The organism is Roseomonas sp. WA12 (assembly GCF_054165765.1).
The window spans coordinates 446,028-499,892 of the sequence record NZ_CM135108.1 but is presented as its reverse complement, the minus strand read 5'-3'; the positions used below and the strand labels follow the sequence as shown (position 1 = coordinate 499,892).

General features: G+C 71.0%; 59 protein-coding genes, 1 tRNA gene and 1 riboswitch (2 of these 61 running past the window's edge). Of the genes, 27 read left to right on the top strand and 33 right to left on the bottom strand.

Annotated elements, in window-relative coordinates:
- The 6 genes in view from cheB to ACVBD7_RS02355 are tightly spaced (at most 45 nt apart) and all read left to right on the top strand, a layout consistent with a single transcriptional unit that may run on beyond the window.
- A protein-coding gene (cheB, locus tag ACVBD7_RS02380; RefSeq protein ID WP_458095926.1) for a chemotaxis-specific protein-glutamate methyltransferase CheB crosses the window boundary here: on the top strand, window positions 1–936 show its 3' portion. It extends 195 nt beyond the left edge of the window; the window shows 936 of its 1,131 coding nt (coding positions 196–1,131); the start codon falls outside the window, past its left edge; it ends in the stop codon at window positions 934–936.
- The gene (locus ACVBD7_RS02375; RefSeq protein WP_458095925.1) at window positions 933–1,778 is read left to right on the top strand and encodes a CheR family methyltransferase; all 846 of its coding nucleotides are present in this window, start codon (window positions 933–935) and stop codon (window positions 1,776–1,778) included. Before cheB ends, ACVBD7_RS02375 begins: the two co-directional genes overlap by 4 nt.
- Window positions 1,775–3,736, top strand: coding sequence for a chemotaxis protein CheA (locus ACVBD7_RS02370; RefSeq protein WP_458095924.1), 1,962 nt, complete (start codon window positions 1,775–1,777; stop codon window positions 3,734–3,736). Before ACVBD7_RS02375 ends, ACVBD7_RS02370 begins: the two co-directional genes overlap by 4 nt.
- Window positions 3,733–3,981: a hypothetical protein gene (locus ACVBD7_RS02365; protein WP_458095923.1), complete on the top strand. Its 249-nt coding sequence runs from the start codon at window positions 3,733–3,735 to the stop codon at window positions 3,979–3,981. The genes ACVBD7_RS02370 and ACVBD7_RS02365 overlap by 4 nt, the downstream gene beginning before the upstream one ends.
- Before the next feature lie 45 nt (window positions 3,982–4,026).
- Window positions 4,027–4,407, top strand: a complete 381-nt coding sequence (locus ACVBD7_RS02360; protein ID WP_458095922.1) for a response regulator transcription factor — start codon at window positions 4,027–4,029, stop codon at window positions 4,405–4,407.
- Entirely contained in the window at window positions 4,404–5,099 is a 696-nt protein-coding gene (locus ACVBD7_RS02355; protein ID WP_458095921.1) for a chemotaxis protein CheX, read from the top strand. The genes ACVBD7_RS02360 and ACVBD7_RS02355 overlap by 4 nt, the downstream gene beginning before the upstream one ends.
- A 483-nt stretch (window positions 5,100–5,582) precedes the next feature.
- Here ACVBD7_RS02355 and ACVBD7_RS02350 read toward each other — a convergent pair whose 3' ends face one another.
- The 3 genes from ACVBD7_RS02350 to radC all read right to left on the bottom strand — a co-directional run bounded on the left by ACVBD7_RS02350 (window position 5,583) and on the right by radC (window position 7,016).
- Window positions 5,583–5,771 (bottom strand): hypothetical protein, encoded by a 189-nt coding sequence (locus tag ACVBD7_RS02350; protein ID WP_458095920.1) that lies wholly within the window; start codon window positions 5,769–5,771, stop codon window positions 5,583–5,585.
- 259 nt (window positions 5,772–6,030) lie between these two features.
- A tRNA-Gly gene (locus ACVBD7_RS02345) sits at window positions 6,031–6,105 on the bottom strand.
- Between the two features lie 74 nt (window positions 6,106–6,179).
- Window positions 6,180–7,016: a RadC family protein gene (radC, locus tag ACVBD7_RS02340; protein WP_458095919.1), complete on the bottom strand. Its 837-nt coding sequence runs from the start codon at window positions 7,014–7,016 to the stop codon at window positions 6,180–6,182.
- Window positions 7,017–7,270: 254 nt separating this feature from the next.
- Window positions 7,271–7,348, top strand: a riboswitch (SAM riboswitch).
- Window positions 7,349–7,437: 89 nt separating this feature from the next.
- Here radC and metZ point away from each other — a divergent pair.
- From metZ to folE, 3 genes are all read left to right on the top strand, one after another.
- Window positions 7,438–8,688 carry an O-succinylhomoserine sulfhydrylase gene (metZ, locus tag ACVBD7_RS02335; RefSeq protein ID WP_458095918.1) on the top strand — a complete coding sequence of 417 codons (1,251 nt, stop codon included), beginning with the start codon at window positions 7,438–7,440 and terminating at the stop codon, window positions 8,686–8,688.
- A 141-nt stretch (window positions 8,689–8,829) separates the two neighbouring features.
- Window positions 8,830–9,240: a Co2+/Mg2+ efflux protein ApaG gene (gene apaG, locus ACVBD7_RS02330; RefSeq protein ID WP_458095917.1), complete on the top strand. Its 411-nt coding sequence runs from the start codon at window positions 8,830–8,832 to the stop codon at window positions 9,238–9,240.
- Window positions 9,241–9,424: 184 nt separating this feature from the next.
- The gene (gene folE, locus ACVBD7_RS02325) at window positions 9,425–10,042 is read left to right on the top strand and encodes a GTP cyclohydrolase I FolE (protein WP_458097619.1); all 618 of its coding nucleotides are present in this window, start codon (window positions 9,425–9,427) and stop codon (window positions 10,040–10,042) included.
- Window positions 10,043–10,118: 76 nt separating this feature from the next.
- Here folE and ACVBD7_RS02320 read toward each other — a convergent pair whose 3' ends face one another.
- The 10 genes from ACVBD7_RS02320 to ACVBD7_RS02275 all read right to left on the bottom strand — a co-directional run bounded on the left by ACVBD7_RS02320 (window position 10,119) and on the right by ACVBD7_RS02275 (window position 18,363).
- Complete coding sequence (locus ACVBD7_RS02320) at window positions 10,119–10,388, bottom strand: hypothetical protein (RefSeq protein ID WP_458095916.1); 270 nt, start codon at window positions 10,386–10,388, stop codon at window positions 10,119–10,121.
- A gap of 3 nt (window positions 10,389–10,391) precedes the next feature.
- Window positions 10,392–11,333, bottom strand: a complete 942-nt coding sequence (gene dapA / locus ACVBD7_RS02315; RefSeq protein ID WP_458095915.1) for a 4-hydroxy-tetrahydrodipicolinate synthase — start codon at window positions 11,331–11,333, stop codon at window positions 10,392–10,394.
- A complete protein-coding gene (locus ACVBD7_RS02310) occupies window positions 11,333–11,872 on the bottom strand; it encodes a hypothetical protein (RefSeq protein ID WP_458095914.1) in 540 nt (179 codons plus the stop codon). The genes dapA and ACVBD7_RS02310 overlap by 1 nt, the downstream gene beginning before the upstream one ends.
- Before the next feature lie 130 nt (window positions 11,873–12,002).
- On the bottom strand, window positions 12,003–12,260 hold the full coding sequence (locus tag ACVBD7_RS02305) for a hypothetical protein (RefSeq protein ID WP_458095913.1): 258 nt from the start codon (window positions 12,258–12,260) through the stop codon (window positions 12,003–12,005).
- A 66-nt stretch (window positions 12,261–12,326) separates the two neighbouring features.
- Window positions 12,327–12,932: a hypothetical protein gene (locus ACVBD7_RS02300; RefSeq protein WP_458095912.1), complete on the bottom strand. Its 606-nt coding sequence runs from the start codon at window positions 12,930–12,932 to the stop codon at window positions 12,327–12,329.
- 43 nt (window positions 12,933–12,975) lie between these two features.
- Window positions 12,976–13,923, bottom strand: coding sequence for an Hsp33 family molecular chaperone HslO (gene hslO / locus ACVBD7_RS02295; RefSeq protein WP_458095911.1), 948 nt, complete (start codon window positions 13,921–13,923; stop codon window positions 12,976–12,978).
- A gap of 56 nt (window positions 13,924–13,979) precedes the next feature.
- Window positions 13,980–14,927 carry an ornithine carbamoyltransferase gene (gene argF / locus ACVBD7_RS02290; protein WP_458095910.1) on the bottom strand — a complete coding sequence of 316 codons (948 nt, stop codon included), beginning with the start codon at window positions 14,925–14,927 and terminating at the stop codon, window positions 13,980–13,982.
- The gene (locus ACVBD7_RS02285; RefSeq protein ID WP_458095909.1) at window positions 14,924–16,129 is read right to left on the bottom strand and encodes an acetylornithine transaminase; all 1,206 of its coding nucleotides are present in this window, start codon (window positions 16,127–16,129) and stop codon (window positions 14,924–14,926) included. Before ACVBD7_RS02285 ends, argF begins: the two co-directional genes overlap by 4 nt.
- A 187-nt stretch (window positions 16,130–16,316) precedes the next feature.
- Window positions 16,317–16,853 (bottom strand): hypothetical protein, encoded by a 537-nt coding sequence (locus tag ACVBD7_RS02280; protein ID WP_458095908.1) that lies wholly within the window; start codon window positions 16,851–16,853, stop codon window positions 16,317–16,319.
- A gap of 172 nt (window positions 16,854–17,025) precedes the next feature.
- Complete coding sequence (locus ACVBD7_RS02275) at window positions 17,026–18,363, bottom strand: PRC-barrel domain-containing protein (protein ID WP_458095907.1); 1,338 nt, start codon at window positions 18,361–18,363, stop codon at window positions 17,026–17,028.
- Window positions 18,364–18,505: 142 nt separating this feature from the next.
- On the opposite strand from ACVBD7_RS02275, the gene ACVBD7_RS02270 reads away from it, so the two are divergent.
- A complete protein-coding gene (locus ACVBD7_RS02270; protein ID WP_458095906.1) occupies window positions 18,506–19,174 on the top strand; it encodes a RecX family transcriptional regulator in 669 nt (222 codons plus the stop codon).
- A 465-nt stretch (window positions 19,175–19,639) separates the two neighbouring features.
- On the top strand, window positions 19,640–20,065 hold the full coding sequence (locus ACVBD7_RS02265; protein WP_458095905.1) for a hypothetical protein: 426 nt from the start codon (window positions 19,640–19,642) through the stop codon (window positions 20,063–20,065).
- Window positions 20,066–20,153: 88 nt separating this feature from the next.
- Here the strand turns inward: ACVBD7_RS02265 and ACVBD7_RS02260 are convergent, their stop codons facing one another.
- Window positions 20,154–20,747: a hypothetical protein gene (locus ACVBD7_RS02260; protein WP_458095904.1), complete on the bottom strand. Its 594-nt coding sequence runs from the start codon at window positions 20,745–20,747 to the stop codon at window positions 20,154–20,156.
- Window positions 20,748–20,841: 94 nt separating this feature from the next.
- Window positions 20,842–21,750, bottom strand: a complete 909-nt coding sequence (locus tag ACVBD7_RS02255; RefSeq protein WP_458095903.1) for a DUF6492 family protein — start codon at window positions 21,748–21,750, stop codon at window positions 20,842–20,844.
- 67 nt (window positions 21,751–21,817) lie between these two features.
- On the opposite strand from ACVBD7_RS02255, the gene ACVBD7_RS02250 reads away from it, so the two are divergent.
- Both ACVBD7_RS02250 and ACVBD7_RS02245 read left to right on the top strand, forming a co-directional pair.
- Window positions 21,818–22,564: an AzlC family ABC transporter permease gene (locus tag ACVBD7_RS02250; RefSeq protein ID WP_458095902.1), complete on the top strand. Its 747-nt coding sequence runs from the start codon at window positions 21,818–21,820 to the stop codon at window positions 22,562–22,564.
- Window positions 22,561–22,866, top strand: coding sequence for an AzlD family protein (locus ACVBD7_RS02245; RefSeq protein ID WP_458095901.1), 306 nt, complete (start codon window positions 22,561–22,563; stop codon window positions 22,864–22,866). The genes ACVBD7_RS02250 and ACVBD7_RS02245 overlap by 4 nt, the downstream gene beginning before the upstream one ends.
- Window positions 22,867–22,945: 79 nt before the next feature.
- On the opposite strand, the gene ACVBD7_RS02240 is transcribed toward ACVBD7_RS02245, so the two are convergent.
- A complete protein-coding gene (locus ACVBD7_RS02240; RefSeq protein ID WP_458095900.1) occupies window positions 22,946–23,707 on the bottom strand; it encodes an SDR family NAD(P)-dependent oxidoreductase in 762 nt (253 codons plus the stop codon).
- A gap of 161 nt (window positions 23,708–23,868) precedes the next feature.
- Here ACVBD7_RS02240 and ACVBD7_RS02235 point away from each other — a divergent pair, with 161 nt between their 5' ends.
- Window positions 23,869–24,477 (top strand): TetR/AcrR family transcriptional regulator, encoded by a 609-nt coding sequence (locus ACVBD7_RS02235; protein WP_458095899.1) that lies wholly within the window; start codon window positions 23,869–23,871, stop codon window positions 24,475–24,477.
- A gap of 225 nt (window positions 24,478–24,702) precedes the next feature.
- Complete coding sequence (locus ACVBD7_RS02230) at window positions 24,703–25,704, top strand: ATP-grasp domain-containing protein (RefSeq protein ID WP_458095898.1); 1,002 nt, start codon at window positions 24,703–24,705, stop codon at window positions 25,702–25,704.
- 274 nt (window positions 25,705–25,978) lie between these two features.
- Here the strand turns inward: ACVBD7_RS02230 and ACVBD7_RS02225 are convergent, their stop codons facing one another.
- On the bottom strand, window positions 25,979–26,881 hold the full coding sequence (locus tag ACVBD7_RS02225; RefSeq protein ID WP_458095897.1) for an alpha/beta hydrolase: 903 nt from the start codon (window positions 26,879–26,881) through the stop codon (window positions 25,979–25,981).
- A gap of 23 nt (window positions 26,882–26,904) precedes the next feature.
- Complete coding sequence (gene cysK / locus ACVBD7_RS02220; protein ID WP_458095896.1) at window positions 26,905–27,894, bottom strand: cysteine synthase A; 990 nt, start codon at window positions 27,892–27,894, stop codon at window positions 26,905–26,907.
- Between the two features lie 381 nt (window positions 27,895–28,275).
- Here cysK and ACVBD7_RS02215 point away from each other — a divergent pair, with 381 nt between their 5' ends.
- Complete coding sequence (locus tag ACVBD7_RS02215; RefSeq protein ID WP_458095895.1) at window positions 28,276–28,485, top strand: hypothetical protein; 210 nt, start codon at window positions 28,276–28,278, stop codon at window positions 28,483–28,485.
- A gap of 33 nt (window positions 28,486–28,518) precedes the next feature.
- On the opposite strand, the gene ACVBD7_RS02210 is transcribed toward ACVBD7_RS02215, so the two are convergent.
- Window positions 28,519–29,136: a pyridoxamine 5'-phosphate oxidase family protein gene (locus tag ACVBD7_RS02210; RefSeq protein ID WP_458095894.1), complete on the bottom strand. Its 618-nt coding sequence runs from the start codon at window positions 29,134–29,136 to the stop codon at window positions 28,519–28,521.
- Window positions 29,137–29,291: 155 nt separating this feature from the next.
- Between ACVBD7_RS02210 and ACVBD7_RS02205 the strand changes: the two genes are divergently transcribed.
- Window positions 29,292–29,762 carry an RrF2 family transcriptional regulator gene (locus ACVBD7_RS02205; RefSeq protein WP_458095893.1) on the top strand — a complete coding sequence of 157 codons (471 nt, stop codon included), beginning with the start codon at window positions 29,292–29,294 and terminating at the stop codon, window positions 29,760–29,762.
- A gap of 90 nt (window positions 29,763–29,852) precedes the next feature.
- On the top strand, window positions 29,853–30,740 hold the full coding sequence (locus ACVBD7_RS02200) for a dienelactone hydrolase family protein (protein WP_458095892.1): 888 nt from the start codon (window positions 29,853–29,855) through the stop codon (window positions 30,738–30,740).
- Here ACVBD7_RS02200 and ACVBD7_RS02195 read toward each other — a convergent pair.
- The 8 genes from ACVBD7_RS02195 to ACVBD7_RS02160 all read right to left on the bottom strand — a co-directional run bounded on the left by ACVBD7_RS02195 (window position 30,737) and on the right by ACVBD7_RS02160 (window position 39,594).
- Window positions 30,737–31,918, bottom strand: a complete 1,182-nt coding sequence (locus tag ACVBD7_RS02195) for a TIGR03862 family flavoprotein (protein WP_458095891.1) — start codon at window positions 31,916–31,918, stop codon at window positions 30,737–30,739. The two genes, ACVBD7_RS02200 and ACVBD7_RS02195, sit on opposite strands and share 4 nt — an antisense overlap.
- Window positions 31,919–32,137: 219 nt before the next feature.
- Complete coding sequence (locus ACVBD7_RS02190; protein WP_458095890.1) at window positions 32,138–32,920, bottom strand: succinate dehydrogenase iron-sulfur subunit; 783 nt, start codon at window positions 32,918–32,920, stop codon at window positions 32,138–32,140.
- 83 nt (window positions 32,921–33,003) lie between these two features.
- A complete protein-coding gene (gene sdhA / locus ACVBD7_RS02185) occupies window positions 33,004–34,830 on the bottom strand; it encodes a succinate dehydrogenase flavoprotein subunit (protein ID WP_458095889.1) in 1,827 nt (608 codons plus the stop codon).
- Window positions 34,827–35,072 carry a hypothetical protein gene (locus tag ACVBD7_RS02180; RefSeq protein ID WP_458095888.1) on the bottom strand — a complete coding sequence of 82 codons (246 nt, stop codon included), beginning with the start codon at window positions 35,070–35,072 and terminating at the stop codon, window positions 34,827–34,829. Before ACVBD7_RS02180 ends, sdhA begins: the two co-directional genes overlap by 4 nt.
- 47 nt (window positions 35,073–35,119) lie before the next feature.
- Complete coding sequence (gene sdhD / locus ACVBD7_RS02175; RefSeq protein WP_458095887.1) at window positions 35,120–35,509, bottom strand: succinate dehydrogenase, hydrophobic membrane anchor protein; 390 nt, start codon at window positions 35,507–35,509, stop codon at window positions 35,120–35,122.
- Window positions 35,510–35,523: 14 nt separating this feature from the next.
- Window positions 35,524–35,973: a succinate dehydrogenase, cytochrome b556 subunit gene (gene sdhC, locus ACVBD7_RS02170; protein WP_458095886.1), complete on the bottom strand. Its 450-nt coding sequence runs from the start codon at window positions 35,971–35,973 to the stop codon at window positions 35,524–35,526.
- A 185-nt stretch (window positions 35,974–36,158) separates the two neighbouring features.
- Window positions 36,159–37,166, bottom strand: a complete 1,008-nt coding sequence (locus tag ACVBD7_RS02165; RefSeq protein WP_458095885.1) for an aspartate-semialdehyde dehydrogenase — start codon at window positions 37,164–37,166, stop codon at window positions 36,159–36,161.
- Between the two features lie 112 nt (window positions 37,167–37,278).
- Window positions 37,279–39,594, bottom strand: a complete 2,316-nt coding sequence (locus ACVBD7_RS02160; RefSeq protein ID WP_458095884.1) for a methyl-accepting chemotaxis protein — start codon at window positions 39,592–39,594, stop codon at window positions 37,279–37,281.
- A gap of 137 nt (window positions 39,595–39,731) precedes the next feature.
- On the opposite strand from ACVBD7_RS02160, the gene ACVBD7_RS02155 reads away from it, so the two are divergent.
- Window positions 39,732–40,178: a DUF1489 family protein gene (locus tag ACVBD7_RS02155; RefSeq protein ID WP_458095883.1), complete on the top strand. Its 447-nt coding sequence runs from the start codon at window positions 39,732–39,734 to the stop codon at window positions 40,176–40,178.
- 11 nt (window positions 40,179–40,189) lie between these two features.
- Here the strand turns inward: ACVBD7_RS02155 and ACVBD7_RS02150 are convergent, their stop codons facing one another.
- Window positions 40,190–41,692, bottom strand: a complete 1,503-nt coding sequence (locus ACVBD7_RS02150) for an MDR family MFS transporter (protein ID WP_458095882.1) — start codon at window positions 41,690–41,692, stop codon at window positions 40,190–40,192.
- 92 nt (window positions 41,693–41,784) lie between these two features.
- Window positions 41,785–42,741 (bottom strand): phosphate/phosphite/phosphonate ABC transporter substrate-binding protein, encoded by a 957-nt coding sequence (gene phnD / locus ACVBD7_RS02145; protein WP_458095881.1) that lies wholly within the window; start codon window positions 42,739–42,741, stop codon window positions 41,785–41,787.
- A gap of 104 nt (window positions 42,742–42,845) precedes the next feature.
- Between phnD (ACVBD7_RS02145) and ACVBD7_RS02140 the strand changes: the two genes are divergently transcribed.
- From ACVBD7_RS02140 to ACVBD7_RS02105, 8 genes are read left to right on the top strand one after another with little or no spacing between them, the layout of a single operon-like run.
- Complete coding sequence (locus ACVBD7_RS02140) at window positions 42,846–43,637, top strand: DeoR/GlpR family DNA-binding transcription regulator (RefSeq protein WP_458095880.1); 792 nt, start codon at window positions 42,846–42,848, stop codon at window positions 43,635–43,637.
- Between the two features lie 48 nt (window positions 43,638–43,685).
- Complete coding sequence (locus ACVBD7_RS02135; RefSeq protein ID WP_458095879.1) at window positions 43,686–44,522, top strand: HAD-IIB family hydrolase; 837 nt, start codon at window positions 43,686–43,688, stop codon at window positions 44,520–44,522.
- Complete coding sequence (gene phnD / locus ACVBD7_RS02130) at window positions 44,519–45,661, top strand: phosphate/phosphite/phosphonate ABC transporter substrate-binding protein (RefSeq protein WP_458095878.1); 1,143 nt, start codon at window positions 44,519–44,521, stop codon at window positions 45,659–45,661. Before ACVBD7_RS02135 ends, phnD (ACVBD7_RS02130) begins: the two co-directional genes overlap by 4 nt.
- Window positions 45,658–46,425: a phosphonate ABC transporter ATP-binding protein gene (gene phnC / locus ACVBD7_RS02125; RefSeq protein WP_458095877.1), complete on the top strand. Its 768-nt coding sequence runs from the start codon at window positions 45,658–45,660 to the stop codon at window positions 46,423–46,425. Before phnD (ACVBD7_RS02130) ends, phnC begins: the two co-directional genes overlap by 4 nt.
- Window positions 46,422–47,222, top strand: coding sequence for a phosphonate ABC transporter, permease protein PhnE (gene phnE / locus ACVBD7_RS02120; RefSeq protein ID WP_458095876.1), 801 nt, complete (start codon window positions 46,422–46,424; stop codon window positions 47,220–47,222). Before phnC ends, phnE (ACVBD7_RS02120) begins: the two co-directional genes overlap by 4 nt.
- A complete protein-coding gene (gene phnE, locus ACVBD7_RS02115) occupies window positions 47,219–48,040 on the top strand; it encodes a phosphonate ABC transporter, permease protein PhnE (protein ID WP_458095875.1) in 822 nt (273 codons plus the stop codon). Before phnE (ACVBD7_RS02120) ends, phnE (ACVBD7_RS02115) begins: the two co-directional genes overlap by 4 nt.
- Window positions 48,040–49,551, top strand: coding sequence for a glycerol-3-phosphate dehydrogenase (glpD, locus tag ACVBD7_RS02110; protein WP_458095874.1), 1,512 nt, complete (start codon window positions 48,040–48,042; stop codon window positions 49,549–49,551). Before phnE (ACVBD7_RS02115) ends, glpD begins: the two co-directional genes overlap by 1 nt.
- Before the next feature lie 54 nt (window positions 49,552–49,605).
- Entirely contained in the window at window positions 49,606–50,067 is a 462-nt protein-coding gene (locus ACVBD7_RS02105; protein ID WP_458095873.1) for a hypothetical protein, read from the top strand.
- 148 nt (window positions 50,068–50,215) lie between these two features.
- Here ACVBD7_RS02105 and ACVBD7_RS02100 read toward each other — a convergent pair whose 3' ends face one another.
- The 4 genes from ACVBD7_RS02100 to ACVBD7_RS02085 form a co-directional block, all read right to left on the bottom strand.
- Entirely contained in the window at window positions 50,216–50,740 is a 525-nt protein-coding gene (locus ACVBD7_RS02100) for a DUF4269 domain-containing protein (protein ID WP_458095872.1), read from the bottom strand.
- 93 nt (window positions 50,741–50,833) lie between these two features.
- Window positions 50,834–51,661 carry a 16S rRNA (adenine(1518)-N(6)/adenine(1519)-N(6))-dimethyltransferase RsmA gene (gene rsmA / locus ACVBD7_RS02095; protein ID WP_458095871.1) on the bottom strand — a complete coding sequence of 276 codons (828 nt, stop codon included), beginning with the start codon at window positions 51,659–51,661 and terminating at the stop codon, window positions 50,834–50,836.
- Window positions 51,654–53,051 (bottom strand): peptidylprolyl isomerase, encoded by a 1,398-nt coding sequence (locus tag ACVBD7_RS02090; RefSeq protein ID WP_458095870.1) that lies wholly within the window; start codon window positions 53,049–53,051, stop codon window positions 51,654–51,656. The genes rsmA and ACVBD7_RS02090 overlap by 8 nt, the downstream gene beginning before the upstream one ends.
- A 126-nt stretch (window positions 53,052–53,177) precedes the next feature.
- A protein-coding gene (locus tag ACVBD7_RS02085; RefSeq protein ID WP_458095869.1) for an LPS-assembly protein LptD crosses the window boundary here: on the bottom strand, window positions 53,178–53,865 show its final stretch. 1,673 nt of this gene lie beyond the right edge of the window; only the last 688 of its 2,361 coding nucleotides appear in the window; the start codon falls outside the window, past its right edge — the gene reads right to left on this strand; its stop codon occupies window positions 53,178–53,180.

Sequence of the window (53,865 nt, the reverse complement as noted above, 5' to 3'; positions counted from 1 at the left end):
GACCGCATCATGCTCGAACACCCCGTGCCGGTGGTCATGCTCTCCTCCCTCACCGGTGCTGGGACGGAAGAGACGCTGGAGGCGCTTCGCCTCGGCGCGGTGGACTTCCTGGCCAAGCCCGCCGGCGCCGCCTCCCTCTCGATCGAGGATCTGGCGCCCATCCTTGTGGAGAAGGTGCGCGCCGCGGCCGGCGCACGGCTGCGCCACAGCCACCGCCTCGCCGAGCGCGTGCGCCTGCGGGCAGGGCTCCCTGCACCGCTCCCCGTTCGCAGTCGCCCGCATGCGGCAGGCACCGCCACACCTACCGGCACGCCGGCCGCCCCGGCCCAAGTCCCGATGCCGGACGCGCCCTTTCCTGCTGCGCTGCGCGGCATCGTCCTCCTCGGCTGCTCCACAGGGGGCCCGCCGGCGCTGGATGCCGTGCTGGCGCCGCTGCCCGCCGACTTTCCCTGGCCCATCGTCATCGCCCAGCACATGCCCGCCAGCTTCACCGGCGCCCTGGCCCGACGCCTGGACCGGCTCTGCGCCCTGACGGTGCAGGAGGTGGTCCGCCCCGTGCCGCTGCGGCCCGGCCATGTCTATGTCGGGCGCGGCGACGCCGATCTCCTCCTGGCCCGCCGCACCGCCGGGATCGTCGCCCTCGCCGCGCCCTCGAGCCCTTCCCATCGATGGCATCCGAGCGTGGACCGGCTGGTGGACAGCGCAATGGAATTGCTGCCCGCGGCCCAACTCCTCGGCGTGCTGATGACCGGCATGGGCAATGATGGCGCCGCCGCCATGGCACGGCTGCACGCCGCGGGCGGGCGCACCATCGCGGAGGCGGAGGAAACCGCCGTGATCTGGGGCATGCCGGGCGAGCTCGTGCGGGCCGGCGGGGCGGGACTCGTGTCACCTCTCGAAGCCATCGCGCCGACGCTCAAGACGTGGCTCGCATGAGCGACGCCCCGCTCGGCGCCGAGGACCTGCGCCGCCTCTGCGAGTTCCTCTATCGCCGCACGGGCATGCTCTACGGCGAGAGCAAGCGCTACTACATCGAGCGCCGCGTGGCGCAACGCATCGCGCGCTCCGGCGCGGCCGGTTTCGCCGACTACATGGCGCTGCTGCGCACAAGCCCGGCCGAGGCGGAGCGCCTGGTCAACAGCTTCACCGTCAACGAGACCTACTTCCTGCGCGAGGAGCATCAGCTCCGCGCACTCAGCCGCGACATCCTGCCCGAGATCGTCCTCCGCCGCGGACCCGGCGACCGCGTGCGCATCTGGTCCGTCCCCTGCTCCACCGGCGAGGAGCCCTACTCCATCGCCATCTGGCTGTTGGAGAACTGGGCGATGGTCGATGCCTACAACATCGAGATCGTCGGCTCCGACATCGACACCGACGTACTGGCCGCCGCGATCGACGGAACCTATGGCGAGCGCGCGACCGCCCGCCTCCCGCCCGAGTTGCTAGCCCGCTATTTCGGCCCCGCGCAGGACGGGCAGCGGCGCATCATCCAGGATCTGCGTGAATCCGTGCGCTACACCACGGCCAACCTGGTGGACGCGGCCAGCATGGCGGCGCAGGGTCGGTTCGACGTGATCCTGTGCCGCAACGTGCTCATCTATTTCGACGAGGCCTCCCGCGTCGATGCCGCGCGCAACCTCTACGCCGCCCTCGCGCCGGGCGGCTTCCTGCTGCTCGGCCACACGGAATCCATGACTCGCATCTCCTCCCGCTTCGTCCAGCGCCGGTTCGAGGACGCCGTCGTCCACCAGCGCCCGCTGCAGGAGACGCCGGCATGAACGAGCTGCTGGAGGTCTTTCTCGCCGAGGCGCGCGAGCTGCTGCAGGCCTCCTCCGACTCCCTGCTCGCGCTGGAGCGCGATCCGTCCTCCGCCGCGCATCTCGACGCCGCCTTCCGCGCCGTGCACACCCTGAAGGGCTCCGTCGCCCTTTTCGACCTCGCGCCGCTCGGCGCTGCGCTGCATGCGGGCGAGGACCTGCTGGACGCGATGCGCACCGGCCTCCTCGCGCCCGGCCGCGCATCGCTGGACGCCCTGCTGGGCCTTGTCAGCGCCGCCGAGTCCTGGATCGAGATCTTCGCCACCGCCGGCGCCCTGCCCGCCGGGGCCGCGGTGCAAGGAGATGCGCTGGAAGCCGCCCTGCGTGCTCCGCTCCTGACCGGTACTGCAGCACCCGCGCCGCCCCCCGAACCCGCAGCCGCGGACTGGCTCCCCGCCCTGCTCACGCGCGAGGCCACGTCCATCGCCGCTGCCCATGCGGCAGGCCAATCGCTCACAGCTCTTCGCTACGTCCCGGCGCCCGACTGCTTCTTCCTGGGCGACGATCCGATGGCGCTGATCCGCGCCCTTCCCGGCCTCTCCGCCCTGCACATCGCGGCACGCGAGCCCTGGCCGGCCGAGGGCCCCGATCCCTTCACCTGCAACCTCCTCATCGAGGCCGCGAGCACCGCGGCCGAGGCCGATCTGCGCCGCGCTCTGCGCTTCGTGGCCGACCAAGTCGCCTTCGCCGCCGTGCGGCCACCCGCCGTGCCCTCGCCCGCCGCCTCCCCCGCCCGCAGCCTGCGCGTGGATGCCGCCCGCGTGGACGCGCTGGCGGACATGGCCGGGGAGTTGATCGTCGCCCGCAACGCCCTCGCCCATCTCGTCGCCCGGATCACCGACGGAGGGGAGGCCGCCGACCCCGCCCTCGCTCGCGCCCTGGCCGACAGTGCCGCCGGGATCGGCCGCCTCGCCGCCACCATCCACCGCGGCGCGCTCGGGCTGCGCCTCGTCCCGCTCGGCCGCGCCTTCTCCCGCCTCCCTCGCCTGGCGCGGGAGACTGCGGCGCGGCTGGGCAAGGAAATCACCTTCACCATGCAGGGCGAGACGGTGGAGGCCGACCGCGCCGTGGTGGATGGCCTGTCGGAACCGCTGCTCCACCTGCTTCGCAACGCCATCGACCACGGCATCGAGGATCCCGCCGCACGCGAGGCCGCGGGCAAGCCCCGCGCCGGCCGCGTCACCCTTCTCGCCCGGCGCGAGGGCGAGGGCATTCTGGTGGAGCTGCGCGACGACGGCCGCGGGCTGGACCCCGCGCGCCTCCGCGAGGCCGCCCGCGCCCGCCTGATGATGGAACCCGCCGCGATCGACGCGCTGGACGATGCGGCGGCGCTGGACCTCGTCTTCCGAGCCGGCCTCTCCACCGCCGAAAGCGTCACCGACATTTCCGGCCGCGGCGTCGGCATGGATGCCGTGCGCGCCGCGGTGGAGGCGCTGGGCGGCCGCGCCTCCGCCACCGGCGCGCCCGGCGCGGGCACCGCCATCCGCCTTCTCCTCCCCGCCGGCGCTGCCGTTACCACGGTGCTCGCGGTGCGCGCGGGCGGGGAGTCCTTCGGCATCCCCGCTGAGCTGGTCGCCGAGACCGCCCGCATCCCCGCGGACAACGTCCTGCCGCTCGGCCTGGGCGAGGCCTTCGTCCTGCGCGGCCGCACCCTGCCACTGCTGCGTCTCTCCGCCCTGCTCGACCTGCCTGAGGCCCCCCGCGGCACCGCTCTGCGCGCCGTGGTGACGGAGGGGGCGGCCGGCCGCGCGGCGCTGGAGGTGGACGGCTTCGAGGGCAGGCTCGACCTGCTGCTGCGTCCGCCGGAGGGCCTGCTGCGCGGCCTGCCCGGCCTGCTGGGCACGGCACTCAGAGGCGATGGCCGCGTGATGATGGTGCTGGACCTCCCGGGCCTACTGGCGCGGAGCGCCGCCAGATGAGCGTGAAAGCCGAGGGCGCGGTCATCCGCATCGAGGGCGAGGCACGGGTGGAGGACGCCGAGACGCTACTCGTCCTCCTGCAGGCAGCGCCCGGGCGCGCGGTGGACCTGGCCGCCGCCGGCCCCCTGCACGCGGCCGTCGTGCAGGTGCTGCTGGCCCTGCGCCCGCCCCTCTCCGCGCCCGCATCCGATCCCTTCACTGCCCGCTGGCTGGCCCCGCTTCTGGCGCCGGCTGCAACGGGCTAGTATGGCGGGCGGCGAAACGGCATCCGTCGCGCCCTGGAGCACCCGATGGCAACCACCGTCCTGATCGTCGACGACAGCAAGCTGGCCCGGATCGTGGCCGGCAAGGCGATCGCGGCCCTGCAGCCCGACTGGGCGCGCGCCGAAGCCGCCAATGCCGACGACGCCCTGGCGCGCCTGGCTGAGGGCGGGATCGACCTCGCGCTGCTCGATTACAACATGCCCGGCAGGGACGGCCTGGCCCTGGCCGCCGAGATGCGCAGCCTGCATCCGGAAATGCCGATTGCCGTCATCACCGCCAACGTCCAGGACGAAGTGATTGCCCGTGCGCGGGCCGTAAATGCCAGCTTCGTGCCCAAGCCGGTCACGGAGGAGGCGCTGCGCGGCTTCGTCTCCGGCGCCGCGCTGCGCCTGCGCGCCCGCGGGTGACCCCCGCCGACCCAACCGGCAGCGCGCCCGCGGCAAGGCCGGCCGTCATCCTGGACGAGCTGGAACGCGACGCCCTCACCGAGCTGGTGAATATCGGTGTCAGCCGCGCCGCCTCCTCCCTTCGCAAGATGGTGGGCGGCGAGGTGCTGCTCTCCGTCCCCTCCATCGAGGTAATCCCGCACGCCACCGCCGCCACCCTCATCGAGGAGCGCGAGGGCGGTGACCTGATTGCGGTGCGCCAGAGCTTCGCCGGCGCCTTCCGCGGCCGCGCGCTGCTGATCTTCCCCCAGGCCAACGGGCTGGAGCTAATGCGCGCCGTGGCCGGCGAGGATATCCCGCCCGAGGACGCCGCCGAGATGGAGCGCGAAGCGCTCGCCGAGACGGGCAACATCATCCTCAACGGCTGCCTCGCCACCATGGCGAACATGCTGCGCCGCTCACTCACCATGTCCCTGCCCGAGGTTCTGCGCGGTGACGGCCGCACCCTTCTGGCCGGCCCGGACACGACGCAGCCCCAGGGGCTGGTGCTGTTCCTCTACATCAACTTCGCCGTTCGTGACCGCAGCCTGCGCGGCTACATCGCCATGGTGATGGACCTGCCCTCCCTCGGCGCGCTGAAGCAGCTGGTGGGCGACTTCATCGAACGGGTGATGGATGACGACATGGACGTCGCCCCGCCCACCCCGGCCTGAACACCCCTAGGCAGCCCACGGGGAAAGCGAGGACATAACTCTCCGACCCGCCGGTAGACATCGCTGCGCCGGATGAAGCCGTCCCCAGGGATCTCGGGCCGGTCGAGGGTCACGCGGTACAGCTCGGCCACCTGCCCCGGCATCTGCCGCGCGAGGGCGAACCAGTGATCCAGCCGCTCGAAGGTGTAGGACGCGCTGCGAAGAAGGGAGCCGGCGCGCCGGCAGTGCCACTCGCAGCTCGGCAACTGCCGATGCCGCTGAACGGGGATTCGGATACACGCTCCGCCGTGACCCGCGAGAGACATTTGAGCGTCCTTGTCTCGCTTACGACGTGCAGCAGCGCGCGTGCGGCTAGCGCCGCAGGGAAAGGGGCCTCCCTACCCGCCGAAGGTGTCGTTCGTGTCATCCGGGGCCTTCTGAACGGAAGGCAGGCCCCAGGCACGGCCTCCGGCCGCATGCACGGGCTTGCGGCCCGCGAGGCGTTCAATTTCCGCCGAAACGTGGGCTCTGGCCCTTGGACAGGGCATCGCGCAGCGCTTCCAGAAATCCGCCGGCCACGTCAAGGCCGCTGCTGCGCGCCGTCTGGGCCAGCCGCAGGATCACCTGATCCAGCTCCGCCTGCTCATCAGGAAGATCGATTCCAATCATGGAAACCTCCTTCATCGCAGTCATCTTCCGGTCCTCGTCTCCCGGCCGACGCTGCCCGACCGCAGCGCAGCGCAGCGCCTCAGCACCAGCCGTAACGTGTCACCACTTGGCCGAACCGGCTGATGAGGGAGGAAAGCACGCAGCCCGCAATGTCGCGTGAACCTGGCGTTAAATCAGCGTCAAAAGGGACGCTGGACAAAGTCTTCAGGAACAGCAGAACGCGCGATGGACAACCAGCCCGGAGGCGCGATCCTCGTCGCGAGCAGGCTTGCTCGGAGAAGTGTGGAGCGGGCGATGGGAATCGAACCCACGACATTCAGCTTGGGAAGCTGACGTTCTACCTCTGAACTACGCCCGCGCTCTGGTCGTTACCTAGCGCAGTGCCCCCTTCCGCGCAATCGCCGAGAGCTCCGGGGCGCGGTCCGCCGGTGCCTAGAGCAGCCCTTCGCGCCGGAAGGAGAGATGCCGCCCGTTGCCGATGATCAGGTGGTCATGCACCACCACCGAGAAGATCTCCCCGGCCGTCCGGATCTCCTTCGTCATCTCGATATCTGCCCGGCTCGGCGTGGGGTCGCCGCTGGGATGGTTGTGGACCAGGATCAGTGCCGTCGCATGCAGGTCCAGGGCGCGGCGGATCACCTCCCGCGGGTAGACGGGCGTGTGGTTCACCGTGCCGCGCGCCTGCGCCTCATCGGCGATCAGGCGGTTCTTGCTGTCCAGGAACAGGATGCGGAACTGCTCGACCTTCTCACGTGAGATGGCGGCATTCAGATACGCCAGCAGCCGGTCCCAGTTGTTCAGCACCGGCAGCTCCATCGCCTCGGCCTTGGCCAGGCGCAGCGCCGAGGCCTGCACGAGCTTGAGCGCGGCCACGCTGTGCTCCCCCAGGCCTCGTGTCGCCATCAGCTCCGCCTGGGGCGCGGCCAGCACCGCGGCGAAGCTGCCGTAGCGGTTGATCAGCGACTTCGCGAGCGGCTTGGTGTCGCCCTTCTTGAAGGCGAAAAACAGCAGCATCTCCAGCAGCTCGTAATCGGCCAGTGCATCCGGCCCGCGCTCCAGCAGCTTCTCGCGCAGGCGGCCACGATGGCCGTGCGGGCCGGTGCTGGCAAAAGGCGCTTCACCGGCCGTCCGGCCCGCCCGCGTCGCACCACCGCTCCACCCCGCGCCCTCCCCTGAACGCATCAGGCGCGGGATGCCGCGAAGCTTCGCTCCTCCAAGATCCTCGGCGAAGCCGCGACGCGCGGGTTGCGCCGCCTCGGCAAATGACACTCCCGGCACACCCGCCCGACCAGCAGCACCGCGTCCGAAAATCCTGCCCAGCCACATGGCCCAACCCCGTCCTGGCGGTTCCGCCACCCTTCTGGTAGCCCGCGATCATCATTTCGGAGAGAGGTCTGCAACTCAAGGTGGCGTCACGAAGCCGAGAGCATCTCAGGACGGGTGTGACGCGTTTTCCTCGCAGGCCCGCCCAGCCCGCTTGCCGAAACGGGGGGTGCGGCACTAGCTTGGGTCCGTGCCCGTCCCTGGGCGCAGCTCGCGATTTGTCGGCCAGCTTGCGGCGAGCATAAAGAAACGCGCTAAACGGCCGTGGCCGGGGCACCCTTCATCGGGAATGCCCTTGCCCGACCGGGCCATCCGTGACCTGCCCGGCCCCTATCCGGGCCGGCCGTGACTTGATGGAACGCCCGCAATGCCCAGGACCCTGCCGAACATCCCGCTCCGCCCCGCCACGCTTCTCGTGCGCGGCGGCCAGAACCGCTCCTCCTTTGACGAAATGTCCGAGGCGCTGCACCTCACCTCGGGCTTCATGTACGAGAGCGCGGGCCAGGCGGAGGACACCTTCCTCGGCAACATCCAGCACTTCCAGTATTCCCGCTTCGGCAACCCGACGATCGAGGCACTGCAGAACAAGCTCGCCGCCCTCGAAGGCGCCGAGGCTTGCCGTGTCACCGCCTCCGGCATGGCCGCCGTCCACGCCGCGATGCTCGCTCACCTGAAGGCGGGTGACCGCGTCGTCGCCTCCCGCGCGCTGTTCGGCTCCTGCCACTGGATCGTCTCCACCCTGCTGCCGCGCTACGGCATCGAGACGGTGTTCGTGGACGGCACCGACCTCGACCAGTGGCGCGACGCCTTCAAGACGCCTACCGCCCTCGTGCTGCTGGAAACCCCGTCCAACCCGATGCTCGAGCTGGTGGACCTGCCCGCCGTTGCCGAGATGGCCCATGCCGCCGGTGCGGTCGTGGTGGTGGACAACGTTTTCGCCACACCGCTCCTGCAGAAGCCGCTGACCATGGGCGCCGACGTCGTCGTCTATTCCGCCACCAAGCATTTCGACGGCCAGGGCCGCGTCCTCGGCGGCGCCGTGCTCGGTTCGGCGAAGTGGGTGAACGACGTGCTGCAGCCCTTCATCCGCAACACCGGCCCCAGCATCTCGCCTTTCAACGCCTGGGTCATCCTCAAGGGTCTTGAGACTCTACATCTGCGCCTCCCCGCCATGTGCGCGGGCGCCGCGAAGCTGGCCGACTTCCTCGCCACCCGCCCCGAGGTCTCCCGCACCCTCTACCCCTTCCTCGACAGCCACCCGCAGCAGGCGCTCGCGCGCCGCCAGATGTCGGCCGGCGGCAGCCTCGTCACCTTCGATGTCGCGGGAGGAAAGGAGGCCGCCTTCCGCGTGCTGGACGCGCTGCGGCTGATCGATATCTCGAACAATCTCGGTGACTCCCGCAGCATGGTCACCCACCCCGCCACCACCACCCACATGAAGGTGGGACCGGAGGAGCGCGCGCGGCTCGGCATCACCGACGGCACGGTCCGCTTCTCCATCGGCCTTGAGGACCCGCAGGACCTGATCGACGACCTCGCCCAGGCGCTGGACAGCCTGCGCAGCCAGGGCGGCGGACGGTCGTCGGATGTTTCGCGCGCGGCCGGTCCCGCGCGCTGACCGGCGCACGGCAATGGACGCGGCGGCGCGGCGGGTGGCACGCTGTGCTGCCAGCTCATCTAGAGATGGGTCAGAGGAGGAATGCGCGATGACCATCGGCACTTGGCGCGCCGCCCTGGCCGCCGCGCATCAGTGGCTCCCATGAGTGATCCTGGTGCTTTCACCGCCGTGACGCGCGGCCTGCGCGTCACGGTCCGCACCTTCTACCTGGCCGACCAATCGGACCCGGATGAGGGCCGCCATGTCTGGGCCTATCGCGTCCGTATCCAGAACGAGGGGCGCGCGACCGTGCAACTCCTCAAGCGCAGCTGGCACATCACAGACGGCCTCGGCCGCAGCCAGCACGTGCATGGAGACGGCGTGGTGGGCGAGCAGCCTGTGCTCGAGCCCGGAGAGGCCTTCGAATACACCTCCGGCACCCCGCTCGCGACGCCCTCCGGCTTCATGCGCGGCGCCTACCACATGGTGGTGACCGAGACTGGCGAGATGTTCGACGCCGAGATCCCCGCCTTTAGCCTCGACAGCCCGCACGGCCAGGTGACGGTCAACTAGCACCCCCGGTGCAGGCCGTTCCACACCATGGGGCGGATGATGCGGCGCCGGCGCGGCAGCCCCGCTGCCCGCCCGCTTCCCCCTCCCGTCCCCCATCCCCATTCTCTCCCCGTGCGCCCACGCGCGCAGCCGAGGACCCGCCGTGACCGAACCCCATCCCGACGCCGAAGCCACCCCGGCCACGATGCGCCTCCCCGCCGAACTGGCCGGTCATGCCCGCCCGACCCAGGCCGAGGCCGAAGCGGCCGTCCGCACCCTCATCCTCTGGGCCGGCGACGACCCCGACCGCGAGGGCCTGCTCGACACCCCCAAGCGCGTCGCCAAGTCCTACCGCGAACTCTTCGCCGGCTACGGCACCGACCCCGTGCAGCTCCTCCAGCGCTCCTTCGACGAAGTGGCGGGCTATGATGAGATGGTCGTGCTGCGCGACATCCGGCTGGAAAGCCATTGCGAGCACCACATGGTGCCCATCATCGGCCGCGCGCATATCGGCTACCTGCCGCGCGGCCGCGTCGTCGGTATCTCCAAGCTCGCCCGCGTTGTCGACGCCTTCGCCAAGCGCCTGCAGATCCAGGAAAAGCTGACAGCGCAGATCGCCGGCGCCATCAACGACGTGCTGGACCCGATCGGTGTCGCCGTGGTGCTGGAAGCCGCGCACCAGTGCATGACCACCCGCGGCGTGCACAAGCACGGTGTAACGATGGTCACCAGCACCATGCTCGGCGCCTTCCGCGAGGACCACGCGACCCGCCGCGAGTTCCTTTCCATCATCAACGGCCGCTCCGGCACCTTCGAGGGCTGACGGGCGCGCCTTGCCCCTGGAGAGGGGTCCGGGGAGAGGAAGAGTTCCTTCTTCCTCTCCCCGGAGACATCCCGCCCTACCCAGCCATCCGCACCACCGCATGCGCCAGCCCGGCCAGCCCGACAAAGGTCACGGCCTCATCCCAACGGTTCAGGCTGCCTTCCATCGGCCGCTCCCGGTTCGCTACCGCGAACCCGACTGCCATCCCCGCCGCCATCAACAGCATCGGCACAGGCGTGACCGGCCGCGCCGTCAGCAGATGGATCAGCGAGCACCACAGCCCTGCGAAGCCGAGGAACAGCCCCACCCGCGCCAGGGCCCGCGCCGAGGCGGAATCGAGAAGCACCGCTCAGGCCACCTGCCGCATGCTCGCACGGGTCGAAAGGCTCCGCGCCAGCGCCTCCTCGCGCTCCATCACCGCACCCAGCGCCGCGCGAAGCCCCGCCAGCGTGGCCGGCTCAGCTCGCGTCAGCGGCAGGCGCGGATGCGGTTCGCACAACCCAAGCAGCCCGAGCGCCGCCTTCACCGGGATCGGGTTGGCCTCGGCGAACAGGGCGGCGTCCAGCGGCGCCAGCAGGTCGCGCAGCATGGCGGCAAAGGCCAGGTCGCGCACCGAGAAGGCGGCCTGCAGCGCGCTGCACAGCGCGGGCGCGACATTGGCGGTGACCGAGACGCAGCCCTTCCCGCCCATGGCGAGATGCGCCAGCGCCGTCGCGTCGTCACCCGAGAGCTGCACCAGCTCCGGCCCGCAGAGCCGCCCGAGGCGGGGCGGGCGGGACAGGTCGCCGGACGCATCCTTCAGCGCCTGGATCAGCCCGTCCTCATGCAGCCGCGCGATCGTCTCGTCCGCGAAGGCCACCCCGGCGCGGGACGGCACGTCGTAGAGCACGATGGGCAGCCCGGTCGCAGCGGCCACGGCGCGCACATGCGCCCGCAGCCCCTCCTGCCCCGGCCGCACATAGGGCGGCGCAGAGACGAGCAGCGCCGAAGCGCCCAAGTGTTCGGCCGCCACTGCCAGTGCCGCCGCCGTCTCCGTGCAGGGAGCGCCCACGCCTGCGATCACCGGCCGCCCGCCCGCCGCCTCCGCTACGCAGGCAACGGCCTGAGCATGCTCTATCGCCGAGAGGGCGGGCGCCTCCCCCGTGCTGCCGCAAACCACCAACCCGCCGACGCCCCGCGCCACCGCGCGGGCCGCGAGGCGGGACAGGGCGTCCGTGTCGATCGTGCCGGAATCTCCGGCGCAGAAAGGGGTGACGAGCGCGGGAATAATCCCGTGCAGGGCCGGGCGCATCAGCCAGCCCTCCGCGCAGCCGGGAGGCGGTAGACAAGAAGCCCCGCGTCTTCCTGGCCACGGCGCCCTACCCGTTCGAATCCATAGACGCGCAGTCGGGCCGCGATGCTGCGGGCCAGGCTGGCCGCGCCGTCGCCGATCAGGCGGAGCGCCAGCCGCCCGCCGGCCGGCAGGGCGCGGCGCGCACAATCGGCCACCGCCCGTCCCGCCTCCTCCGTCCGAATAGCGGGGGCGACAACGATTTCGACGGGATCGGGATGGGCCGGCGCCGCACGGAAAGCGGCGCCGCCCCGGCAGCCGCGATGCAGCGCGTCGCAGAGCAGTTCGCCGCCAGCCTCGCCGATGAACAGCACGCGGTCGCCGCTGCCCGCGGCAACGGCAGCGAGTAGATCCTCCGCATCTGGCGCCGCCACGCCCTGTGAGCGCAGGCTCGGCGGCCAGGGCTGGGCCGCGCGACCGGCGGCTGGCGGGGGCTGGGACGCGTCCGTCCGGGTCGCGCAGGGGCGCGTCCTCGGCGAAGCGGAAATGGGATGGGCCATGAGATCCTCCACGGGGAGGAATCTGAGGAACCCGCCATAAAGCTTCTATGTTGAAGTTATCGGCAGAGCGCAAAGGCCCCGTAAACGAGACCCGCCCGCCCCCAGAACCGAGGGTGGGCGGACGGTCCCGCTAGCAGTCCCGGCGGAAGAAGCCGTCGGCGCGCGCGGCACGGGCCGCAGCTTCGTAGCTGCGGGTGATCGCGGCCTCCTGCTGCGCGCCGGCCGCGGCGGCGTAGGCCTCGCGACAATAGGTATCGACCGGCGCAGCGGCGTAGCCCGGCGCCACCGGAGGAACCGCATAGTAGGGTTCCGCCGGATAGGGCGCGCAGGCGGCGAGCCCGGTTCCGAGCAACAGGACCGGCAGAAGAGCAAGGCGAAGCTGTGTCATTGCGCGTCTCCTTTGTTGGAGGACGAAGCGCATGAAGCCCCGGCGCGGTTGCGCCCACGCCCCTTCTCAGCCCCGGGGCAGGTCCTGCCGCTCAACTCCCTCCGGCCCGCCCATAGCCGGGACCGGTGCGCTGGGCGAGGTCTCGAGCAGCCAGTCACGCAGGTTGCGGCGGACCTGAAGCTCGAACTCCACGTTCAGGTCCTCCATCGCGCGGATCATGATCGTCTCGGCCGCCCGCGAACGGGCGGCACCGCTGCTACCGGTTCCGGTCAGGCTCCGGCGCGCCTCGGCCTCGGCGAAGGCGATACGGCGGTCGCCGTCCAGCACCTCCACCCGCGCGCGCAGCAGCACCGCGATGGCATCGCCCGAGCGGGTGAGGCTTGCAGCCTCCACCACGAAGCGGGCGCGGTTGGTGGTGCCCGAGGGGGCGATCCGGTCCCGCCCCATCCGCGCCACCTCGGCGGCGGGCTGGATCGGCGCGGGCGGATCCACGCGCGCATCGACCGGCATGGCCACCACTTCCAGATCCGCCACGTTCAGCCGTAGCGGCGTGAGATAGGCATAGCCCTCCACGCGCGGCGGCGCGGGCGGCGGCTCGCGCCCCCCGCAGGCCAGCAGCAGAAGCGGGGCGCCGAGCGCCAAGCGCCGCGCGATCACGGTTGGTCCGGACATGGTTCCGCAGGAATCCCCAAGTTCCGCCCGTTGCGTTAGCCGATCAGGCCCGGCCTGCGCCACCCCTCACCTCGGTGCGGTCGAAGCGGAAGGCGACGTTGCAGAACTCGCAGTTCATCATGATCAGCCCGTCCTCGGCCATGTCGTCGAGGTCGCTCTCCGGGAAGCCCTGCAGCACCCCCGCCAGCCGCGCGCGGGAACACCGGCAACCATAGGAGAGCGCGCGGGCGCGATCCACCAGCAGCCCCTCGGCATGGAATAGCCGGTGCAGCACCTCCTCGGGCGCCAGCGCGTCGTCCAGCAGCTCCTCCTCCTTCACGGTGGAGGCAAGGGTGGTGGCCGTCAGCCAGGCGTCATCCGCCTCGTCATCCGCCAACCCGTCGATGCCGCCCTCGGCCGCGACGCGCTCCAGGATGAGGGCCGTCGCCCGCCAGCCCTGAGGCGTGCGGCGGCAGGCCAGGCGCACGAAGGCCCGCAGCTGCTCGGAGGTCTGGAAATAGCTGTCCGTCATCTCGGCCAGCGTCTCGCCCTCGATGCCGACAATGCCCTGGTAGCGCTCCATCTCCGGCCCCTGATCACAGGTGAAAGCCAGATAGCCCTTGCCCAGCAGCGCCCCGGCCTCCCCCATCGGGCTGCCCTCGGCTCGCGCGTAGCCACGAAGCTCGCCGGCATCGGTGCAGTCGGCCAGCAGCATGGAGACCGGCCCGTCCCCCTTCGCCTGTAGCGAGAAGGAGCCGCGGAACTTCAGCGCCGCCGCCAGCCCGGCGGTGAGCGCCAGCGACTGGCCGAGGAGACGCGACACGTCCTCCCCCAGCCCGTGGCGGGGGATCAGCGCCTCGGCGAGGGCGCCCAGTCGCACGAGACGGCCGCGCACGGGCTTGCCCTCCAGGTAGAAGGGCAGGATGGCGCGCGGCACCACCGTCTGAGGCACCGGCGGGCGCTCATGGTTGAGGAAATCGGGGGTCTCGGAGGGGCGGGTCACGTCTTGCACCCGGCCTAGATAGGGGCGCCCCCTCCCCCCTTACAGGAGGGAGAGGGCATGGCAGATCAGCCCAGCCCGAGGGCCCAGAGCAGCACGCCCTTCTGGGCGTGCAGCCGGTTCTCCGCTTCGTCGAACACAACGCTCTGCGGCCCGTCCATCACCTCGTCCGTGATCTCCTCCCCGCGATGGGCGGGCAGGCAGTGCATCACCAGCGCGTCCGGCGCCGCATGGCGCATTAGCGCGGCGTTGAGCTGGTAGGGAGCGAGCATGTTGTGGCGGTTGCGGATCTCGCGCTTCTCGTCGCTCATCGAGATCCAGGTGTCCGTCACCACGCAGCGGGCGCCGCGCACGGCCTCGGCCGGATCAGTGAACAGCTCGACATTCGCGCCCTGAGCCCGCGCCCAGGCCACCAGTTCCGCAGGCGGGGCGAGCTGCGCGGGTGTGGCGAGGCGGAGCGTGAAGTTGAAGCGCGCCGCCGCCTGGATGAAGGACTGGGCGACGTTATTGCCATCCCCCGTCCAGGCCACGACCTGACCTGCGATGGGGCCGCGATGCTCCTCGAAAGTCATCACATCGGCCATCAGCTGGCAGGGATGGGAGACGTCCGTCAGCCCGTTGATGACGGGAACGGTCGCGTATTCCGCCAGCTCGCGCATCTTCTGCACGTTGTCGGTACGCAGCACGATAGCGTCGACGTAGCGGGACAGCACGCGCGCCGTGTCCGCCGGCGTCTCGCCGCGGCCCAGTTGCGTGTCCTTGCTGGTCAGCGTGGTGACGAAGCCGCCGAGCTGGCGGATGCCCACCTCGAAGGAGACCCGCGTGCGGGTGCTCGGCTTCTCGAAGATCAGCGCGACGGTCTTGCCCGCCAGCGGCTGTCCGACAACCTCGCCGCGCTTGGTGCGCGTCCCGAGGTCGAGCATGCGGCGCAGCGCCGCCGGGTCGAGATCCATCAGTTCGAGGAAGTGGCGGGGAGCCTTGGGCCCCCCTTCCACCGTCTTGAGCGCAGCGCTCACTTCGCGGCCGCCTTCGCCTCGCTCGGGGTCAACCGCAGGCAGGCGCGGTCCAGCAGGCGCAGCGCCTCATCGGCCTCGGCCTCGGTGATGACGAGCGGCGGGGCGACCCGCAGCACGTTCATCCCCGCCGCCACGGTCAGCAGGCCCTCCGCCACCGCGGCGCCCTGCATCTCGGTGTTGGAGACCGCATCCGTCAGCCGCAGGCCGAGCAGTAGCCCGGCCCCCTGCACGCCCAGCACCACCTTGGGGTGGCGCGTCGCCAGCTCCTGCATGCCGCGCCAGAGATGGCGCGCCACGCGATCGACCCCATCGAGGAAGCCCGGAGCCAGGATCACGTCCAGCACCGCGTTACCGGCCGCGCAAGCCACCGGCCCGCCGCCATAGGTGCTGCCATGCGTACCGGGCTTCAGATGCTCCGCCACCTTCTCGCGGGCCAGCGTGGCGCCGAGCGGGAAGCCGCCGCCGATACCCTTGGCCGAGGACATGACGTCCGGTTCGATCCCGGCCCACTGATGGGCCCAGAGTTTGCCGGAACGCCCGACGCCGGTCTGCACCTCGTCGAGCGCGAGCAGCAGCCCGAACTCGTCGCAGGTCGCGCGCAGCTCCTGCAGGAAGCGGATGTCGGCGGGCCGTACGCCGCCCTCACCCTGGATCGGCTCGATCATGATCGCGGCCGTTTCCTTCGTGATCGCCTGGCGCACGGCGTTCATGTTGCCGAAGGGGACGTGGTCGAACCCGTCCACAGCAGGGCCGAAGCCCTCCAGGTATTTCGGGTTGCCCGTCGCGGAGATCATCGCGAGCGTGCGGCCGTGGAAGGCGCCCTCGAAGCAGATGGTGCGGTAGCGCTCGGGACGGCCGTTGGCGGCGTGGTACTTCCGCACCGCCTTCACCATTGCCTCGTTCGCCTCGGCGCCCGAGTTCGAGAAGTACACGCTGTCCGCAAAGGGCGTGGCCTCCACCAGCCGTGCGGCGAGGCGCTCGGCCTGCGGCACGCGATACAGGTTGGAGGTGTGCATCACGCGGCCCGCCTGCTCCGCGATGGCGGAGACGAGATGCGGGTGGGCATGGCCGAGGCTGCTGGTGGCGATCCCGGCGCCAAAGTCGAGGAATCGTCGACCCTGCGCATCCCACAGCCAGGCGCCCTCACCCCGCTCGAAGACGAGGTCGGCACGGTTGTAGTTCGGCATCAGGGGGGGGATCACGCGGCGCGGCCCTCCTTAGGACCCGCGGGCGAAGCGGGTGTCGCGGCGCCGGGCGGGTGGCAGGCGAAGATGGCCGAAAGGGGGTGCGGGGTCAAAGGATGCAGGGAAGCGGCGCACAAAAAAAGGCGCCGCAGGATCGCGGCGCCTCCTTTCGTGATCGGCCCGGCAACTGCCGGGCCGATCGGGTTCAGCGGCCCTGGGTGCTGAACGCGTTGCCCGGGGTCGGGGTCGCGGCGGAGCCGAGACCGGCCTCACCACCGGCCGAGGAGTTCGCGGGCACGGCGGCGCGGGCGGGCGTCGCGCGGCTCTGCGAGCGGCGGGCCTGCGAGCGGCGCGTGCTGCGGCGCGGGGCGCAGTCGCTCGGGTCCGTCGTGCCGAGGCTGCGGCTCACGGCCGTGCCGGGCGGGTTGCCGGGGGTGCAGTCGGGGCGGCCGGCGGTGTTCAGCGGGTCACCAGCGCGCTCGTTGGCGCGGGAGACAACGGTGCCGGGCGGGTTGCCGCGGGTGCCGTCGGGCGTGTTGTTGACGTTCAGCGGGTCGCCGGCGCGGTCATTGGCGCGCGAGGTCACGGTGCCCGGCGGGTCGGTGCGGTCGTTGGCGCAGGCGGAGAGGCCGCCGAGGGCGAGAACCAGCGCGGCAGCGCGGAAGGTGGTGGACAGCATCTCGATGCTTTCTCCGGTCGGGTTGTTCTGGTTCCGCATGGCTTGCGGGACCTGCAGGGGCAACGCCGGAATTTCAGCTTGGTTCCTTGATGCACTGCGCCATCTTTGCTTCGTGTGACATCTGGGTGACGCAGGGCAAAACGACGGGTGTCAGGCGGGTATGGAAAGGGCCCGGATGCTCTCGCATCCAGGCCCCTCCCTGTCCGCTTCCTGGGTCAGGCCCAGGGCGGTTTGATCAGCCCCGGCGGGCGGCGTCGTAGGAATAGGCGGGGAGCGAGGTCAGGCTCTCCCGCGTGGCACCGGTGATGGTCCAGCGATTGTCAGCGGCGGACCAGCGGAGCTCGGACATCGGGACGGCCACGAGCTTGGCGCCGATGCCGAGGAAGCCACCGACGGAGACGATCGCCATGGGCGAGGAACCGCCGGAGGCGAGGATCACGTCATCGACCGAGCCGATGGACTCGTTGCGCTCGTTGTAGACGTTGGAGCCGATGATGCGGCTCACGCGGTCGGTCTGGGCCATGGGCGCCGTCGCGGCCGGGTTGGCAGCGGTGGCGGAGCGGGGCGTGGCAGCGGGGCTGTTGGCCGGGCTGGTCGCCGAGGCGCCGGCGGGCGGGTTGGTCGGGGCAGTGCCGGCGGCCTGGTTCTGCAGCGGCACAGTCATGGTGCCGGCGCGGGCCTGGTCGCCCTGCGGGGTGCGGTTCACCTCGCCGGGCTGCGGGTTACCCTGGGCGCTGCCGCCCTGGATAGCGTTACGGTCCATCGCCTGGCCGCTCATCGGGCGGGCATTGGGGCCCTGGGTGGTGCCCATGGCGCCAGGGTTGGCGTTGGTGGCGCCGGGCTCGTTGCGGCGGTCGCCCGCACCGGGGGCGGAGCGGCCGGTGGTGCTGGCCTGGTTGCCGCCCGAGCCGCCGCCGGCAGAGGTGTCGGCATTGGTGCGCTCGTTCTCCGGGAATGCGCCGGAGAGATTGGTGCCGAGGGCGCGGTCGACGCCGCGGGTCACGACGGTGCCGGGCGGGTTGCCGGGCGTGCCATCGGTGCGGTTCTCGGCGTTCGCGGGGTCGCCGGCGCGGCGGTTGGCATCGGCAGTGCCGTCGGTCGCGCGGTCGGCGGCGCGGCCGAGGGCGGTGCCGGGGGGATTTCCGGGCGTGCCGTCCGGGCGGTTCTGGGTGTTCAGCGGGTCGCCGGCGCGGTTGTTGGTCGTGGCGGCGCCGTCGGTCGCGCGGTCCACGGCACGGCCGAGGGCGGTGCCGGGCGGGTTGCCGGGGGTGCCATCCGGGCGGTTCTGGGTGTTCAGCGGATCACCGGCGCGGCGATTGGCGTCGGCCGCGTTGTCGCCGGCACGGTCCACGGCGCGGCCGAGGGCGGTGCCGGGCGGGTTGCCGGGCGTGCCATCGGCAGGGGTGCGGTTGCCGGTGACGCTGTCGGCGGCGCGCTGGGTCGCGGTGGAGGGCGGGTTGCCCGGGGCGCCGTCGCGCGGCTGCGCCTGGGTCTGGGCCAGGGCGGGCACGGCAAGCAGCGCGGCGGCGGCGGTCAGGCCCAGAAGGCTCGACTTGGTGGAACGAATGGTCATGCGGCGTCTCCCTGAGACAGTTGCCTGTCTGTGGGCAGGGAACGCGGGGTGGGCGAGAGGGGTTGCGGCGGGACGCCCCTCTCCGGTCCGGCCGCTCCCCTCGCCCCTCCCCTGGGCGGCGTGGCCGTGGCAGGGTCGGTGGATGGCCGAGGACGGATCGAAAAGGGCGCCGCCCCAGGGGAGCGGAGCTGGACGTGGGGCGAAGCGGGAGCGCCGGCTGCCCTCGGCCGGGCCGGCGCCGACGGAGGCGCGGCTGCATGAGGCGGCGCTGAACCATCTGGCGCGGTTCGCGGCGACGGAGGCGGGGCTGACGCGGGTGCTGCAGCGTCGGGTGGCGCGCTGGGCGCAGCGGGCGGAGCGCGAGGGGATGGTGGCGGAGGTGGTGGCGCCAATTGTCGCGGCCGGGCGGGCGGCCGCGGGTGTGGTGGCGCGGAAGATGGTGGCGGCGGGGGCGGTGGATGACGCAGCCTTTGCCGCGGCGCGGACACGGCGGCTTTCGCGGGCCGGGCGGTCCAAGCGGGCGATTGCGGCGCATCTGACGGCGAAGGGGGTGGGCGCGGAGACCGCTTCCGGGACGCTGGAGGAGGCGGGGACAGATGAGGTGACGGCGGCGCTGGCGCATCTGCGGCGCCGGCGGGCGGGGCCGTTCGACCGGAGCCCGCCGGAGGAGGCGGAGGCGGCCCGGGCAGCGCGGATGAAGGCCATGGGGTCGCTCGCGCGGGCGGGGTTTCCGCGGGAGGTGGCGGAGGTGGCGCTGGATATGGAGCCTGCCGAGGCGGAGGCGCGGATTATCGAGGCCCGGCGGGGGTGATCCGGCGGGGTTGGGCGCGCGTATGGGGCGGGACACCGCTTCGCGTTGCCTGGTGGCGGTCTCGGCGGTGCGGGTGAGCGATAACGCCGCGCGTTCCGCTGGCGACGATGTTCTGCATCGTGCCCAAGGCCATGCCAGCCGGATGGTTCGGGAGATGCGTGACCGGCCTTCGGCGGCTTCGAAGAAGTGCTTCAGGGCGCGGCGGTAATCCGTTTGCTCGATCCGTTCCTCATTGTGGCAGAGTGAGCCGCTTTGCACCTCTGCTGCGGCTCGCGCGGTATCTTGCCGCACGGAGGTTGAGTATGGCCGCGCAGACCGGGCACAGCGGCTTCGGGGGTTGGATTGTTATCCCCCTTCGGCCGTCGCTCGGCCAAATGGTCAGCATCTCGGCATTACATGAATCAACGCGATGACCCGGGCGCGTGATTATGGTCCGATCTCAAAGCGATAGGAGGGGTGCCGGGTGTGGTGACGCTTGTGGCGGCTTGGCTGGGAATGACCGTGCTGGCGGCGGCAGGATCCTGCACGGCGGGAGATGAATTCGAGCCGCCCCTCTGTCCGACGGGCCTGCCCCCAGTCACCTCCGTGCGCATCGAGAAGCAGGGGGTGGCAATCTGGACGGATCCGGACGGAGCGTCCTGCCGCGGGTTCCGGCTGAGCGAGCGGCAGGTCCGGCGTTTCTTCCGCAACGCGCGGCAGGCGGAAGCAGCGGCAGTTCATTACACCCTGCCGGAGTCCCCATGCTCGGTACTCGGCCGGGTAATGTTCGCGGATGGCAGCGCCGGTTCGTGGCGGCTGGATCGGTTCGGGCTAGGCTGGCTGGACCGTGCCGGCAGCGGCCGGATGGTGCTCTACTGTCGCGGCTGCCGCACCGCCCCGTGGACGCAGTGATGGCCGGGGCGGCCGCGGTCATTTGTGCTCGGTCGTTATGGCCGTGTGAGATGAGAAAGACGTCCATGCCGCAGTGGTGGCCGATGGGTCATTGGACCTGGATGGTGGTCTGGATCTCGCCGCGGGCCTCATCGAAGAACAGGTAGACTTGCGCCGCATCGTGCTTGAGCCGGCCCAGGTCCATCTGCCCGACGAACACCAGCGGCCGTTCGTCCACCACGATCCAGGCCGGCGATTGAAGCCATTTCGGGGGCTTCCTCAAGTATCGGAACGACGCCCCGATCTCGCCTTTGACCATCTTCGCGACGGATTTCCTGTCAGGGAGGCCGGCTGCCTTGTCGGTGAGCCGCCTGACGAAGGAGTTCGGCAGATCGAGCCAGTCAGGCGTCTGGCTGAGAATGATGTGGTGGAGATGTTCCGCGCCCTTATCGGCGGCATGGGTCGTGCCTTTGGCGAGCAGGAACTGGGACAGGGCGTCGCGGGTGTTGATCTGCGCCTTCAGCGCGGAGGGGTCCTGCTGCAGGACGTAGAGGAGCAGGTTCCCGTTGTTGGTATAGGGCCGGAGAGTGATGTCTTCCTCCAGAACGGCCTGGAGGGCCTGGTCCTGCTCCAGCTTCCGCATGAAGGCCGGGAGCGAGATCCGACCTTCGACGAGGGCGACGATCTCATCCAGGGGCGTCATCGGTCATCCTGTCCTGCCGAAAAGCGCGATAATGCGCGGCACGGACCACACCCGGCACCCGCCCTGCAAGGCTCCGAGGTTCGCGCGGACCAGCTCAGGCCGGGCGGGTGCTGCCGGGTGGCGGGGTGAGGATGGCCTCGCCTTCGGCCGTGCTGGCGATGAGGCCGAAGGTAAGCCAGCGTTGGATGATAGCGGCCTTCACCTCGGGCGGGGACCATGCGGTTCGGCGGTGGACGCCCATGCCGCGGGTGACTTCGCTGTCCACGCGGCGGAGGAAGGGTTCGATCCGGTCCTCGCGCGCGAAGAAGGTGGTGAAGGGGACATGCGCGAAGCTGTGCAGCGCGTCCCAGTTGCCGTGCGCCGCGACGAGGTGGGCGCAGTAGAGGCGGTACTCGGCGACGTTCGGGCCGGTGTCGGCGAGGATGGCGTCCGAGGAGCCGAAGCCGTGGCGGGCGCGGAGGGCGGCGTCCATGGCGGCCACCTCGGCGGTGTGGAGGGCGAAGGGGGTGATGATGTGGAACATCGTCTCCGGGCGGCTCTCGGGTGGGGTACCGAAGAGGTCGAAGGCTTCGAGATGGCCGGGCTGGGCGGTGCGCGGGAGGAGGCGGAGGCGGCCGGTCTCATCGGCAAAGGCGGCCGTGTCCGTGGGGCGGATGAGGTGGTTCTTGCAGTCCAGGGTGACGTAGGCGGGAGTCTGGACGAGGCGGTGGGCTTCGAGCTTGAGGGCCTGCTGGCGGCGCCAGCCATTGCCGGCACGGGGGGCACCGCGGAAGGCGTTCAGTTCCTCGCCGGGAAGGATGCGGAGGCGGGGGGCGAGCGGGCCGTATTCGGGGGTGATCTCGGCGGCGAGGCGGGTGGCGAATGTCGGGTCGCGCGGTTCGTTGCCGATGAGGATGATCTGGCCGAGGGCGGCGGGATCGAGGTAGCGGACGAGGGAGCGGGCCTGGAGGCGGAGGAGGGGCAGGTCCGCCGCGAAGGCGATGGTGACGAAATCGAGGACCATGGTGTCTCCGCCGGGATCTCCGCGCGGGCGCCGTATGGGGCCGGCGGTTCGGGTGCGGCAAGGGTGCATGGTGCAGGCCCCCTGCCCGGCCTATAGGGCGGGTATGCGGGTTTCCTTCACCTCGGCCGGGGTTTGGCGCGGCGTGCGGCAGGGCGTGCCGTTGCTGCTCGGGATCATTCCCTTCGGGCTGGTGGTGGGGGTAATCTCGCTCGGGCGGGGGTTGAGCCTGGCCGAGACGCTGCTGATGAGCGGCGTGGTGTTCGCCGGGGCGTCGCAGTTGCTGGCGCTGGAGCTGTGGACGGAGCCGGTGGACATCCTGGCCGTGGCGGTGGCCGCGCTGGTGGTGAACATCCGCATGGTGCCGTTGGGGGCGGCGCTGTCCTTCTGGCTGGATCATCTGAAGGGTTGGCGGCTCTGGGGGTCGCTGTTCGTGACGGTCGATCATTCCTTTGCGCTGGCCGTGGCGGAGAACCGCGCGGGCGGGCGGGATGCGGGGTTTCTGTTCGGGCTGGGGGTGTTCACCTGGTTCGGCTGGGTGCTGGCGGCCGGGGCCGGGCATGTCATGGGGTCGGTGGTCGCGCTGCCGGCGGATCACCCGCTGTTCTTCGCGGCGACGGCGAGCTTCGTGGCGATTCTCGCGGCGCTCTGGCGGGATGCGCGGCGGGATGTGCCGCCCTGGGTGCTGGCGGCGGCGGTGGCACTGGGGGCGCAGGCCTTGCGGTTGCCGGCGCCGGTGCCCTTGCTGGCAGGGGCGTTTGCCGGGGCTGGGCTGGGGGCGTGGCAGGACCTGCGCCGGGCGGGGGTGAGGCGGTGACTCTTCGGCTGGATGTGACGCTGGCGATCCTGGCGATGGGGCTGGTCACCTATCTGTGCCGGGCCGGGGGGTATGCGGTGTTGCGGGTGGTGCGGACGCCGCCCCTTCTGGATGCGCTGCTGAAGAACCTGCCGGCGCCGTTGTTCGCGGCCTATGTGGCGCTGGCCTTGTCGAAGCAGGATCTGGCGGCGGCCCTGGCGAGCGTGCCCTGCGCGGCGGCGCATGCGCGCTGGGGGAATTTCGGGGTGTCGATCGTGGTGGGCGTGGCGGCGATGGTGCTGCTGCGCTGGGCGGGGCTGTAGGTGGGCCCTCAACGCCTGCGAGGCGCGGAGGGCTGGGGCCGCGGCCGCATCGCTGCGGTCGCGGCCCCCCTTCCAGCATTCAGATGCCAAAGCCGCCGGCGATGTTGATGGCTTCCCCGTTGATGTAGCCGGCGGACGGGCCGGCGAGGAAGCAGATGGTGTCCGCTACCTCCTCAAGCGTCGCAATGCGGCGGATCGGGTGCATGTCGAGGATGGCGTCGCGGTTCGGCAGCTCGCCCGAAACATCGGCGGCCATGTCGGTCGGCATGATGCCGGGCTGCACGACGTTGACGGTGATGTTGCGCGGGCCGAGGTCGCGCGCGATGCCCTTCGCGTAACCGGCGAGCGCCCATTTCGTGCCGGTGTAGTCGGCAACGCCCGGGAAGGGCACGTAGGAGCCGAGCAGGGAGCCGACGAAGATGATGCGGCCGCCATCGGTCAGCTTCGGCGCGGCTGCGCGCGTGTTGGCGATGGTGCCCATGACGTTCACCTGCCACTGGCGATTGTACTTTGCCTCGTCGAGCGTGGGGTCATCGACGAGCTGGCCCTGTATGGCGATGCCTGCGTTGTTGACGAGGATGTCGAGCCTGCCGAACTCGGCGATGACCCGGTCGATCAGCGGGCGGGCGGAGGAGAGATCGGCCTGGTCGCTGCGGATGGCGATGGCGCGGACGCCCTTCGCCTTCAGCTTCGCGACGACGGCTTCCGCCTTCTCGGCCGAGGCGGCGTAGCTGATGGCGACATCGGCGCCGCGCTCGGCGAAGGCCTGTGCCGTTGCGGCACCGAGGCCGCGCGAGCCGCCGGTAATCAGGACGGTCTTGCCCTTGAGTGTATCCAGCATGGGAAGCCTTTCGTTGTCGGGCCAGGGCATCGCCTGGTCCTGGTGGGCCAGAAGGCCCGGATTTCCGTAACGTGCGTTACTATACCGATTGGTATGAAATCTGGACAAAGGCTGTCAAGCGGCTTAGTAATGTTCGTTATGAAAAAAGGGCGGCGGGACTGATGGGACGCCATCGCGAGTTCTCCGTGGAGAAGGCGCTGGACGCGGCGGTGTGCGTGTTCTGGCGGAAGGGTTACGAGGGCACCTCCTATGCGGACCTGACGGAGGCGACAGGGGTCGAGCGGCCCTCGCTCTATGCCGCCTTTGGCAACAAGGAGGCGCTGTTTCGCCGCGCCCTAGCCCGCTATGGCGAGCAGTATGTCGGCTATGTGCCGGAGGCACTCGGGCAGCCCACGGCGCGCGAGGTGGCCGCGCACTTCCTACGCGGTGCCGTCGAGCTCACGACGCGCTTTCCGGACCGGACGGGCTGCTTCGGCGTCAACGGCGCTCTTGCGGGCTCCGACGAGTCCGAGCCGATCCGCCAAGCCCTGATCGCCTATCGGGCAACGGGCGAGGCCGCGCTGCGGGAGCGGTTCGAGCGGGGGAAGGCCGAGGGGGATCTTCCGGAGACGGCGAGCAGCGAGACCCTGGCGGCGCTGGTGACGGCGGTGGCGCACGGGCTGTCCGTGCAGGCGAAGGCGGGGTCTCCACGGGAGGTTCTGCAAGCGGTCGCGGAGCAGGCGCTTGCCGGCTGGCCGGTGGGGGACCGCTCAGCCGCTTCCGAGCCGTGAAGCGGCCGGGTTCAGGCCAGGACGAGGATGCCGGACGACGAAACCCCGGCGCTGATGCCCCTAAGGCGGTTGTGCCGTCCCGAAGTTTTCCGCCATGGCCAGGCTGGTTGTTGGTGCCGCACTGAGCGGCCGAGGTTGCGGCGTTCGCGTGGAAATGGCTTTCGCACGGTTCTTGATCGGATTATCTGCGGACCCACATCGCAGCCGCGAGCCGGAGTCCCCCTGATGTCCAAGATCCACGTGATTCACGAGAACCCGGAATGGCTGCCGCCGCTGGCACGCGCCTTTGACGCGCGCGGGCTGCCCTGGGCGGAGTGGAACCTGTCCTCGGGTGCCTTCGATCTCTCCCAGCCGCCGCCGGAGGGGGTTTTCTACAACCGGATGTCGGCCTCCTCTCACACGCGCGGGCACCGGTATTCCGCGGAGCTGACGGCAGCGGTGCTGGCCTGGTTGGAGCGGTTCGGGCGGCGGGTGGTGAACGGGCCGCGGGCGCTGGACCTCGAGATCAGCAAGGCGCGGCAGTACGCGGCGCTGGAGGCGGCGGGGATCGCCGTTCCTGGCACGGTAGTGGTGCGGGGCGAGGCGGATGACGTGGTGGCGGCGGCGCGCAAGCGCTACGGCGCGGCGCCGCTGATCCTGAAGCCGAACCGGGGCGGCAAGGGGCTGGGGGTGCGGCTGTTCGCCGACACGGATGCGCTCGCCGCCTTCCTGGCGGATGCGCCGGAGGATGAACTGCCGGCAGACGGGCTGTGGCTGCTGCAGGATTACGTGCGCGCGGCGCGGCCCTTCATCACGCGGGCGGAGTTCGTGGGCGGGCGGTTCCTCTATGCAGTGGAGGTGGACACCTCTTCGGGCTTCGAGCTGTGCCCGGCGGATGTGTGCGAGGTGCCGGCGCCCTCCGTCGCGATCGGCGATGCGGCCTGCCCGGTGGGCGAGGCGCCCGTGGCCGCAGGGCCGCGGTTCCGCGTGATCCCGGAGGGGATCGATGCGGGCCAGCAGGCGCGGCTGGAGGGGTTCCTGGCGGCGAATGGCGTGGAGGTGGCGGGGATCGAGTTCATCCGCACGCCGGAGGGCCAGGTGTTCACCTACGACGTGAACACCAACACGAACTACAATCCGGATGCCGAGGCGGCGGCCGGGCTGGCGGGGACGGATCGGTCGGGGCCGGGGGCGATCGCCACCTTCCTCGGGCGGGAGTTGGCGGGGACGCAGCGGGCGGCGGCCTGAGCGCCGCTGTTTTCGCGCGCGGCTTCTGGGAGGCGTTGCTTTCCAGACGCAGGGCGAAAGCTAGGTTTCGCCTGCACCGGGGAGCCACCGGGCTTCCCGGACCCCGCGATCGGTTTTTGTGGATTTCAGTGATCGAGGGCGGTGCTGGGGGCGGATGTCCCTCGCGCCGTGTTCGGCGCCGAGGGCCGTGGCCCCTCGGCGTGCCGCGTGAAAACAGATGGAAGGTCCAGGAAACTCAGTTTCCTGGTGGAGGGGGTCTGGGGGAGGCGACGCCTCACCCGGGGCCGCCCGCGATGAAGGCCGCCGTCTCGTCCAGGGCCTGGCGGGCCTCGGGGATCGGCAGGCACATCCAGACATGGAACAGCCCGTCGTATTCGTGGAAGCGGAGGTCGGCCCCCTCCCCTGCCGCCTTGTCGCGCAGGCGGCGGGAGTCGGGGTTCAGCATGTCGCGGGTGCCAGTGAAGACCGCCATTGGGGGCAGGCCGGCGAGGCTGCCGTAAAGGGGGCTTACGCGGGGGTCGTCCAGGGCAAGGTCGCGGGCCCACCAACGGGCGGCCATTTGGGCTGCGGGGGTGGCGAGCATGGGATCGCGCGGTTCGATGGCCAGTACGCCGGGGTCGTCGGTGGCGATGTCGAGCCAGGGGGAGAAGAGGACGAGGCGGGCGGGCATGGGCTCGCCGGCGTCTCGGAGTTGCTGGGTGAGGGCGAGGGTCAGGCCGCCGCCGGCGGAATCCCCTGCAACGGTGATGTTCCTGGCGCCGTGCCGGGCGGCGAGGTCTGCGTGGAGGGGGCGGAGCATGGCGAAGGCGTCCGCCCAGCAGTGGCGGGGCGCGAGAGGGTAGAGGGGGATGGTGACCGTGGCGCCGGTGCGGGCGATCAGGCCCTCGATGCCGCGCCAGTGGACGTCCAGCAGGTCGAAGACATAGGCGCCACCGTGCAGGTAGAGGATGTGGTGGCGGCTGGGAGTGCCCTTGGGGGCAACGGTGATGACGGGGCGGCCGGCGAAGCTCTCTTCCGTGATGCGGAGGCGGCGTTCGCGCCGGCGGCCGGGCGCGGCGGGGCCGCGGGACTGCATTAGGGCCACGTTGCCCGGAAAGCTGGCGGTGTCCCGGGCCTTGCGCTTCATCCCCGTGGCGCGGATCAGCGCCATCATCGCCCAGGCCTGCAAACTTGGCACGCGGTGACCTTTTCCCTGGTGGATCAGAGCCCGGCGAAGAGCTCCGTCGAGAGGTAACGCTCGGCGAAGCTGGCGGCGATGCCGACCACGAGCTTTCCGGCCATGGCGGGGTCGCGCGCGATGCCGAGGGCGGCGTGGAGCATGGCACCCGACGAGATGCCGATGGGGATGCCCTCCTCCCGCGCGCAGCGGCGGGCGGCGGCGATGGCCTCGCGCTCGGAGACGCGGAGGACGGCGTCCATCTGGTCCAGCTCCAGCACCTGCGGGCGGAAGCCGGCGCCGATGCCCTGGATGTCGTGCGGGCCGGGTTCGTCGCCGGAGAGGACGGCGGATTCGGCGGGTTCCACCGCGATCATGCGGAGGCCGGGGCGGCGGGGCTTGAGGGCGCGGGCGATGCCGGTGAGCGTGCCGCCGGTGCCGACGCCGCCGATGATGGCGTCCACCTCTCCCGCCGTGTCGGCCCAGATTTCCTCGGCCGTGGTGGCGGCGTGGATGTCGGGGTTGGCAGGGTTGTCGAACTGGCGGGGCATCCAGGCGCCGGGGGTTCCGGCAACGAGGGCCTCGGCGCGTTCGATAGCGCCGGCCATGCCGCGTTTCGCGGGGGTCTGGACGAGTTCGGCGCCGAGGAGGGCCATCATCTTGCGGCGCTCCTCGCTGGCGCCGTCGGGCATGACGACGACCAGGCGGTAGCCCTTGGCGGCGGCGACGAAGGCCAGGGCGATGCCGGTGTTGCCGGAGGTGGGCTCGACGAGGGTGGACTCACCGGGGCGGATGAGGCCGGCGCGCTCGGCGTCCTCGACCATGGCAAGGCCAATGCGGTCCTTCACGGAGCCGAGCGGGTTGAAGAATTCGAGCTTCAGGGCGAGGCGGGCGGGCAGGTTCTCGGCGGCTTCCAGGCGGGGGAGGCGGACGAGGGGGGTGGAGCCGACGGCCTCGAGCACGCTGGCATAAGTGCGGCCGCGCGGGGGGTTGGCGGGCTGTTCCGGCCGGGCAGGCGATGAGGGGGCGGGCATGAGGTGGTTATCCCGCGGGGGTGGGATGGCGTCCATCGCAGATGCCACGCCCGGCGACAGGTTTATGCCAGGAATGGGACAGATTTCGATCGTTCCATTTCGTTGACCAACGGCGATCGCGCGTTGAATTATGGAGGCATGCCAGGACGTCCCGAGCGGATGGGGGCGACGGGGATCGTGGAGCGCTGTCGGCGCTGAGCGCCCCTGCCCTCCTCCTTTTCCCCCTCCCCTTCCAGGCCCCAGGGCCAGGAGACCGACCATGACCCGCACCGCGAATGTTCTCCGCGCCTTCCTTGCGCGGCTGTTTCCCCGCACCCCGGCGCCGCCGCGCCAGTCCGATATCGAGCGGGCGCTGCTGCGCGCCCTTGGGGGGCTGTGACCGTGCTGGCCTCCCGGCCGATCAGCGTGGAGGGGCGCTTCGTCGGCGTTGCCGTGGCGCGCGAGGCGGACTGGATCTTCCTGGCGACAGATCCGGTGCTGGAGGATCTGGAGGGGGCGACCTTTCCGGACCCGGCCGAAGCGGCGCGGGTTGCGCGGCTGGTTCTGCTACGCGGGTCCGACTGCGCGCCGGGGCTGCGCGCGGCGGTCTAGGCGCGTTCCCGCCCCGGCTGGGGCGGGAACCGGCTACCACATGGTTTCCTTTGCTCGGGCCGCCCAGGTGGAATCGTAGGGTTCGCCACCGACTGTGCCCTCGCTGAGGGCGGCCAGGATGCGGCCTGGGGTGGGCAGGGTGCCGGGGGCGATCCGGGCCTCGGGGTCCCAGAGGCGGGCGCGGATCACAGCGCGGGCGCATTGGAAATAGACGGTTTCCACGGACACCACGATGACGCTGCGGGGCGGCTTACCCTCGACGGCGAAGCTTTCCAGCAGCGCGGGTTCCACAGAGAGATGTGCGCGGCCGTTCACGCGCAGCGCGTTGCCGTGGCCGGGGATAAGGAACATCAGCGCCACGCGGGGGTCGCGGATGATGTTGCGCAGGCTGTCCACGCGGTTGTTGCCGCGACGGTCGGGCATGAGGAGCGTGCGGTCGTCGGCGACGCGAACGAGCTCGCCCGGGCGGTCACCGCGGGGGGAGCAGTCCAGCCCCTCGGGGCCAGAGGTGGCGAGGGCGGCGAAGGGGGAGACATCGATCATCGCGCGGTATTCGGGCGTGATGACCGGCACCTCCTTCACCGTGGAGGCATCGCCGGGGACGCCGTAAAGCGCTTCGAGCGCCGCGATGCTGTCGATGATCGGGGACATGGGCATCCTTGTTCCGGCGCCGGGCCGGCGGTGCCGAAGCTAGACCGGCTTGGCATCCTGGCGAAGGCGGACAGGTGCGGGCGGTTGTCCACCCGCCCGGCCTTAGGCGCGCGCCGGGCCTGGATATCCACGCCGATTGTGCGTAGATACAGGGCATGCAACAGCCCCTTCGCCTTCTCCGCCAGGATCGCGCGCTGACCGCCATTTCCGTGCTGTTGGACGTGGCCTTTCATGCCGGGCGTGGGGCCAGCGGACCGGTGGCAGGCGGAGCGGAAGTCGCGGAACGGCTGGGCGCAGCACGGCGGGGAATTGAGCCGGTGTTCCAGGCTCTGTCGCGTGCCGGGCTGCTGGAGGGGGTGCGCGGGCCACGCGGCGGGTATCGGCTCGGGCGGCGGCCGCGGGATATCCGCCTCTCCGAAGCGGTGGCGGCAGTGGCAGAGGGGACGGATGGAGGCAGCGATCTCTCGGGGGCGCTGCATGCCGGGGTGGTCCTGCCGCTCTGGGCGGAGTTGGACGAGGTGCTGCGGGAGCGGCTGGAAGGGCTGACGCTGGAAGACCTGCTGCGGCGGGCGCAGGCGACGGGGCTGCAGCGGCCGTCCAGCGAGCCTTTGAACTTCGCGATCTGAGGGTGCGCGCGTGGGACCTGGGAGGGAGGATTCGTTCTTCCTCTCGGTTCTGCGTGTAGGCTTCGGGCGAATCAATCCGAGGAGCCCGCCATGGACCGCCTGCCCGATGCCCCGCCCGCCGACGAGATGATCTCGCCGTCCGTGTTCGAGCGCCTGGGGCGGCGCGGGTTTGTAGGAGGGGTTGGCGTAGCGGCGGGCTACACGCTCGCGGCCGGGCCGGTGATGGCGCAGACGATTGTGCGGACTTCCACCGACGGGCTGGTGGCGGGGGATGTGGCAATCCCGGCAGGGGATCGGTCGATCGCCGGTTATCGGGCACGGCCGACGAGCGGGCGGGACTGGCCCGTGGTGGTGGTGTGCCAGGAGATCTTCGGGTTGCACGAGTACATCAAGGATGTGTGCCGGCGGCTGGCGCGGGAAGGATATCTGGCGGTGGCGCCGGATTACTACGTGCGGCAGGGCGATCCGGCGAGCGCGCCGGACGTGGCTTCGGCGGCCGCGATCGCGATGCGGAAGCCGGATGACGAACTGTTCCGGGACCTGGATGCGACCTGCGCCTGGGCGGCCTCGGATGGCGGCAGCGCGGAAAAGCTGGCGGTCATCGGGTTCTGCCGCGGCGGGCGGAATGTGTGGGCGTATTCGACGCACAATCCCAAGCTGAAAGCGGGGGTGGCCTGGTACGGGCCGGTGGCGGGGCAGGCGAGCGCGCTGACCCCGCGCGTGCCGCTCGACATGGCGGCGGATGTGCGCTGCCCGATCCTCGGCCTGTATGGAGAGGCGGATACGGGGATCCCCGTGGAAGGGCTGCGGACGATGGAGACGCAAATGCGGGAGGCGGGGAAGCGCTTCACGCTGGTGGTCTATCCGGGGGCACCGCACGGATTCCACGCGGATTACCGGCCGAGCTACCGTGAGGAGCCGGCCAAGGCGGGGTGGACGCTAATGCTGGACTTCCTGAAGGGGGCGGGGGTCGCCTAGCGGCCGCGCAGCATTCCCTGGGCCGCTGCCCGGCCGGTGGCGAGGCAGGCGGTGAGGAGGTGGCCGCCGGTGGGGGCCTCCCAGTCCAGCATTTCGCCGGCGGCAAAGGTGTTGGGGAGTTTCCGCAGGGCAAAGTGCTCGTCCAGCTCCTCCCAGCGGACGCCGCCGGCGGAGGAAATGGCGCGGTCCAGGCCGGCCACTCCGGTGACGCGGAGGGCGAGGGTTTTGATGGCGCTCTCCGGCTGGTCCTCGCCTTCGCGAAGCAGGGCGATAGCGGCGGGGGGCAGGGTGAGCTGTCGGCGGAGGTGGTTGGAGAGGGACTGCCCGCGGCGGGGAAGTGCCATCCGGCGAGAGACTTCCTCGGCGGTCATGTCGGGGCGGAGGTCCAGGGTGACGATGGCCTCGCCTTTTGACGCCACCTCGTCACGGATCGCGGCGGAAAGGGCGTAGGCGGCGCCGCCTTCCAGGCCCTTGGTGGTGATGATCGCCTCCCCGCGGACGGTGCGGCCGGCGAAGGTCAGGGCGATGCGCTTGAGCGGGGTACCGGCGAAGCGATCGCGTAGATGGGCGGTCCAGTCGATCAGCAGGCCGGAGTTTGCCGGGGCAAAGGGGGCCAGGGCGACGCCGCGCGCTTCGAGGATGGGGGCCCAGCCGCCGTCGGAGCCGAGGCGGGGCCAGGAAGCGCCGCCCATCGCGAGGAGGGTGGTGTCGGGGGTGAGGTGGAGGGGTTCGTCGCCGGGGCGGGTGAAGGTGAGCGCGCCGTTGTTGTCCCAGCCGGTCCAGCCGTGGCGAGAGAGCAGGGTGACACCTCGGGCGGAGAGGCGGGTGAGCCAGGCGCGTAGCAGCGGGGCGGCCTTCATGGCGCGGGGGAAGACGCGGCCGCTGGTGCCGGCGAAGGTCTCGGCGCCGAGGGCGTCGGCCCAGCTGCGGATGGCCTCGGGCGGGAAGGCGCGGATGGCGGGTTCCAGGCGCGGGCGGGCTTGTCCGTAGCGGGCGAGGAGGGTTTCGAGCGGCTCGGTGTGGGTGAGGTTGAGGCCGCCGCGGCCGGCCATGAGGAACTTGCGGGCCGGGCTGGGCATGCGGTCGAGGATCGTGACCGCGACGCCGGCATCCGAGAGGAGTTCGGCGGCGGCGAGGCCGGCAGGGCCGGCGCCGATGATGGCGGCGTTCAGGGGCATGGGCGGTGCTTGTGGCACCGGGGAAAGGAAGAAGGAATTCTTCCTCTCCCCGGGACCCTCACCATCATCTTCTTTTAGCGGTGGTTTTGCTTCGCTGACGGCCCGCCTCGGGTCGGAGACCCGAGGCGACTGCAAAGGCAGGATGGGGCCGCTGCAGCCCAATAGGGTCCAGGGGCCTCAGGCCCCTGGTGGGTCGAGGGCAGAGCCCTCGAGTGCGGATCAGCCCTCGCGTTCGGCCAGCATCACCTTGATGTTGCCGATGGCCTCGGCGGGGTTGAGGCCCTTCGGGCAGGTGCGCGAGCAGTTCATGATGGTATGGCAGCGGTACAGGCGGAACGGATCCTGCAGCTGGTCCAGACGATCACCGGTGGCTTCGTCGCGGCTGTCGGCGATCCAGCGATAGGCCTGGAGCAGGACAGCCGGGCCGAGATAACGGTCACCGTTCCACCAGTAGGAGGGGCAAGCGGTGGTGCAGCAGAAGCAGAGGATGCACTCCCACAGCCCGTCGAGCTTGGCACGCTCCTCCTTGGACTGCAGGCGCTCGCTGTCCGGCGGCGGGGCGGTGTCGGACTTCAGCCAGGGCTGGATCGAGGTGAGCTGGGCGTAGATCTGGGAAAGATCCGGCACCAGGTCCTTCACCACCGGCATATGCGGCAGCGGGTTGATGCGCACGTCGCCGACCACGTCCTCGATGGGCTTGAGGCAGGCAAGGGTGTTCAGCCCGTCGATGTTCATCGAGCAGGAGCCGCAGATGCCCTCGCGGCAGGAGCGCCGGAAGGTGAGCGTGGTGTCGACGGTGTTCTTGATCTGGATGAGCGCGTCCAGGACCATCGGCCCGCACTTGTCGAGATCGAGCTCGTAGGTATCCATCCGCGGGTTCTCGCCCGTGTCCGGATCCCAGCGATAGATCTTGAAGGAGCGCACATTCGTGGCGCCGGCTTCGGCCCTGTAGGTCTTGCCAGTGCCGACCGTGCTGTTCTTCGGGAGGGTGAAGGTCGCCATGGGTTCCGGGGCTTCCAAGAGCGCGATCGCCGGAGGCGATCGTCGCGCGACAGAACGAAGGGGAGAGGTGTCGGGGGCGCGCGCTAGTAGACGCGCGCCTTCGGCGGGAAGACCTGCACCTCGTTCGTGAGGGTGCGCATCTTCACGTCGCGATAGTCGAGGCGGACCTTGTACTGGTCGTTCACCCAGGCGAGCGTGTGCTTCATCCAGTCCTTGTCGTCGCGCTCGGGGTAGTCCTCATGCGCGTGGGCGCCACGGGACTCATGCCGGGCCTCGGCGCCGACGACTGTCGTGAGCGCGTTGCCGATGAGGTTGTCCAGCTCCAGCGCCTCGACGAGGTCGCTGTTCCAGATGAGGCTGCGATCGGCGATGCGGATGTCGCTGTAGCCCTGCGCCACCTTGTCCATCTTCTCCACGCCCTCCTTCAGCAGCTCGGAGGTGCGGAAGACGGCGGCATGGGCCTGCATGGTGCGCTGCATGTCCACGCGGAGGCTGGGGACGGAGGTGCTGCCGTTGGCGTAGCGAACGCGGTCGAGGCGCGCGAGGGCGTTCTCGCCGGCGCCCTCGGGCAGCGGGGCCTGGGTGACACCGGGCTTGATCGTCTCGGCGGCGCGAAGGGCGGCGGCGCGGCCGAACACCACCAGGTCCAGCAGCGAGTTGGTGCCGAGGCGGTTGGCGCCGTGGACGGAGACGCAGGCGGCCTCGCCGACGGCCATGAGGCCGGGGACGGTGGCATCCTGGTTCGTCGCTGTGGGGCGCAGTACCTCGCAGTGGATGTTCGTGGGGATGCCGCCCATGTTGTAGTGGACGGTCGGGAGCATCGGGATCGGCTCCTTCGTCACGTCCACGCCCGCGAAGATCTTCGCCGTCTCGGAGATGCCGGGCAGGCGCTCGTGCAGCAGCTCGGCGCCGAGATGCTCGAGATGAAGGTGGATGTGATCCTTCTGCGGGCCGACGCCGCGGCCCTCGCGGATCTCCATCGACATGGCGCGCGAGACGACGTCGCGGGAGGCGAGGTCCTTCGCCGTCGGTGCGTAGCGCTCCATGAAGCGCTCGCCCTCGGAGTTCGTCAGATAGCCGCCCTCACCGCGGGCGCCCTCGGTCACGAGGCAGCCGGAACCGTAGATGCCGGTGGGGTGGAACTGCACGAACTCGTTGTCCTGCAGGGGCAGGCCGGCGCGCAGCACCATGCCGTTGCCGTCGCCGGTGCAGGTGTGGGCGGAGGTGCAGGAGAACCAGGCGCGGCCGAAGCCGCCGGTCGCCATCACGGTGTTCTGGGCGCGGAAGCGGTGGATGGAGCCGTCTTCCAGGTTCCAGGCCATGACGCCGCGGCAGGCGCCGTCCTCATCCATGATGAGGTCGAGGGCGATGTACTCGACGAAGAACTCGCACTGGTGCTTCAGCGACTGCTGGTAGAGCGTGTGCAGGATGGCATGGCCGGTGCGGTCCGCCGCGGCGCAGGCGCGCATGGCAGGGGTCTTGCCGTAATCCTGCATGTGGCCGCCGAAGGGGCGCTGGTAGATCTTGCCGTCCTCGGTGCGCGAGAAGGGCACGCCGAAATGCTCAAGCTCGATGATCGCGGGCACGGCCTCGCGGCACATGTACTCGATGGCGTCCTGGTCGCCGAGCCAGTCCGACCCCTTCACGGTGTCGTACATGTGCCAGCGCCAGTCGTCCTCGCCCATGTTGCCGAGGGCCGCGCCGACGCCGCCCTGGGCGGCCACGGTGTGGGAGCGGGTGGGGAAGACCTTGGTGATGCAGGCGGTCTTGAGACCGGCCGCACCCATGCCGAAGGTGGCACGCAGGCCGGCGCCGCCGGCGCCGACGACGACCACGTCATAGGTGTGGTCCACAATGCGGTAGGCGCCGCCGTTGATCCCGGGGCGCGGAGGCTGGCTGATGGCGTTCATCGCGGGCTCTCGTTGGTCCTGGCGCCGCCTTGGGCGCGTGTCTCGTCGCCCCAGGTGGGGCGGAGGGTGGCGCCCTGAAGGGCGCGGGGGGTATCGCCCGTGAGGGCGTGGTGGGCGGCTGGCAGTTTATCCGCCCGGGCGAAGCAGAGGTTGCCCGAAGGGGCGCGGAGCGGGGCGTCGGGACGGCGGGCTTCCCCTCCCCGCCCGGCGGAGCGCGGCGTGCCGGAACGAACGGAATACATATGGGTGGGCTCCGCGCGGCCGGTAGGGAGAGGCCGCGCGGCGCGCATCAAATGGCCAACCGCAGGACGGAGAGTGCGGCCAGCAGGCCGAGCAGGGTGCAGACGGACTTGATGGCCAGGATGGACAGCATCGCCGAGCGCTCGGGGCGGATGTAGTCCTCCACCACCACCTGAAGGCCGTTGGCGGTGTGGTAGAAGCCGATGCCCGCCAGCAGGATGAGCAGGATGGCATTGAAGGGGCGGCCAATCCACTCGGACATCACCTCCCAGGGCGCGCCGGCATGGGCCGCGACGGAGAAGGCGAACCAGATGAACAGGGGCAGCATCACCAGGGAGGTGACGCGCTGCATCCACCAGTGGTGGGTGCCACCCTTGGCGGAGCCGTGGCCGCGGACGCGGCCCAGCGGGGTCTGAAGGCGGGTCTGATGCTCAGCCATGGGTGTGCCCTTCCCTACGAGGCCCAGGCGACGACGGCGACGATCCAGGTGAGGACCGTGAGCACGCCGGTACCGATGATAACCATCCAGCCCGTGCGATAGGTCGTCGGGATGTCGTAGCCGTAGCCGTAGTCCCACATGAGGTGCCGGACACCGGCGAGGACGTGGTACCAAGCGACCGCGGTGATGCCGAAGAGCACGACCACGCCGACAATGCTGCCCATGAACCACTGCACGGTCGCATAGGACTCCGGCCCCGCCGCGGCGGCCGCGAGCCACCAGACGAAGAAGACCAGGCCGATCGCCCAGGCACTGCCGGTGATGCGGTGCATGATGGAGAGCGCGCTGGTCATCTGCAGCATGTCGTAGACCTGCAGATGCGGGGAGAGCGGCCGGCGGATCAGCGTGCCGTCCGTGCGGCGGCCGACCATGATGGCCTCGCGCGCGTCGTGGGATTTGGCCATGCGGCGTCCTGCATTCTCGCCGGGCGCGAGCGGGTCCGCGCGCGGCTGTGGCGCTTTTATGGTGCGGCACCGCAAAGCGTCAATCGCGCGAAATCAACGCATTGCGAAGGGATCGCAAGTGGGCGGGCGCTAGGCGGCCCAGGCCTTTGTTACAACGCGGTTCCTGCGCCGGGGCGCATCCGGGGTCAACCGCGCAGGGCGCCCCGGCGGGACAGCTCCTCGGCGATCTGGACGGCGTTCAGCGCGCCGCCCTTGCGAAGGTTGTCGCCGGCGCACCAGAGGGCGATTCCGTTCGGGACGGTGGCGTCGGGGCGGAAGCGGGAGACGAAGACGGGGTCCTCCCCCACCGTTTCAAGCGGCGTGACGTAGCCGGCGTCGTCGCGCCGGTCGAGCAGGGTAAGACCGGGGGCGGCACGGAGGGTCTCGCGCGCCTCGGCCTCGTCGATCGGGCTGTTGAAAACGGCGTGGACGGCCAGGCAGTGCCCAATGAAGACGGGGACGCGGACGCAGGTGGCGGCGACCGTGATGTTGTCGCCGAGCAGGCGGGCGGTGTCCTCGGCGATCGCCTCCTCCTCCTCGGTCAGGCCGTTCTCGCCGAAGTCGCCGATATGGGGGATGAGGTTGAAGGCGATGGGCTTGGTGAACTGCTCGGGGGTAGCCTCGTCGTTCACGAAGACGCCGCGGGTCTGGCTGAACAGCTCGTCCATCGCGTCCTTGCCGGCGCCGGAGACGGGCTGGAGGGAGGTGGCGACCACCCGGACCAGCCCGGCCATCGCCTGCAGCGGGTGCAGCGCCATGGCGAGCAGGATGGCGCCGGCGACGGGGGAGGCCACGACCTTCGGGTTGGCGGCCAGGACGCCGGGATTTACCTCGGGGACAACCACCGGGGCGTCGGGGTCGCCTGCGCCGGTGGCGTCCACCACCAAGCAACCCTCGGCCACGGCCTTACGGGCCAGGGTGTTGGGGTTGGGCGTGCCGGGGGCGAGGAAGAGGAGGTCGGTGGTGGAGAGATCGTGCCGCTCAACGGCACCGACGACGAGATCCCGGTCCCCGAAAGAAAGCGAGCCGCCCACCGCGCGGCCGGTGGCCAGGGCGGCGAGGGAGGCGGTGGGGAAACCCCGTTCCGCCAGGGTCTTGATGATTTCGCGCCCGAGCTGGCCGGTGGCGCCGGCAACCGCGATCCGATGAGCCATCTGAACTTCTCCCGACACCCTCCGCCGGGACTGGCCTTCGGGAACACGCCTCGGAGATAGGGTTGGCGGCCCCGGCTTCGCAAGCCGGGGCCGCTGAATGACTGCTCCCCCGTCAGGCAGCGCGGACGGCGCGCAGGAAGCTGGCGGACTTCTCACGGAGAATGACGGTCTGCCCGGCCAGGGCCTCGGTGGCGGCAAGCATGCCACCGGCGGCGCTGCCCGCCTCCTCGGCGGCGGCACGGACGCCGCCGATGGCCTGGTTCACCGTATCGGTGCCGCCGGCCACCTGGGCGGCGCTGCGGGCGATCTCCCGCGTCGTCGCGCCCTGCTGCTCCACCGCGGCGGCGATGGCGGTCGCGATGCCGCTGGTGCGCTCCACCGTCTCGCCGATGCCGCGGATGGCCTCCACGGCGCCTGACGTGGCGGACTGCATCTGCTGGATCTGGTTGGAGATCTCCTCGGTCGCCTTGGCGGTCTGGGCGGCGAGGGTCTTCACCTCGGAGGCGACAACCGCGAAGCCGCGGCCGGCCTCGCCGGCACGGGCGGCCTCGATGGTGGCGTTCAGCGCCAGCAGGTTGGTCTGGCCGGCAATGTCGCCGATGAGGCGGACCACGTCGCCGATGCGGGCGGCGCTGTCGGAGAGGCCGCGGACCGTGTTGTCCGTGGCGCGGGCCTCGGAGACGGCCTGGGCGGCGACCTCGGCGGCCTCGGCCACGCGGCGGGTGATCTCGGTGATGGAGGCAGCCATCTCCTCGGCGGCGGCGGCCACCGCCCCAACCTCGCCGCTGGCGCGGGCGGCAGCGTCGGCGACCTGGGCGGCCTCGCGGCCAGAGCGGTCGGCCGTGCCGTGCACGCTGCTGGCGGCGTGGCGGAGCTGGTCGGCCTGGGTGGCCAGGTTGTCGACCACGGCGCCGACCTCGGCCTCGAAGGTGTCGGCCAGGCGGGCTTCCTCGGTGGCGAGACGCCAGGTCAGCATCGGGCCGGAGAAGGTGCCGGCGCTGTCGGTGATGGCGCTGACCTGCAGGTCCACCACCTCCTGGCCCATGCGCAGGCGGGTGCGGTGCGGCAGGGCGGCAGAGTCGGCGATGGTGGCGCGGAGGGCGGACAGGCCCGGGAGCGGGAGGTCCTCCACGGCGCGGCCCACCACGGACTCGGTCACGCCCAGCCGGGCGAGAACCTCGCCCATCTCGGCATTGGCGTGAACCACCTTGAGGGAGGGGTCGGCCATCATCAGGCCGAGCGGCATCTGCTCGATCATCTGGGCCTGGGCGAAGGCGCGGCCAACGGTGCCGCGCAGTTCATCCAGGGCGGCGGCGATGCGGCCGGTCTCGTCACGGTAGGTCCCGTCACGAGCTTCGACAGCACCGCCCGGGGCGGTGTCGCCGGAGGCGATGGCGCGGACGCGGCCGGCAGCGCGGCGGAGCGGGGCGCCGATGGAGCGTGCGCTGGCCCAGGCGGAAGCGAGCAGGATGAGGGCGACGGCGCCGCCGATCCAGAGGGTGAAGCTCTCGACATCCTGCAGCGCGCTCTCGACCTCGGTGCGGCGCTGGGCGGCGTCCTCGCCCAGCAGGCGGTTCGCCTCGGCGAAGGCGGCGCGGACGGCGGCGGCGGCGGGCTCGGCCTCCTCGGTACGGATCTTCGCGAGTTCGGCGATGGTGGCGAGGATGGTCTCCGAGGCTTCGGCCAGGCCGTTGGCCAGGGTGCCGATGCGGCCGACATCGTCCTTCAGCCGGTCGGACAGGGCGTAGGATTGCACGCCGCGCAGATGGACGCGCTGCTGGGCCAGCGCACGGCGCACGCGGCGGGCCTGGGTGTCCTCCCCCGTGACGAGGAATCGTTGCACGCCCAGTCGGGCCTCGTTCACGGCGTTGCTGAAGGCCATGACGCGGCTGCGGACCTCGTCCACCTGGGCGCGGTCGGGCACCTCGAACTCAAGGGCACCGAGCACCGCCTCCATCGCCTGGTCGAACTCGGAGTTGAGGCGGTAGAGCCGGTCGTCCCGCGCCTCGATCATGCGGGTGCGCGAGTCCAGCATCCGGCCGATGGCGGTTTCGTAGGCGCGGGTGGCGGGGATGGCGGCCTCGGCGGCGCTGCGGGCCGCGGGCAGAGCGGTGGTCCGGGCGGCTTCGCCGGCCAGGTCCCGCGCGGCCGAGAGAGAGGTGCGGCCCTCCCGCGCGGCGGCCTGGGCGGCGGGCAGTGTCTGCGCTGTGGCGAGGTCGCTTTCGTCCACCGGGGCGTGGGCGGCTCGGCTGCCCGCCTGCTCGACCAGGGAAAGCACCCGTGCGGCGCCGCCGAGGGCATCCTGCTGCTGCGCCACATCCCTCAGCTCGAACCAGACCAGGCCGACAAGACCGCCGAGGAGGGTGAGCGTCAGCCCGGCGCTGGCGCCCAGCTTGCAGGCGACAGAAAGGTTTTGGAACGCGCGCATGGCTTCGGACGGCTCCTTCGTCAGATGCGCGGGAGGGTACGGGGCGAGTCCCTAACCGAGAGATAAGCCGGGGCGGTACCTGCGGCCCCTTCCCTGCCCCGGCTTTCTTGCAGGCCGGGTCCCTTGCAGGGCATGCGGTGCGGGCGCAGATCGCGGGTGTGCTGCACATCATCAAACTGTCCGTCGGGACGAAGGACATCGAGCAGATGGAGCGCGGGCAGGCCCTGCGCGCCCGCGGGCCCGAGGGGCTGCGCCATGTGACGCGCATGACGCCCAAGCGCGCGCCCGAGATCCTGCAGGGCGGGTCGATCTACTGGGTGGTGGCGGGGGTGCTGCGCGTGCGGCAGCGGATCCTGGCGATCGAGCCGGTGAAGCGGGCGGACGGAACCGGAGCGACGGCGCTGATCCTGGAGCCCGGGCTGGTGGCGGTGCGGCCGCGGCCGGTGAAGGCCTTCCAGGGATGGCGCTATCTCAAGACCGATGATGCGCCGGCCGACCTCACGGAGGGCGAGGTGGGCACAGAGGGGATCGAGGAGCTGCCGCCGAAGATGCGGCGGGCGCTGATGGATCTCGGGCTGCTCTAGATTGGGCAGGCCTAATCGGCAGGCGAGGCCTGGGGTGCTTCGGCGGGTTTGCCCCGGGGCTCGAAGCGCGGGACGAGGAAGGCGAGGAGCAGCGTCACCACTGCCATAGCGAACAGCGCCCAAAAGGTGAGGTGCAGCGCGGAGGCGAGGGCGGTGCGGACGGCAGCGTCGCCGATCACGGCCTCGCCGTGTTCGAGCAGGCGGCGGACGGCCTCGAAGTCGATCTCGGCGGCGGCATCGCCCTGGCGGCCGGCATGGGCGGCGAAGCCGAGGTTAAGGACGCCGCCCAGCACCGCGGCGCCGAGTGCGCTGCCGAGGTTGCGGGAGAAGACGTTGGAGGCGGTGGCGGCACCGCGCTCGTTCCAGCCGACGCTTTCCTGGACCATCACCACGGCAGCGGTGCTGAGCAGACCCATGCCGAGGCCCATGACGAAGGAGCCGGCGCCGGCCAGCAGGGCGGATGAGCCGGGACCGAGGATGACGAAGGCGACCGCGCCGAGGGGCAGCAGGGCGGCGCCGAAGACGAGGACGGCGCGCAGGCCGAAGCGGGTGAAACCGCGGGCAGCGAAGATGGAGCCGATGGGCCAGCCGAGGACGACCATGGTCAGCGCGAAGCCCGCTTCCAGGGCGGAGCGGCCCAGCACGCCCTGGACATACATGGGCAGGAAGGCGGTGAGGCCGATGATGGCCATGCCGCTGAAGAGGACGGTGGCGTTGGCGGTCGCGATCGGGCGGCGGATCCAGAGGGCGAGGTTCAGCACGGGGTCGGACGCGCGGGTTTCCCACCAGAGGAAGATGGCGGTGCTGACGAGGGCGACGAGCGCGGCGGCGATGGAGAGGGAGGTGCCGGGGTCGGTGGTGGCCGTCATCAGCGCGCCGACGGCGAGGGTGAGAAGGAGGGCGCCGGCGACGTCGACGGGCTTGCGCTCGCGGGGGACGTCTTCCCGCAGGTAGAGGGCGAAGCCCGCGGCGGCGAGGGCGCCGACGGGCAGGTTCATCCAGAAGATCCAGGCCCAGCTCATGTGCTGGACGATGAGGCCGCCGACGAGCGGGCCGAGGACGGAGGAGATGCCCCAAACGCTCGCGAGCCAGCCCTGGATCTTCGCCCGTTCCTTTACCGAATAGAGGTCCCCCACCACCGTGAGCGCGATGGGCTGCACGGAGCCAGCGCCGATGCCCTGGATGAGGCGGAAGGCGATGAGGGAGGGGATGGACCAGGCGAAGCCGCAGAGAATGGAGCCGAGCAGGAAAATGGCGATGCCCCAGAGCATCACCGGGCGCCGGCCGAGGATGTCGGCGAGCTTGCCGAAGACCATGGTCGTGGCGGTCTGGGCGAGAAGGAAGGCGGCGAAGACCCAGGCGTAGAGGTGGAGGTCGCCGAGCTGGCCCGCGATCTGCGGCATGGCGGTCGAGACGATGGTGGCCTCGATCGCGATCATGAACATCGCGACCATAACCGAGGCGAGGATCATCGGGCGGCGCAGGGGGCGGGGCATCGCGGGGGCGGCGGGCATGGTCAGGGGTTAGGCCGATCCCCTGGCACCGGGAATGGTGCGGTGCGTCACCTTCGGGGGAGCGTGGCAGACCTGCGGTGCGGGCGGGGCGGCTAGTTCCGCCGGCGGCGTTCCGTGGCTTCGGCGCGGCGCATGTCGACGAAGACGGCGTAGTCCTCGTGGCGCGTGGGGACCCAGCCGACGGCGCTGCCGCGCTCGACGGCCTTCTGGATGTCGGGGTGGGCGTGCGGGAGGGCCAGGTGGAAGTCCACCATGTCCTTCTTGAAGGCGGCGGGCAGGTCCGTGCGGACCACGATGGGGCCGTTCTGGATGGGGCGGGAGCGCCAGATGATGCGGATGTCCCGCATGTTCAGCAGACCCTTCTCGACGGCGGCGGTGAGCACGCCGCGGGTGTAGCCGCGGGCCTCGTCGCCCTGGCCCGAGGACCAGCAGACGCCGGCGTCGTACTGGCGGCCGAGCACGGCGACGAGGGCCTGGTCGTGACCGCCGGCGAAGCCGGTGCGGCCGAAGAAAGTCTCGGGGTTGATGCCGGCGGCGCGGAGTTCGGCGCGGGGGATGAGGTAGCCGGAGGCGGAGTTGGGGTCGGACCAGGCCATGGCCTTGCCGCGCATGTCTTCGAGCTTCGTGATGCCGGAGTCGGCACGGGCGTACATGAGGGCGACGTAGCTGGTGCTGCCGTCCGGTTCGCGGGTGACGAGGATGGGTTCGACGCCGCCATTGGTGTCCAGCCAGACGCCGGCATAGGCGGCAGGGGACATGTTGGCGATCTCCAGCTGCCTGGCCGCGAAGGCCTGCTGCACGCCGGAATAGTCGGAGGCAAAGAACATGCGGGTGGGGATGCCGAAGGTGTCCTCAAACAGCTTGCGATAGCCATCGTAGCGGCCGAGGCGATCGGATTCCGACTCGCCGCCGAGGACGCCCAGGCGGATCTGCGGAACCTGCGCGGCCCAGTCGCGGCGGCCGGGGGTGGGCATGGGTGGTGGCGGTGTCTGGGCACGGGCCGCCAGAGGCAGGAGGGCTGCGGCGGCCAGCATGCGGCGGCGGTTCATGGGCGGCTCCGGCAGGGGGTTTTCATGAAGCTGTCACGGCTGGGGCCAGGGCGCCAAGACGCGAGCAGGTTGCGCGCCCGGTCGGGCCCTATCACCTTGCGGCCATGGCAAAGCGGCAAGACGGTGCGCCGGGGAAGGATGCGCGGCACGCGGCCATCCTCCAGGCGCTGGGCATGGACCCAACGGTGCGGATCAGCACCCTGGCGACCCGGTTCGGCGTCTCCGGCGAGACGGTGCGGCGCGACATCGAGGAGCTGTCCGCGAAGGGGGCGGTGCGGAGGACCTATGGCGGTGCCTCGGTTACCCATGCCGCAGTGCAGCCGGACTTCCGGGCGCGAGAGGCGATGGCAGGGCCGGAGCGGGCGCGGATCGGGGCGATGGCCGCGTCTCTCGTGGAGGCCGGGGCGGTTCTGATGGTGGATGCGGGCAGCACCACGGCGCGCTTCGCCCAGGCGCTGGCCGGGCGCGGGGTGGCGGCGACGGTGATCACCAACTCGCTGCCGGTGGTCTCGGCGGTGGGGGATTCCGAGCCGCTGCGGATGCTGGTGGCGCCTGGGGAGTTCTACGCGGTCGAGCGGGCGCTTTATGGCGCGGAGACGGATGCATTCCTGCGGCGGTTCAGCGCGGATGTGGCTCTGATCGGGGCGTCCGGGCTGACGGCAGAGGGGCCGACGGATGCGGAGAGCCGGGCAGCCTGGGTGAAGCGGGCCATGCTGGACCGGGCGCCGCGGCGGATGCTGCTGCTGGATTCCGGCAAGTTCGGGCATCTGTATCTCGAGCGGGTGGCCGACCTTTCGGTGCTGACGGATCTGGTGACGGATGCGCCCCCTCCCCCACCGCTGGCAAGCGCGCTGGCGCGGGCCGGGGTGCGGGTGCATGTCGCATCGAATGTTTGACCTTCCACATGCCGAGTGGCATCCTCCACATCAGTTGGAGGAACCCATTTGGACCAGGCGCGCGCCCCTGAACCCCTAAGCCTTGCGCCCCGCGCCCGGCTGGCGGCGCTCCGCTACGTGCTGACCGATATTGACGACACGCTGACCGAGGATGGGCGGCTTCCTGCCCTGGCCTTCTCGGCGATCGAGGCCTTGGCCACGGCGGGGCTGCAGGTGATCCCCGTCACGGGGCGGCCGGCGGGATGGTGCGACGCGATCGCCCGGCAGTGGCCGGTGGCGGCCGTGGTCGGGGAGAATGGGGCGCTCTGGTACGCCGAGGACCGTGCGGCGCGGCGGATGGTGCGCTGGCAAGCGCAGGGTGAGGCCGAGCGGCTGGCCGGGCGGGACCGGCTGATGGCACTGGCGGCGCGGGCGATGGAAGCGGTGCCGGGCAGCCGGATCGCGTCCGACCAGGCGTTCCGGCTGTTCGATGTGGCCGTGGATTTCGCGGAGGATGCGGGGCCGCTGCCGCTGGAGGATGCGGCCCGGATCGCGGCGGTGTTCGAGGCCGGCGGAGCGCAGGCGAAGGTCTCCTCCATTCATGTGAATGCCTGGTTCGGGAATTGGGACAAGCGCGCGGGGATCGAGAACCTGTTCGCGACCCGGCTGTCTTTGCTCGATTCGGTGATCGAGCAGGTGGCGTTCCTGGGCGACAGCCCGAATGACGCGCCGCTTTTCGCGGCCATCCCCTTCTCGATCGGGGTGGCGAATGTGCTGCCGCATCTGGCAGGGATTGCGTCGGCCCCCGCCTACATCACCCGCGCCCCCGGAGGCCGTGGCTTCGCGGAATTCGCGGAGGCGCTGCTGGCCGCGCGCAACAACGACATGGAGGAGAACGCCGCATGAAGAACCTGCTGCTCGCCACGATCCCGGCGGGGATCCTGGCCCTTGTTGCCCTGCCTGCTGCCGCGCAGGCGCCGGCTGCCCCCGGTGCTGCCTCGGGGGCCGGCTGCTTCCGCGGCCAGTTGGACGAGGGGTATTGCGACAACGACCGCAACCTCACGGCGGACACGCCCGAGGCGTCGCGGCTGCGCGATCCGTCCACGCTGGTCTTCGCCTACACGCCCGTCGAGGATCCGGCGCTCTATGCGAGCCAGTTCCGGCCCTTCGTCGACCATCTGACGCGCTGCACGGGCAAGCGCACCGTGTACTTCCAAGTGACGAGCAATGCGGCGCAGGTGGAGGCCATGCGGTCCGGCCGGCTGCATATCGCGGGCTTCTCCACGGGGCCGACCGCCTTTGCGGTGAACCTGGCCGGCGCGGTGCCCTTCGCGGTGAAGGGCGGGCCGGAGGGCTTCGAGAGCTATCGCGTGGTGATGCTGGTGAAGGCGGACAGCCCGTACCGGACGCTGGCCGATCTGAAGGGCCGGCGCGTCGCGCATACCTCGGCCACGTCGAATTCCGGCAATCTCGCGCCGCGCGCCTTCTTCCCCGGGTTGGGGCTGACGCCGGATACGGATTACCGCGTGGTCTATTCCGGCGGGCATGACCGCAGCGTGATGGGCGTGAATGCGGGTGACTACGATGCCGCGCCCGTCGCGTCCGACGTGTACTCGCGCATGGTCGCGCGCGGGCAGGTGCGGGGCGACAACTTCCGGGTGATCTGGGAGAGCGAGCCCTTCCCCACCTCCTCTTTCGCCATGGCGCATGACCTGCGGCCGGAGCTGCAGGCGCGCATCCGCCAGTGCTTCCTGGAGTACCGCTTCCCGGAGTCCATGGCGCGCGACCTGGGCGGCAACGACCGCTTCTGGCCCGCCACTTATGCGGAGCAGTGGGCGCCGGTGCGTGCGGTGGCCGATGCGGTGAATGCGCCCTACAGCCGCGCCGCCTTCGACGAGGAGAGCCGCAAGGAGCTGGAGGCCGAAGCGCGCCGCAATGCCGCACGCGCTGCGCCGCAGACGCAGAGCGGCGGGACGCATGTGGTGCCCCAGGCTGGTGGTGCGGCTGGCGGTGCGGCCACTCCTGCGCCGGCGCGCCAGCCGTGAGCGCGGCCCTCGACATCCGCGGACTCACCAAGGAGTACGTGGCCGGCAAGCCGGTGCTGAAGGGGTTGGACCTGTCCATCGGGGCGGAGGGGATCACGGCCATCATCGGCCCCTCCGGCACAGGCAAGTCCACGCTTCTGCGCTGCATCAACCGTCTGGTGGAGCCCACGCGCGGCGAGATCCGGCTGACGGGTGCCGGGGGAACCGTTGATATGGCAAAGCTGAGCGGGCGGGGCCTTCGCCTCGCCCGCCGGCGGATCGGGATGGTGTTCCAGGAGTACAACCTCGTGGAGCGCCTCTCGGTGATGGAGAACGTGCTGTGCGGGCGGCTGGGCTATGTGCCGCTGTGGCGCGCCTGGCTGCGGAAGTACCCGGAGCAGGACATCGCGCGCGCTTTCCAGCTGCTGGACGCGGTGGGGCTGCCGGAGCATGCGACGCGGCGGGCGGACGCGCTCTCGGGTGGGCAGCGGCAGCGCGTGGGCATCGCACGCGCGCTGATGCAGCGGCCGGACCTGCTGCTGGCGGATGAGCCGACCTCCTCGCTCGATCCGCGCACCTCGGTGGAGGTGCTGGAGATGCTAACGACGCTAGCGGGCGCCGAGGGCGTGCCTGTGATCATCAACATCCACAACGTGGCGCTGGCGAAGCGCTATGCGAAGCGGATCGTCGGCATGTCCGGTGGGGCGATCGTGTTCGATGGGCCGCCGGAGGATCTGCGTGACAGCCATCTGACGCAGATCTATGGCGGCGAGGACTGGCTGTGAGCGGCACCGCCCTCCCCTCCCCCGTGGAGCGCCGGTCGCCCTTCGCGACCGATTGGTGGATGCGAATCTTCGGCATCCTGATCATCGTCTATCTCGTCTATGCGTCCACGCAGCTCGATCTCGGGCTGGGGCGCTTCATCGCCGGGCTGGGCGAGGGCGGGCGGTTCATCGCGCGGCTGTTCCCGCCGAATTTCGAGCGCTGGGAGCTGCTGCTGGAGGGGATGCTGGAGAGCATCCAGATCGCGGTGCTGGCCACCGTGGGCGGCATCATCCTGTCCCTGCCGCTGGGGCTGATGGCGGCGCGGAACATCGCGCCCTGGTGGCTCTCTGGCCCTGTGCGCGCCTTCATCGCGGTGTGCCGCAGCCTGCACTACGTCATCGTCGCGATCATTTTCGTGAAGGCGCTGGGTTTCGGGGCGCTCGCGGGGATCGCGGCGCTCATCATCGCCTCCATCGGCTTCGTGGCGAAGCTGTTCGCGGAGGCGGTGGAGGAGATCTCAATGAAGCAGGTGGAGGCGGTGCGCTCCACGGGCGCGTCCGGCATGGCGGTGCTGCTCTACGCGGTGCTGCCGCAGGTGGCGTCGCGCTTCGTGGGCTTCGGGCTGTACCAGCTGGACAGCAACCTGCGGAACTCGACGCTGGTGGGCGTGGTCGGCGCAGGCGGGATCGGCGGCACGCTGTTCGCGGCGTTCAAGCGGTTCGACTACGACTTCGTCTCGGCGATCCTGATCTCGATTATCGGACTCATCCTCCTGGCCGAGCTTGTCTCCGGCCGTATCCGGGCGGCGATGCGATGAGCGCGGCGACAGGGGATTCCCTCGCCCCGCTGCGGCGCGAGTGGATCCGGCACACGCCGGGCGAGCGGCTGACGCGATGGCTGATGTTCCTGGCCGTGGTCGCCGCCGTGGTCTGGGCGGTGCGGACAATCGACATCATCCCCGAGTTCCTGGCCGATGCGCCGGAGCAGATGGCGGATCTGATCATCCGCATGTGGCCGCCGAATCTGGCCGCCTATCCCACCACCGTTCATGCGGCGCTGGTGGAGACGCTCCACATCGCGAGCCTGGGCACCGCCTTCGGCTTCGTGATGGCGATCCCGCTGGCGTTGATGGCAGCACGGAACATCTGCCGCATCCCCGCGCTGAACGCGCTGGCGCAGGTGGGGCTGGTGGCGTCGCGCTCGGTCAACTCGCTGGTCTGGGCGCTGATCTTCGTCGCGGTTTTCGGGCCGGGGGCGGCGGCGGGTGTGTTCGCCATCGCGTTCCGCTCCATCGGCTTCGTCGGCAAGCTGCTGGCCGAGGCGCTGGAGGAGATGAACCCCGGGCCGCGCGAGGCGCTGCGTGCCGCGGGGGCGCCCTGGGGTTCGGAGATGCTGAAGGCGGTGTGGCCGCAGATCCGGCCGGCCTTCTGGGGCGTGGCCCTGTTCCGCTGGGACATCAATGTGCGCGAGAGCGCGGTGCTGGGGTTGGTGGGCGCGGGCGGCATCGGAGTGGTGCTGGAGGATGCGATCAACTTCTTCCAGTGGGACCAGGTGGCCACCATCCTGCTGGTGATTCTGGCTGTCGTGCTGGTTGCCGAAATCGTCGTGACCCGCGTGCGGGCGAGGCTTCTGTGATGAACACCGACATTCCTGAGCTCGTCGATCTTCTCGTCATCGGCGGCGGCGTGAACGGATGCGGCATCGCGCGCGATGCGGTGGGGCGCGGGCTATCGGTGATACTGGTTGAGCGGGGGGATATCGCGGAGGCGACTTCCTCCTCCTCCTCCAAGCTCATCCATGGCGGCATCCGCTACCTAGAGACCTACGAGTTCCGTCTGGTGCGGGAAGCGCTCGCGGAGAGGGAGGTGCTGCTCTCGATCGCGCCGCATATCGTCTGGCCGATGCGCTTCGTGCTGCCGCACCGGCCGGAGATGCGGCCGCGCTGGATGATCCGGGCGGGGCTGTTCCTGTACGACAACCTGGCGCGGCGGAAGTCGCTGCCGGCGAGCGAGGCGCTGAACCTCGATGCGCTGCCCCAGGGCGAGCCGCTGCGCCAGCCGCAGTTCTCGCGCGGCTTCGCCTATTCGGACTGCTGGGTCGAGGACAGCCGGCTTGTTCTGCTGAACGCGCGGGATGCGGCCGATCGTGGCGCCACCATCCTGCCCCGCACGAGCTTCGAGACCGCCAGGCGCGGGGCGGACCGGTGGACCGTGACGCTGCGGCACGCCGATGGCAGCACCCGCACGGTGCAGGCGCGCGCCATCGCCAATGCCGCGGGCCCCTGGGTGACGGTGGCACAGGATGCGACGGGCACGGCGCTGACCGGCCGCGTGCGGCTGGTGCGCGGGAGCCATATCGTGGTGCCGGCCCTGTATGAGGGGCCGCAGGCCTATATCCTGCAGAACGACGACCGGCGCGTCATCTTCGTCATCCCCTACGAGGAGCGCTACTCGCTCATCGGCACGACCGATGTCGCGCACGACCCCACCATGGGCAAGCCGCACTGCACGCCCGAGGAGGCCGCCTATCTCTGCACGGCTGTCTCCCGCCAGTTCCGCACCCCCGTGACGCCCGAGCAGATCGCCTGGACCTATTCCGGCGTGCGCCCGCTGCATGACGACGGGTCCGACAATCCGTCCTCCGTCACGCGCGACTACACGCTGGCGATGGACATCAAGGGCGGTGCGCCGCTGCTCAGCGTGCTCGGCGGCAAGATCACCACCTATCGCCGGCTGGCCGAGGATGCGGCGCAGCAGCTCGGCCGCGCGCTCGGGCGCGAGGGCACGTCCTGGACGGGGAAGGCCGCGCTGCCCGGCGGCGACTTCGGCGGGCTGAACCGCGCGGCCTTCACCGAGAGCATGGCGCGCGCGCATCCCTGGCTGCCGCGGCCGCTGCTGGACCGGCTGATCCGCACCCATGGCGGCGAGCTGGAGCGGGTGATCGACGGCGCAGGATCGATCGAGGCGATGGGCGGCGATCTCGGCGGCGGCATCACGGCGCGGGAGCTGGAGTGGATGCGGGCGCGGGAATGGGTGGCGGAGCCCGATGACGTGCTGTGGCGGCGGACGAAGCGCGGGCTGCATATGAGCCCGGCGGAGCGGGAGGCCTTCGCGGCGCGGTTCGCCGCGCTGTCGCTCGCCGCCTAGCCAGGGCGTGCCGGGGCGCGCATGAGGGCGGCGCAACCCCGGCGAGGACTTCCGATGCTGCGACGCGCGTTCCCGGCCCTGCTTGCCGCCGCCCTTCCCTTTGCCGCCGCGCGGGCGCAGGAGGCCGCGGTGGCTGAGGATCGGCTGGCGCTGGCGCGGGAGTATGTCGCGCGGCATCGCGCGACGCTGCCCGATCTGCGCAACCTGGCGCTCGGGGCCACGGCCGGCGGCGATGCGGCCTCGCAGCCGATCCGGGACGCGGTGGATGCGGAGTTGGTGACGGCGGAGCCTGCCTATCGCGAGGCGCTGGCGGGCGCGCTGGCGGAGGGGCTGAGCGCGGAGACCTTGCGGGCGGCGCTGGCGGACGGGTCCATCCGCACCGCGCTCGGGGCCAGCCCGAATCCGGCGCGACTGGTCGGTACGCTGAACCGGCTGACCTTCGAGGCGGTGACGGGCATGGCGGAGCGGGCGATGAGCAGGACCTGCACGCCGGGCGAGCCCTGCACGGGGCGCTGAGGCGCTGCGACGCGCCGTCCCGGAGCTACGGAAGGGTCTGAGGCCTCTGCCCCTCTTTCCGTCGAGGGTGTCACGGGTCCCGCCGGTGATTGTGGGTAGGATCGACCATCGCATCGGGTGGAAAGCGGATGGTCTTGCGAAGTCGCGTCTAGAAGCCGCGCTTCCTGAGCAGGGCCATGAGATCCGCGTTTGGCAGCTGTTCGATCTCCAGCAGGGCCTGGTACGGATCGCCGGCAAGGCCGAGAGCGGCTGAGAAGGCCGGTTCGGTCTTGGTTCCCCTTCTGCGATGCATCATCACGGCGTTTCGGAACGGGTGCCCGCCCAGGGAGAGCAGCCGTTGCTCGACCAGGAAATGCTTCCAACCGAGCTGTTCGTGCACCGGTAGAGCCTGCCCGAAAATCTCGATGCGCCAGCCGACCGCGACGAACTCGACGACGACAGGTCGGTTCGGACCGACCCATTGCCGCATGGAAAACCGCTCGCAGTCCGAGAAAGCGCCCCAGACCACAGCGGCAAAAGAGCGGGGATCAGGCGCGTGGCAGAGGATATCCAGATCGGATTCCGGAAGATCGATGCCCAAGGGTGGCGTGCCGGCGATATGCGGGTCGTACGAGGATAGTTTGGTCAGGATTCCGGTGCGCCGAAGCACGTCCGTGTAGTGAACCTTCTCCATGGGTGCGCTCTACGGCCTGCCCTGAGTGTCTGCAAAGGCGCGCATCCCGCGCTTCGGCCTCGCACAACCGACGGCTAGGTTTGCAGTACCTTCTTAGTTGCCGCGCGCCAGAACTGCGCGGGCCAGGGTCTCGAATTCCTGGACCGAGAGGGTTTCCGCGCGGCGCGTCGGCTCGATGGCGGCCGTCGCCAGGAGGTCCTCCGCCCCGCCGAGGGATTTGAGCGAGCCGCGCAGCATCTTGCGGCGCTGGCCGAAGGCGGCAGCCGTCACGCGCTCCATCGCCTTGGCCAGGGCCGGGTCGGGCTGCTCGGCATGGGGGACGAGGTGGACGATGGCCGACCACACCTTGGGCGGCGGGCTGAAGGCGCCGGGGGGCAGGCGCAGGACCATATGGGCCGTGCAGCGCCACTGGGCAGCGACCGCGAGGCGGCCGTAGCCGTCCGTATCCGGCGCGGCGACGATGCGCTCGGCGACCTCCTGCTGGAACATCAGCGTCATGCTCTCATAGGCGGCCGCCTGGGCGAGCCAGCCGATGAGGAGGGGGGAGCCGACATTGTAGGGCAGGTTGGCGACGATGCGGCGGGGGGCCGGCATCATCGCCACCGGGTCGATGCGCAGCGCATCGGCCTCGGTGACGGTCAGGCGGCCGGGATAGGCGGCGGAGAGCTCGGCAAGCGCCGCGACGGCGCGGTCGTCCAGCTCCACCGCGTGGACGTGCTCGGCGCCGGCGGCCAGCAGGGCGCGGGTCAGGCCGCCGGGGCCGGGGCCGACCTCCAGCACCTGCCGGCCGGTGAGGTCGCCGGCAAGGCGGGCGATGCGGCCGCAGAGGGTCTCGTCCAGCAGGAAGTGCTGGCCGAGCGACTTGCGCGCGGCCAGCCCGTGGCGGTGGACGGTTTCCGAGAGGGTGGGAAGCTCAGCCACGCATCTCGATCGTCGCGCGGCGGCGGAGGTCGCGGCTCTGCTGGCGGGAGAGGTTCTCGGCGCGGTCGCGCGTAATCTGCTGCTTGGCCTGCTCGGGCGTGAAGGTGGCCAGGTTCTTGGTCTCCTTCGTGCAGACCGCGATCACGAGGATGCCGTCGGGCGTCACGATGGGCTGGCTGGCGCGGCCGGGGGCGAGGCCGGAGACGAGCTGGCGCAGCTGGGGCGGGCCGAGGGTTTCCAGGCGCAGCTCGCCGCCCGGGTCCGAGGGACGCGGGGAGTTGGCGGCGCGGGCCGCAGCCTCCACCGCATCGCAGCCGCCGCGAATGCCCTGGGCGCGGAGGAGCTGGGCCTTCTGCTGTTCCGTCGGGTTCTGCGGATCGAGCGCGGAGGTGAAGGGCAGGAAGGCCTGGCGGAGGGTGACGAGGGTGGCGTTCTCGCGGCCCGTCTCGCGCTTCTGGCGAAGGGAGACGATCTGGAAGCCGCCGGGCACCTCGATGGCGTTGGAGACGGCGCCGGGGGGCATGCGCTGCACCACGGCAGCCACCTCGGGGTCGAGCCGGTCGGCGTTGACCCAGCCGAGGTCGCCGCCCTGCAGGGCCGTCTGGCTCTGGCTGAACTGGGTGGCGGCGATGGGGAAGGGCAGGCCCTGGCGCAGGCGGCCGATCACGTCGTCCACGAAGCGCTTCGTCTCGGCGGACGAGGAGGGGTCCTCGACCGGGACGAAGATCTCGGAGACGAGGAATTCGGGCTGGCCGATGCGGGCGGTATGCGCCACCACGGCCTCGCGCACCGCTTCCTCGGAGGGTTCGGCCTGGGGGCCGAGCATCCCGCGGATGAGGCGGGACCAGCCGAGCTGGGAGCGGATCTGGTCGTAGAGCACGCGCGGCTCCACGCCCGCGCCGCGAAGCTGGGCGCGGAGGCCGCCCGGGGGCAGGCCGTTGCGCTTCTCGATGTCGCCGAGCGCCTCGGCCACCTCGTCGTCGCCCACGGGGATTCGGCGGCGCTGGATGTCCTGCAGGCGCAGGCGCTCCTCGATCAGCTGGCGCAGGATCTGCGGGCGGATGCGGGTGAGCAGTTCGCCCTGGGGGTCGAGGCCGATGTTCAGGGCGAAGAGGCGGGAGCGGGAGCGGATCTCGGCTTCCGTCACCACGTCCCCGTTCACCACGGCGACGATGCGGTTGCCGGCGGTCTGGGCCTGGCCCTGGCCCTGGGCGGGCGCGGCGGCGCCGGGCCGCGGGGGCGCCTGGCGGGCGGCGGGCTGGGCCATGGCGCCCTGGTGGGTGGCGGCGGCGAGGGGCAGGGCCATGGCGAGGCCGAGCAGGGCCGGCATGGCGGACCGGAGGGGGGCCGGGTTCAGAGCGGTCGGGCGGAGGCGGGAAAGGCTTCGCATGGGCGGGTTCCTAGACCATGCGGGCGGCGGATTGAAGCGATCCCGTGGTCGCCTGTTCCGCCTTCCGTTGCGTGGCCTTGCCTGGCCGGGGTGGCCAGGCGGTGTGACGGGAGGGTGGGGCCGGGCTCAGAGCGCCCGGAGGGAGAAGTCGCCGACGGTCTTGAGGGCGATGCGGAAGATCACCGTGGTCGCGCCCGGATAGGTGGTGCGGGTCAGGGCGTTCTCGGCGAGGGAGCGGAAAACGCGGCCTTCGAAGACGAAGCACTCGTCCTCATAGGCCGCGCTGGTGCCCACCGCGACGCCGCGCTCGTCCTCGATGTCGTAGCGGCCGAAGACGCCGGCGCGCCAGTGATTGCCGATCCGGGTGTTCACGCTGCCATAGACCTCGCGGGTGTAGCGGAGCGGCACGCGCGCGGGGTCGGGCACCTGGTAGAGGTAGCCGAGGCCGATGCGGGTGCCGGGCAGCCCCACCGGGTCCAGCCCGAAGCTGGCGGCGGTGTCGACCATGCGGCGGTCGAGCGAGCTGCCGTCGAGGCGGGTGCGGGCGGTGACGTCGAACCAGGAGGTGGGGGCGATGGTCACGCGGCCCACCCAGTCCGACGCGCGCTTGTCGAGGCCGGAGCGCTCGGTGAAGAGGGCTTCGTCGGAGGCGCGGAAGGAGCGGCCGGCCATGGCGTCGAGCGAGCCGCCATTGGGGAAGAACCAGGCGCTGCGCATCGCCGCGTCCACCCGGGTGCCGCCTTCCTGGCGGTCCCGCCCGTTGAAGCGGTTGAGGGAGAAGAGGTTCGCGTCCGTGAACTCGAAGTCGAGGCTG

Bases quoted from the DNA above. Each gene is read 5' to 3' on its own strand.
- ACVBD7_RS02160 (WP_458095884.1), bottom strand. From the start codon at position 39,594: ATGCGCGCGTTCCAAAACCTTTCTGTCGCCTGCAAGCTGGGCGCCAGC.
- ACVBD7_RS02310 (WP_458095914.1), bottom strand. From the start codon at position 11,872: ATGGCCCATCCCATTTCCGCTTCGCCGAGGACGCGCCCCTGCGCGACC.
- ACVBD7_RS02255 (WP_458095903.1), bottom strand. From the start codon at position 21,750: ATGGTCCTCGATTTCGTCACCATCGCCTTCGCGGCGGACCTGCCCCTC.
- phnD (WP_458095878.1), top strand. From the start codon at position 44,519: ATGAAGAACCTGCTGCTCGCCACGATCCCGGCGGGGATCCTGGCCCTT.
- ACVBD7_RS02235 (WP_458095899.1), top strand. From the start codon at position 23,869: ATGGGACGCCATCGCGAGTTCTCCGTGGAGAAGGCGCTGGACGCGGCG.
- ACVBD7_RS02275 (WP_458095907.1), bottom strand. From the start codon at position 18,363: ATGACCATTCGTTCCACCAAGTCGAGCCTTCTGGGCCTGACCGCCGCC.
- dapA (WP_458095915.1), bottom strand. From the start codon at position 11,333: ATGCGCCCGGCCCTGCACGGGATTATTCCCGCGCTCGTCACCCCTTTC.
- metZ (WP_458095918.1), top strand. From the start codon at position 7,438: ATGCCCAGGACCCTGCCGAACATCCCGCTCCGCCCCGCCACGCTTCTC.
- ACVBD7_RS02300 (WP_458095912.1), bottom strand. From the start codon at position 12,932: ATGTCCGGACCAACCGTGATCGCGCGGCGCTTGGCGCTCGGCGCCCCG.
- phnD (WP_458095881.1), bottom strand. From the start codon at position 42,741: ATGAACCGCCGCCGCATGCTGGCCGCCGCAGCCCTCCTGCCTCTGGCG.
- ACVBD7_RS02365 (WP_458095923.1), top strand. From the start codon at position 3,733: ATGAGCGTGAAAGCCGAGGGCGCGGTCATCCGCATCGAGGGCGAGGCA.
- ACVBD7_RS02105 (WP_458095873.1), top strand. From the start codon at position 49,606: ATGCTGCGACGCGCGTTCCCGGCCCTGCTTGCCGCCGCCCTTCCCTTT.
- ACVBD7_RS02210 (WP_458095894.1), bottom strand. From the start codon at position 29,136: ATGTCCCCGATCATCGACAGCATCGCGGCGCTCGAAGCGCTTTACGGC.
- sdhC (WP_458095886.1), bottom strand. From the start codon at position 35,973: ATGGCCAAATCCCACGACGCGCGCGAGGCCATCATGGTCGGCCGCCGC.
- sdhA (WP_458095889.1), bottom strand. From the start codon at position 34,830: ATGAACGCCATCAGCCAGCCTCCGCGCCCCGGGATCAACGGCGGCGCC.
- ACVBD7_RS02305 (WP_458095913.1), bottom strand. From the start codon at position 12,260: ATGACACAGCTTCGCCTTGCTCTTCTGCCGGTCCTGTTGCTCGGAACC.
- ACVBD7_RS02230 (WP_458095898.1), top strand. From the start codon at position 24,703: ATGTCCAAGATCCACGTGATTCACGAGAACCCGGAATGGCTGCCGCCG.
- ACVBD7_RS02180 (WP_458095888.1), bottom strand. From the start codon at position 35,072: ATGTATTCCGTTCGTTCCGGCACGCCGCGCTCCGCCGGGCGGGGAGGG.
- ACVBD7_RS02140 (WP_458095880.1), top strand. From the start codon at position 42,846: ATGGCAAAGCGGCAAGACGGTGCGCCGGGGAAGGATGCGCGGCACGCG.
- ACVBD7_RS02205 (WP_458095893.1), top strand. From the start codon at position 29,292: ATGCAACAGCCCCTTCGCCTTCTCCGCCAGGATCGCGCGCTGACCGCC.
- ACVBD7_RS02350 (WP_458095920.1), bottom strand. From the start codon at position 5,771: ATGACTGCGATGAAGGAGGTTTCCATGATTGGAATCGATCTTCCTGAT.
- ACVBD7_RS02190 (WP_458095890.1), bottom strand. From the start codon at position 32,920: ATGGCGACCTTCACCCTCCCGAAGAACAGCACGGTCGGCACTGGCAAG.
- folE (WP_458097619.1), top strand. From the start codon at position 9,425: ATGCGCCTCCCCGCCGAACTGGCCGGTCATGCCCGCCCGACCCAGGCC.
- ACVBD7_RS02270 (WP_458095906.1), top strand. From the start codon at position 18,506: ATGGCCGAGGACGGATCGAAAAGGGCGCCGCCCCAGGGGAGCGGAGCT.
- ACVBD7_RS02100 (WP_458095872.1), bottom strand. From the start codon at position 50,740: ATGGAGAAGGTTCACTACACGGACGTGCTTCGGCGCACCGGAATCCTG.
- ACVBD7_RS02165 (WP_458095885.1), bottom strand. From the start codon at position 37,166: ATGGCTCATCGGATCGCGGTTGCCGGCGCCACCGGCCAGCTCGGGCGC.
- ACVBD7_RS02090 (WP_458095870.1), bottom strand. From the start codon at position 53,051: ATGCGAAGCCTTTCCCGCCTCCGCCCGACCGCTCTGAACCCGGCCCCC.
- ACVBD7_RS02150 (WP_458095882.1), bottom strand. From the start codon at position 41,692: ATGCCCGCCGCCCCCGCGATGCCCCGCCCCCTGCGCCGCCCGATGATC.
- phnE (WP_458095875.1), top strand. From the start codon at position 47,219: ATGAGCGCGGCGACAGGGGATTCCCTCGCCCCGCTGCGGCGCGAGTGG.
- ACVBD7_RS02370 (WP_458095924.1), top strand. From the start codon at position 1,775: ATGAACGAGCTGCTGGAGGTCTTTCTCGCCGAGGCGCGCGAGCTGCTG.
- ACVBD7_RS02200 (WP_458095892.1), top strand. From the start codon at position 29,853: ATGGACCGCCTGCCCGATGCCCCGCCCGCCGACGAGATGATCTCGCCG.
- ACVBD7_RS02240 (WP_458095900.1), bottom strand. From the start codon at position 23,707: ATGCTGGATACACTCAAGGGCAAGACCGTCCTGATTACCGGCGGCTCG.
- glpD (WP_458095874.1), top strand. From the start codon at position 48,040: ATGAACACCGACATTCCTGAGCTCGTCGATCTTCTCGTCATCGGCGGC.
- sdhD (WP_458095887.1), bottom strand. From the start codon at position 35,509: ATGGCTGAGCATCAGACCCGCCTTCAGACCCCGCTGGGCCGCGTCCGC.
- ACVBD7_RS02250 (WP_458095902.1), top strand. From the start codon at position 21,818: ATGGTGCAGGCCCCCTGCCCGGCCTATAGGGCGGGTATGCGGGTTTCC.
- ACVBD7_RS02360 (WP_458095922.1), top strand. From the start codon at position 4,027: ATGGCAACCACCGTCCTGATCGTCGACGACAGCAAGCTGGCCCGGATC.
- ACVBD7_RS02260 (WP_458095904.1), bottom strand. From the start codon at position 20,747: ATGACGCCCCTGGATGAGATCGTCGCCCTCGTCGAAGGTCGGATCTCG.
- ACVBD7_RS02375 (WP_458095925.1), top strand. From the start codon at position 933: ATGAGCGACGCCCCGCTCGGCGCCGAGGACCTGCGCCGCCTCTGCGAG.
- apaG (WP_458095917.1), top strand. From the start codon at position 8,830: ATGAGTGATCCTGGTGCTTTCACCGCCGTGACGCGCGGCCTGCGCGTC.
- cysK (WP_458095896.1), bottom strand. From the start codon at position 27,894: ATGCCCGCCCCCTCATCGCCTGCCCGGCCGGAACAGCCCGCCAACCCC.
- ACVBD7_RS02195 (WP_458095891.1), bottom strand. From the start codon at position 31,918: ATGCCCCTGAACGCCGCCATCATCGGCGCCGGCCCTGCCGGCCTCGCC.